63 protein-coding genes (2 of these 63 cut by a window edge) are annotated in these 55836 nt (G+C 58.2%); 8 read left to right on the forward strand and 55 right to left on the reverse strand.

The annotated features are described in order from the left end of the window. The 4 genes in view from ACQUTG_RS16430 to ACQUTG_RS16445 are tightly spaced (each overlapping or abutting the next) and all read right to left on the reverse strand, a layout consistent with a single transcriptional unit that may run on beyond the window. Nucleotides 1-328: the start of a hypothetical protein gene (locus ACQUTG_RS16430; RefSeq protein ID WP_428920441.1), read on the reverse strand. 662 nt of this gene lie to the left of the window's left edge; the window shows 328 of its 990 coding nt (coding positions 1-328); its start codon is at nt 326-328; its stop codon lies beyond the left edge, outside the window. Next, entirely contained in the window at nt 328-1398 is a 1071-nt protein-coding gene (locus tag ACQUTG_RS16435; RefSeq protein ID WP_428920442.1) for a CDP-glycerol glycerophosphotransferase family protein, read from the reverse strand. Before ACQUTG_RS16435 ends, ACQUTG_RS16430 begins: the two co-directional genes overlap by 1 nt. Further along, the gene (locus tag ACQUTG_RS16440; protein WP_428920443.1) at nt 1399-2517 is read right to left on the reverse strand and encodes a glycosyltransferase family 4 protein; all 1119 of its coding nucleotides are present in this window, start codon (nt 2515-2517) and stop codon (nt 1399-1401) included. After that, complete coding sequence (locus ACQUTG_RS16445; RefSeq protein WP_428920444.1) at nt 2514-3230, reverse strand: 3-deoxy-D-manno-octulosonic acid kinase; 717 nt, start codon at nt 3228-3230, stop codon at nt 2514-2516. The genes ACQUTG_RS16440 and ACQUTG_RS16445 overlap by 4 nt, the downstream gene beginning before the upstream one ends. Nucleotides 3231-3386: 156 nt before the next feature. Between ACQUTG_RS16445 and ACQUTG_RS16450 the strand changes: the two genes are divergently transcribed. Further along, nucleotides 3387-4454, forward strand: coding sequence for a glycosyltransferase family 9 protein (locus ACQUTG_RS16450; RefSeq protein WP_428920445.1), 1068 nt, complete (start codon nt 3387-3389; stop codon nt 4452-4454). A 78-nt stretch (nt 4455-4532) separates the two neighbouring features. Here the strand turns inward: ACQUTG_RS16450 and ACQUTG_RS16455 are convergent, their stop codons facing one another. The 3 genes from ACQUTG_RS16455 to glnE all read right to left on the reverse strand — a co-directional run bounded on the left by ACQUTG_RS16455 (nt 4533) and on the right by glnE (nt 8936). Beyond that, entirely contained in the window at nt 4533-4937 is a 405-nt protein-coding gene (locus ACQUTG_RS16455) for a DUF6165 family protein (RefSeq protein ID WP_372987431.1), read from the reverse strand. A gap of 89 nt (nt 4938-5026) precedes the next feature. Next, nucleotides 5027-5953: a branched-chain amino acid transaminase gene (locus tag ACQUTG_RS16460; RefSeq protein WP_428920446.1), complete on the reverse strand. Its 927-nt coding sequence runs from the start codon at nt 5951-5953 to the stop codon at nt 5027-5029. A gap of 79 nt (nt 5954-6032) precedes the next feature. Further along, nucleotides 6033-8936, reverse strand: coding sequence for a bifunctional [glutamate--ammonia ligase]-adenylyl-L-tyrosine phosphorylase/[glutamate--ammonia-ligase] adenylyltransferase (glnE, locus tag ACQUTG_RS16465; RefSeq protein WP_428920447.1), 2904 nt, complete (start codon nt 8934-8936; stop codon nt 6033-6035). Between the two features lie 80 nt (nt 8937-9016). Between glnE and ACQUTG_RS16470 the strand changes: the two genes are divergently transcribed. Together ACQUTG_RS16470 and mgtE are read left to right on the forward strand one after the other, a co-directional pair. Next, the gene (locus tag ACQUTG_RS16470) at nt 9017-10180 is read left to right on the forward strand and encodes a potassium channel family protein (RefSeq protein WP_428920448.1); all 1164 of its coding nucleotides are present in this window, start codon (nt 9017-9019) and stop codon (nt 10178-10180) included. After that, the gene (mgtE, locus tag ACQUTG_RS16475) at nt 10180-11535 is read left to right on the forward strand and encodes a magnesium transporter (protein WP_428920449.1); all 1356 of its coding nucleotides are present in this window, start codon (nt 10180-10182) and stop codon (nt 11533-11535) included. The genes ACQUTG_RS16470 and mgtE overlap by 1 nt, the downstream gene beginning before the upstream one ends. Here the strand turns inward: mgtE and ACQUTG_RS16480 are convergent. From ACQUTG_RS16480 to typA, 5 genes are all read right to left on the reverse strand, one after another. Further along, the gene (locus tag ACQUTG_RS16480; RefSeq protein ID WP_428920450.1) at nt 11528-12388 is read right to left on the reverse strand and encodes a CYTH domain-containing protein; all 861 of its coding nucleotides are present in this window, start codon (nt 12386-12388) and stop codon (nt 11528-11530) included. The genes mgtE and ACQUTG_RS16480 overlap by 8 nt on opposite strands. Nucleotides 12389-12484: 96 nt before the next feature. Further along, nucleotides 12485-13483: a porin gene (locus ACQUTG_RS16485; RefSeq protein WP_428920451.1), complete on the reverse strand. Its 999-nt coding sequence runs from the start codon at nt 13481-13483 to the stop codon at nt 12485-12487. A gap of 501 nt (nt 13484-13984) precedes the next feature. Beyond that, nucleotides 13985-14440 (reverse strand): D-aminoacyl-tRNA deacylase, encoded by a 456-nt coding sequence (dtd, locus tag ACQUTG_RS16490; protein ID WP_428920452.1) that lies wholly within the window; start codon nt 14438-14440, stop codon nt 13985-13987. A gap of 83 nt (nt 14441-14523) precedes the next feature. After that, nucleotides 14524-15486 carry a prolyl aminopeptidase gene (gene pip, locus ACQUTG_RS16495; protein WP_428920453.1) on the reverse strand — a complete coding sequence of 321 codons (963 nt, stop codon included), beginning with the start codon at nt 15484-15486 and terminating at the stop codon, nt 14524-14526. Nucleotides 15487-15697: 211 nt separating this feature from the next. After that, nucleotides 15698-17509, reverse strand: coding sequence for a translational GTPase TypA (gene typA, locus ACQUTG_RS16500; RefSeq protein ID WP_428920454.1), 1812 nt, complete (start codon nt 17507-17509; stop codon nt 15698-15700). 416 nt (nt 17510-17925) lie between these two features. Here typA and glnA point away from each other — a divergent pair, with 416 nt between their 5' ends. The 4 genes from glnA (at nt 17926) to glnG (ending at nt 22803) form a co-directional block, all read left to right on the forward strand. Beyond that, nucleotides 17926-19329 carry a glutamate--ammonia ligase gene (gene glnA, locus ACQUTG_RS16505; protein WP_428920455.1) on the forward strand — a complete coding sequence of 468 codons (1404 nt, stop codon included), beginning with the start codon at nt 17926-17928 and terminating at the stop codon, nt 19327-19329. Nucleotides 19330-19501: 172 nt separating this feature from the next. Beyond that, nucleotides 19502-20026 carry a DUF4124 domain-containing protein gene (locus tag ACQUTG_RS16510; RefSeq protein ID WP_428920456.1) on the forward strand — a complete coding sequence of 175 codons (525 nt, stop codon included), beginning with the start codon at nt 19502-19504 and terminating at the stop codon, nt 20024-20026. A gap of 252 nt (nt 20027-20278) precedes the next feature. After that, nucleotides 20279-21373, forward strand: coding sequence for a nitrogen regulation protein NR(II) (gene glnL, locus ACQUTG_RS16515; protein WP_428920457.1), 1095 nt, complete (start codon nt 20279-20281; stop codon nt 21371-21373). Then, nucleotides 21370-22803 carry a nitrogen regulation protein NR(I) gene (gene glnG / locus ACQUTG_RS16520; RefSeq protein WP_428920458.1) on the forward strand — a complete coding sequence of 478 codons (1434 nt, stop codon included), beginning with the start codon at nt 21370-21372 and terminating at the stop codon, nt 22801-22803. Before glnL ends, glnG begins: the two co-directional genes overlap by 4 nt. 167 nt (nt 22804-22970) lie before the next feature. On the opposite strand, the gene ACQUTG_RS16525 is transcribed toward glnG, so the two are convergent. The 19 genes from ACQUTG_RS16525 to ACQUTG_RS16615 all read right to left on the reverse strand — a co-directional run bounded on the left by ACQUTG_RS16525 (nt 22971) and on the right by ACQUTG_RS16615 (nt 41348). Beyond that, on the reverse strand, nt 22971-25880 hold the full coding sequence (locus ACQUTG_RS16525) for a DUF6701 domain-containing protein (protein ID WP_428920459.1): 2910 nt from the start codon (nt 25878-25880) through the stop codon (nt 22971-22973). A 65-nt stretch (nt 25881-25945) separates the two neighbouring features. Further along, nucleotides 25946-26377, reverse strand: coding sequence for a hypothetical protein (locus ACQUTG_RS16530; protein WP_428920460.1), 432 nt, complete (start codon nt 26375-26377; stop codon nt 25946-25948). Then, the gene (locus tag ACQUTG_RS16535) at nt 26367-27149 is read right to left on the reverse strand and encodes a PulJ/GspJ family protein (RefSeq protein ID WP_428920461.1); all 783 of its coding nucleotides are present in this window, start codon (nt 27147-27149) and stop codon (nt 26367-26369) included. The genes ACQUTG_RS16530 and ACQUTG_RS16535 overlap by 11 nt, the downstream gene beginning before the upstream one ends. After that, complete coding sequence (locus tag ACQUTG_RS16540) at nt 27149-27646, reverse strand: type IV pilus modification PilV family protein (protein WP_428920462.1); 498 nt, start codon at nt 27644-27646, stop codon at nt 27149-27151. The genes ACQUTG_RS16535 and ACQUTG_RS16540 overlap by 1 nt, the downstream gene beginning before the upstream one ends. Further along, nucleotides 27643-28170: a pilus assembly FimT family protein gene (locus ACQUTG_RS16545; protein ID WP_428920463.1), complete on the reverse strand. Its 528-nt coding sequence runs from the start codon at nt 28168-28170 to the stop codon at nt 27643-27645. Before ACQUTG_RS16545 ends, ACQUTG_RS16540 begins: the two co-directional genes overlap by 4 nt. Nucleotides 28171-28261: 91 nt before the next feature. Then, nucleotides 28262-28729: a type II secretion system protein gene (locus ACQUTG_RS16550; protein WP_428920464.1), complete on the reverse strand. Its 468-nt coding sequence runs from the start codon at nt 28727-28729 to the stop codon at nt 28262-28264. 45 nt (nt 28730-28774) lie between these two features. Then, nucleotides 28775-29320 (reverse strand): prepilin-type N-terminal cleavage/methylation domain-containing protein, encoded by a 546-nt coding sequence (locus ACQUTG_RS16555; protein ID WP_428920465.1) that lies wholly within the window; start codon nt 29318-29320, stop codon nt 28775-28777. Between the two features lie 59 nt (nt 29321-29379). Continuing rightward, a complete protein-coding gene (locus tag ACQUTG_RS16560) occupies nt 29380-29904 on the reverse strand; it encodes a hypothetical protein (RefSeq protein ID WP_428920466.1) in 525 nt (174 codons plus the stop codon). A 1-nt stretch (nt 29905) separates the two neighbouring features. After that, complete coding sequence (locus ACQUTG_RS16565) at nt 29906-31135, reverse strand: type II secretion system F family protein (protein ID WP_428920467.1); 1230 nt, start codon at nt 31133-31135, stop codon at nt 29906-29908. Then, nucleotides 31135-32904, reverse strand: a complete 1770-nt coding sequence (locus ACQUTG_RS16570; protein WP_428920468.1) for a GspE/PulE family protein — start codon at nt 32902-32904, stop codon at nt 31135-31137. The genes ACQUTG_RS16565 and ACQUTG_RS16570 overlap by 1 nt, the downstream gene beginning before the upstream one ends. Then, a complete protein-coding gene (locus ACQUTG_RS16575) occupies nt 32905-34059 on the reverse strand; it encodes a tetratricopeptide repeat protein (RefSeq protein ID WP_428920469.1) in 1155 nt (384 codons plus the stop codon). After that, complete coding sequence (locus ACQUTG_RS16580) at nt 34056-34895, reverse strand: ExeA family protein (protein WP_428920470.1); 840 nt, start codon at nt 34893-34895, stop codon at nt 34056-34058. The genes ACQUTG_RS16575 and ACQUTG_RS16580 overlap by 4 nt, the downstream gene beginning before the upstream one ends. Nucleotide 34896: 1 nt before the next feature. Further along, the gene (gene mshL, locus ACQUTG_RS16585) at nt 34897-36618 is read right to left on the reverse strand and encodes a pilus (MSHA type) biogenesis protein MshL (protein ID WP_428920471.1); all 1722 of its coding nucleotides are present in this window, start codon (nt 36616-36618) and stop codon (nt 34897-34899) included. Continuing rightward, nucleotides 36615-36938: a hypothetical protein gene (locus tag ACQUTG_RS16590; protein WP_428920472.1), complete on the reverse strand. Its 324-nt coding sequence runs from the start codon at nt 36936-36938 to the stop codon at nt 36615-36617. The genes mshL and ACQUTG_RS16590 overlap by 4 nt, the downstream gene beginning before the upstream one ends. 1 nt (nt 36939) lies before the next feature. Then, nucleotides 36940-37635, reverse strand: coding sequence for a type II secretion system protein GspM (locus ACQUTG_RS16595; RefSeq protein WP_428920473.1), 696 nt, complete (start codon nt 37633-37635; stop codon nt 36940-36942). After that, nucleotides 37632-38240 (reverse strand): PilN domain-containing protein, encoded by a 609-nt coding sequence (locus tag ACQUTG_RS16600; RefSeq protein ID WP_428920474.1) that lies wholly within the window; start codon nt 38238-38240, stop codon nt 37632-37634. Before ACQUTG_RS16600 ends, ACQUTG_RS16595 begins: the two co-directional genes overlap by 4 nt. Then, nucleotides 38237-39169, reverse strand: coding sequence for a biogenesis protein MshI (locus ACQUTG_RS16605; protein ID WP_428920475.1), 933 nt, complete (start codon nt 39167-39169; stop codon nt 38237-38239). The genes ACQUTG_RS16600 and ACQUTG_RS16605 overlap by 4 nt, the downstream gene beginning before the upstream one ends. Before the next feature lie 223 nt (nt 39170-39392). Next, a complete protein-coding gene (gene ssb / locus ACQUTG_RS16610; RefSeq protein ID WP_428920476.1) occupies nt 39393-39920 on the reverse strand; it encodes a single-stranded DNA-binding protein in 528 nt (175 codons plus the stop codon). Nucleotides 39921-39980: 60 nt separating this feature from the next. Then, nucleotides 39981-41348: an MFS transporter gene (locus ACQUTG_RS16615; protein WP_428920477.1), complete on the reverse strand. Its 1368-nt coding sequence runs from the start codon at nt 41346-41348 to the stop codon at nt 39981-39983. Nucleotides 41349-41533: 185 nt separating this feature from the next. On the opposite strand from ACQUTG_RS16615, the gene uvrA reads away from it, so the two are divergent. Continuing rightward, on the forward strand, nt 41534-44359 hold the full coding sequence (gene uvrA / locus ACQUTG_RS16620) for an excinuclease ABC subunit UvrA (RefSeq protein WP_428920478.1): 2826 nt from the start codon (nt 41534-41536) through the stop codon (nt 44357-44359). Nucleotides 44360-44539: 180 nt separating this feature from the next. Here the strand turns inward: uvrA and rplQ are convergent, their stop codons facing one another. The 24 genes from rplQ to rplB all read right to left on the reverse strand — a co-directional run. Beyond that, nucleotides 44540-44938 carry a 50S ribosomal protein L17 gene (rplQ, locus tag ACQUTG_RS16625; protein WP_113864160.1) on the reverse strand — a complete coding sequence of 133 codons (399 nt, stop codon included), beginning with the start codon at nt 44936-44938 and terminating at the stop codon, nt 44540-44542. A gap of 33 nt (nt 44939-44971) precedes the next feature. Then, the gene (locus tag ACQUTG_RS16630) at nt 44972-45976 is read right to left on the reverse strand and encodes a DNA-directed RNA polymerase subunit alpha (RefSeq protein ID WP_092005462.1); all 1005 of its coding nucleotides are present in this window, start codon (nt 45974-45976) and stop codon (nt 44972-44974) included. 35 nt (nt 45977-46011) lie between these two features. Then, on the reverse strand, nt 46012-46632 hold the full coding sequence (gene rpsD, locus ACQUTG_RS16635) for a 30S ribosomal protein S4 (protein ID WP_092005459.1): 621 nt from the start codon (nt 46630-46632) through the stop codon (nt 46012-46014). An 18-nt stretch (nt 46633-46650) separates the two neighbouring features. Further along, entirely contained in the window at nt 46651-47040 is a 390-nt protein-coding gene (gene rpsK, locus ACQUTG_RS16640) for a 30S ribosomal protein S11 (protein WP_091706120.1), read from the reverse strand. Between the two features lie 13 nt (nt 47041-47053). Then, nucleotides 47054-47410: a 30S ribosomal protein S13 gene (rpsM, locus tag ACQUTG_RS16645; protein WP_410330506.1), complete on the reverse strand. Its 357-nt coding sequence runs from the start codon at nt 47408-47410 to the stop codon at nt 47054-47056. Nucleotides 47411-47552: 142 nt separating this feature from the next. Continuing rightward, a complete protein-coding gene (rpmJ, locus tag ACQUTG_RS16650; protein ID WP_004580765.1) occupies nt 47553-47666 on the reverse strand; it encodes a 50S ribosomal protein L36 in 114 nt (37 codons plus the stop codon). Nucleotides 47667-47696: 30 nt separating this feature from the next. Continuing rightward, nucleotides 47697-49019 carry a preprotein translocase subunit SecY gene (secY, locus tag ACQUTG_RS16655; RefSeq protein ID WP_428920479.1) on the reverse strand — a complete coding sequence of 441 codons (1323 nt, stop codon included), beginning with the start codon at nt 49017-49019 and terminating at the stop codon, nt 47697-47699. Nucleotides 49020-49036: 17 nt separating this feature from the next. Further along, the gene (gene rplO, locus ACQUTG_RS16660) at nt 49037-49471 is read right to left on the reverse strand and encodes a 50S ribosomal protein L15 (protein ID WP_428920480.1); all 435 of its coding nucleotides are present in this window, start codon (nt 49469-49471) and stop codon (nt 49037-49039) included. Nucleotide 49472: 1 nt separating this feature from the next. After that, nucleotides 49473-49661: a 50S ribosomal protein L30 gene (gene rpmD / locus ACQUTG_RS16665; protein ID WP_008940687.1), complete on the reverse strand. Its 189-nt coding sequence runs from the start codon at nt 49659-49661 to the stop codon at nt 49473-49475. Between the two features lie 4 nt (nt 49662-49665). Then, entirely contained in the window at nt 49666-50166 is a 501-nt protein-coding gene (rpsE, locus tag ACQUTG_RS16670; protein WP_023010932.1) for a 30S ribosomal protein S5, read from the reverse strand. A gap of 12 nt (nt 50167-50178) precedes the next feature. After that, nucleotides 50179-50526 carry a 50S ribosomal protein L18 gene (rplR, locus tag ACQUTG_RS16675; RefSeq protein ID WP_113864163.1) on the reverse strand — a complete coding sequence of 116 codons (348 nt, stop codon included), beginning with the start codon at nt 50524-50526 and terminating at the stop codon, nt 50179-50181. 9 nt (nt 50527-50535) lie between these two features. Continuing rightward, the gene (gene rplF / locus ACQUTG_RS16680; RefSeq protein WP_092005442.1) at nt 50536-51069 is read right to left on the reverse strand and encodes a 50S ribosomal protein L6; all 534 of its coding nucleotides are present in this window, start codon (nt 51067-51069) and stop codon (nt 50536-50538) included. Between the two features lie 9 nt (nt 51070-51078). Continuing rightward, the gene (rpsH, locus tag ACQUTG_RS16685) at nt 51079-51471 is read right to left on the reverse strand and encodes a 30S ribosomal protein S8 (RefSeq protein ID WP_428920481.1); all 393 of its coding nucleotides are present in this window, start codon (nt 51469-51471) and stop codon (nt 51079-51081) included. 88 nt (nt 51472-51559) lie between these two features. Next, a complete protein-coding gene (gene rpsN, locus ACQUTG_RS16690) occupies nt 51560-51865 on the reverse strand; it encodes a 30S ribosomal protein S14 (protein ID WP_092005436.1) in 306 nt (101 codons plus the stop codon). Nucleotides 51866-51877: 12 nt separating this feature from the next. Continuing rightward, the gene (gene rplE / locus ACQUTG_RS16695) at nt 51878-52417 is read right to left on the reverse strand and encodes a 50S ribosomal protein L5 (RefSeq protein ID WP_113864164.1); all 540 of its coding nucleotides are present in this window, start codon (nt 52415-52417) and stop codon (nt 51878-51880) included. Nucleotides 52418-52432: 15 nt separating this feature from the next. Beyond that, a complete protein-coding gene (gene rplX / locus ACQUTG_RS16700; RefSeq protein ID WP_092005430.1) occupies nt 52433-52753 on the reverse strand; it encodes a 50S ribosomal protein L24 in 321 nt (106 codons plus the stop codon). A gap of 17 nt (nt 52754-52770) precedes the next feature. Continuing rightward, nucleotides 52771-53139 (reverse strand): 50S ribosomal protein L14, encoded by a 369-nt coding sequence (gene rplN / locus ACQUTG_RS16705; RefSeq protein WP_008940679.1) that lies wholly within the window; start codon nt 53137-53139, stop codon nt 52771-52773. 18 nt (nt 53140-53157) lie between these two features. Then, a complete protein-coding gene (rpsQ, locus tag ACQUTG_RS16710) occupies nt 53158-53424 on the reverse strand; it encodes a 30S ribosomal protein S17 (RefSeq protein ID WP_092005427.1) in 267 nt (88 codons plus the stop codon). 1 nt (nt 53425) lies between these two features. Then, on the reverse strand, nt 53426-53617 hold the full coding sequence (gene rpmC, locus ACQUTG_RS16715) for a 50S ribosomal protein L29 (RefSeq protein ID WP_008174877.1): 192 nt from the start codon (nt 53615-53617) through the stop codon (nt 53426-53428). Next, nucleotides 53617-54030, reverse strand: a complete 414-nt coding sequence (gene rplP, locus ACQUTG_RS16720; RefSeq protein WP_008940676.1) for a 50S ribosomal protein L16 — start codon at nt 54028-54030, stop codon at nt 53617-53619. The genes rpmC and rplP overlap by 1 nt, the downstream gene beginning before the upstream one ends. Before the next feature lie 12 nt (nt 54031-54042). After that, nucleotides 54043-54726, reverse strand: a complete 684-nt coding sequence (gene rpsC / locus ACQUTG_RS16725; RefSeq protein ID WP_064230338.1) for a 30S ribosomal protein S3 — start codon at nt 54724-54726, stop codon at nt 54043-54045. An 11-nt stretch (nt 54727-54737) separates the two neighbouring features. Beyond that, nucleotides 54738-55070, reverse strand: a complete 333-nt coding sequence (gene rplV / locus ACQUTG_RS16730; protein WP_008940674.1) for a 50S ribosomal protein L22 — start codon at nt 55068-55070, stop codon at nt 54738-54740. A gap of 16 nt (nt 55071-55086) precedes the next feature. Next, a complete protein-coding gene (gene rpsS / locus ACQUTG_RS16735; RefSeq protein WP_007154011.1) occupies nt 55087-55362 on the reverse strand; it encodes a 30S ribosomal protein S19 in 276 nt (91 codons plus the stop codon). 24 nt (nt 55363-55386) lie between these two features. After that, nucleotides 55387-55836, reverse strand: the 3' portion of a protein-coding gene (gene rplB / locus ACQUTG_RS16740) for a 50S ribosomal protein L2 (RefSeq protein ID WP_428920482.1). 378 nt of this gene lie beyond the right edge of the window; the window shows 450 of its 828 coding nt (coding positions 379-828); the start codon falls outside the window, past its right edge; its stop codon occupies nt 55387-55389.

Here is a 55836-nt window from a genome sequence, read left to right on the forward strand (position 1 = left end):
GCTGCTTCCAGCATAGCCCCAGATAGAACGACTCATGAATCCAGCTGGACTGGTTGCCAATAAAGAGAGAATCAATCTGTCGGTCTGACAATCTTCGGAAAACGGATGCAAGGCGGAGATAGAACGTACTTTTTCGGAGATAGACTACCTCGACTCCCCTCCACCCCAGTTTATCCAGCAAGTAGGCCATCTGGACTTCTGTAACCCTGTTATCCGGCCTTGCAATAATCAACAGGCAGGAAGAGTCCGGGCACCTGTAATGGGCTTTGGCTTCAGCGCAGCTGATCAGCTGCAAAGGCGTGCTTGCCACGAAGACATTAGTGGCCATCAGTCTTCACGCATCTTATCCAGCTCTTTACGCAGTCGCCGCCTGACCTTTATTTTTCTTAGAAGATTCAGCGGCTTCCGGCGCAGACCGGCCTTTTTACTGACGAGAAAATCATCAACAGCATCCAGTACCCTGGCACTCGACTGACCATCGCGGAAACTGTGCAAGTCCTCGCACAGCGAGCGGGTCGCTGCCATCAGGTCTTCCGGATATTCCATAGCTGTTTCCAGCGCCGGTTCAACCTCTTCGATTTGCTCAACATCTATGAGGTACGGTCCGGGCATCTTTGTCCTGAAGGTCACCACCGGGCGGTCAAGAAACATGAACTCGAACATGATGGATGAGGTATCGCACAGCATGACGTCTGCCTCGGGAAGGATAGGCAACAGATCTTCATCACTCTCGACAAAGCGAAGATTCTCGCTGGCAAGTTGCCGGTAACGTTCGACGATATCCGGGTCCATCTTCGGATGCAGTGTCACGATAAACTTCCATTGACCACTTCTGGAGAGCTCGCCAATCTTCTCAACCAGAGCCGGTGCAGACGTTACGGACCGGCTGAACGTGGAGGCATAAAACACCACCGGAGGCTCTCCCGGCTGCCGCTCTCTCCTGCCTTTGAGCGGTTGTGACAGGAGCGGATCCAGCTTGGGCCACCCGGTGTGGGAGACCGCAAAATGGCCATGCTTTTCCGCCAGCTCCCCGAACTTGGCTGTGTCCTTTTCCGCGTGTGTGCAGTAAAGATCAAACCAGCCACGGATGCGGTAATGGTCGCTCTCCTCCTCACTGCTGTGGCCTCGCTTGTTCCGCGCCATGCCGTGAAATACTTCGACCTTGATACCCGGGAAAAAGTAAGGCACCCAGTCACCGGGAACGAAGGTAGCGTCAGCTCCGTAATCCATCACTTCCCTGACCGTCCTCAGCCGCCGCTCGTCGGCTTTGAGAGGCGCAGTGGAACAGCCGGCGACAAACCATGCAGCCTCGTCACCACGACGCCTGATCTCGTCCTGCAACGGACGGAGAATCGAGTAGGAATAGGGCTGGTTTACAAAAAAGAGATACCGGCGCATTCAGCTTTTGCCTGTCAGTGATTTGTAGAGCTCTCCGGTCTCACGGACGGTCTGTGAGGTGTGAAAGCGCGTCGCAATCCGATCCTGAGCAGCTTTTCCCATGCGTGCAAGCAGCTCACGATCCCGGTAAAGGCGCTCAATGGCCCCTGACAGGGCTGAGGCATCCTTTTGTGGTACAACGAGGCCGCTGACACCATCTTCAACCAATTCCGGCATCCCGCCTACCCGCGTTACAACAGGAGGCACCGAATAAGCCATCGCTTCAATCACCGCCCGCGGCAACCCCTCACGCTCGATGGAGGGCAGGACAAATACATCGCTGGCTGCGGCAATGCCGGGAGCATCCGACCGGTAGCCCGTGAAATGGATGCGTTCGGGATGGGAGGTGCCCTCTATCTGGGCTCTTAGCTCCTTATTATTGATCACGTCGCCCACAAGCACGAGGTGCAACCTGACATCTTCAGGTAATCTGTCGATGGCGTCGACCAGCACATCAAATCCTTTCCGGGGGCGATCACGCCCAGTGCAACAGACCACGAACTCCCCTTCCGGAACCCCGAATTCCGCCAGATCCGTCGGTTCGTCCTGGTACCAACTCAGGTCATGCCCCTTGTAAATGCGCTGCAGTTTACGCTCGGGAATCTTCATCCACAGAAAGCGGATCTCCGCGAGGTGCTCCCGGATGGCATCCGCCACGCAGACAATCTTGCTTACCCGGGGATGAAGGAAGGTGATCCAGGATTCCGGATTCAGGAAACTGATATTTCCAATAACCCCCCGGTAGGCGACAATCCGGATGTCCATTCCCCTTGAAGCTCTCAACCCGCAAGCGAGCGCACGCGGGTTAAACGCATGAATCACGTCATACCGCTTGCGATGCAACTGCTCACGAATAGCCCCAGTGCCCTCTTTGTCGAACCGGTTTTTCAGGGCAATAGGCTCGGCAACCATTCCCTCGTCAACCAGCCTCTGATAATTCCGGCCCTTCGGGTTACACATAACGTCCACATCGAACCCGGCATTACGCAAACCGATAAACAGCTCGGTTTCAGGGCGGTCACAGGCATCCGTCAGACACAGAATGGCTGGCAGAGCTCGCTTTTGTTGCTGATCGCTCAAGAAGTTTGGCTCCCGTTATATCCGTTCATAAATGAATCCCACACCCTGTCCAGGGCTGACTTACCCGCTACCTTCCGGATCGAACGGGCAAAACGTTCGAGGTTACTGGCCTTCCACTTTTCTGGCGCCTGACCCGGCATGATACGCCCCTTGTCAAAATCAATCAGGAAGTAGGTACCGTCTCTCACCAGAACATTGAAACAATTCAGGTCAGCGTGGCGCACGCCGGCATCATGAAAGCGGCGAACTGTTCCTCCAAGGACTTCCCAGTCAGCGACATCCAGCGTCGGGATCAGGTCAGCCAGGGGAGTTGTATCTGCCAGGCGCTCAATAATAATTGCGGCCTGGTACAGGAACACCGAGCCCTTCCGGTACCACGCCGCAACCGGCGTCGGAACTGGCAGCCCCATGCCGACCAGGCGATTAAGCAGGCGAAACTCGGCAAAAGACCGGACATCCTGCTCGCGGGTGAATACATAACTCTGCTCGGAAATCCGTGCTACAAGACCACCCCGGCGGTACTCGCGCAGTACCACCTGCCCCGTGCCGGTATCGATAAACCACGCTCCGCCACGGCCTCCACTGCTTACCGGCTGCGCCTTTGCCCCCCAGAACCCTGGACGAAACCAGTCGACAGTTACCCGCCCCTTATAGTCGGGATGGACCAACAGTACGGAGCCTTCTTCCCGCAAACAGATTTCGGATTCAGCCATGGTCACCGGGACACCAGAACAGACACGACAACACTCGGCCCGGGCGCCCTTCGGGACCTTCGCCGGCGAGTACGATAGAATGGCCGCCAGTTTATCAATGATTACCGGCAAAGCTCCACAAACCCGCTGCCCGAACGCTTAACGGATTGTTACCTGATGAAGTCTATCTGCATTCTCCGCCTGTCTGCTATTGGCGATGTCACCCATGTAATTCCGGTGGTACTAAGCCTCCAGGAACAAGTACCGGGCGTAAAAATCACCTGGGTGATCGGAAAGATCGAAGCCAAACTGATCGGCGACCTGCCAGGAGTCGAGTTCATCATCTTTGACAAGAAAGCGGGGCGGGCAGGCTACGCGGATCTGCGCAGACAAATGAAGGGGCGCAGGTTTGATGCCTTGCTGCACATGCAGGTGGCATTCCGCGCCAACCTCGCATCCGCCTGTATCCCTGCGAAAATCCGGGTCGGTTACGACAAGGCCCGGAGCAAGGATCTTCATAGTCTTTTCGTCAACCGTCGGATTGCACCGGCGGCACAACAGCATGTCAGGGACTGCCTTGCCAGCTTCCTCGAGCCCTTGGGACTCGAAGCAGCACCGCCCCGCTGGACTATTCCCCTGAGCAGTTCGGACCATGATTTTGCCAAAGAGCACCTGGCCAACGATCGGAGGAACCTGGTCATCAGTCCTTGTGCCAGCCATACATTGCGCAACTGGCCGGCAGAGCGTTACGCACAACTTGCCGATTATGCAATTCGACAGCACGGGTTGAATGTCATCCTGGTGGGAAGTCCGGCTCCTTTCGAGCTTGAGTACTGCGCCGCCATAGAGTCAGCAATGGAAGAAAATCCCCACAATATCTGCGGCAAGGATACCCTCAAACAACTGACGGCGCTGATGACCCATGCCGACCTGGTCATCGCGCCGGACACTGGCCCGGCGCACATCGCGAGCGCCGTCGGCACTGATGTAATCGGGCTGTTCGCGGCGAGCAACCCCAACCGCTCAGGGCCTTATAACTCTATCCGGTGGTGTGTAAACCGTTATCCCGAGGCACTCCAGAAGTTCACGGGCAAAACCGTTGACGAGGCGCGCTGGGGGGCCAAGGCTGAATTCGAGGGGGCGATGGAGCTGGTGACAGTGCAGGATGTTACCGAGATGCTGGATCGTTGGGTCAGTGTGAACATGGAGTCAGATGAAAGCGTTCATCTGACCCCGTCTTCCTGACCCTGGCTTTGAACAAGGGGTCAGAAGAAAGCTTTCTTCTGACCCCGGCGTCTCCGCCGCCAACTTTCCGGGTTACCGTTATTTCCGAGCGGTGTAGTCCTGGTAGGACTTCTCTTCCACGAAACGGGAGCCCAATGCCAGGTTGACTTCTTTCTTGATGGCCGCGCGCTTGTCGTTGGTTACGTAGACGGCGCGGGCCAGCTCGATAAAGCGGGGGCCGAAGTCCTGCGCGGCTTCCTGATCCCGGATGTCATCCTCAATCACCCAGAGCTCTTCGTTCACAGCTTTGAGCTGCTTGCGAAGATCTTCGATAGCACTTTGATCCTTGACTGCCTCGTTCCAGGTTTCGGTCAGCTCGTCGAGCTCGAGGCGCACATTTTTCAGCTTCGCCTCATCCTTGATTCGCTCGGACTTGATTTCGAGGATGGTGATTTTGTCGAGTACCTCACCAAAGGATACCGGTACCTTGATTACATCTGCCATTTGCTCGTCCTGAAAGAAAGTGTTTCTGAATATACAAGAAAGCCGCCGGCTGATTCACAGATCCGGCGGCTATCGATTTTTCTGATAAATCAGCCTTTGACCAGCGTCAGCCAGTCACCGTGCTCGGGCAGCTTGCCCTTCACGGCATCAAAGTAACGTGACTGCAGTTGCTCGGTCACCGGACCGCGCTTGCCTTCACCAATGATACGACCATCCAGTTCCCGGATGGGCAGCACCTCTGCTGCGGTGCCTGTGAAGAATGCTTCCTCTGCCACATACACCTCGTCCCGGGTGATGCGGCGTTCTTTCACCTGCAACCCCATGTCCCTGGCGAAGTCGATGATCGTGGCACGGGTGATGCCCTCGAGGCAGGAGGTCAGCTCAGGGGTGTGCAGCACGCCATCACGGACGATGAAGATGTTCTCCCCGGAGCCTTCCGCAACATACCCCTCGTTATCCAGCAACAGGGCTTCCTCGGCACCGCCGGAGATGGCCTCATTCAACGCCAGCATGGAGTTGATGTAGTTGCCGTTCGCCTTGGCCTTGCACATGGTGATGTTGACGTGGTGACGGGTATAGGAGGAGGTACGCACCTTGATGCCGATCTCCTTCGCCTCCGGAGACATGTAGGACGGCCAGCTCCAGGCGGCAACCATGATATGAACTTTCAGGTTGTCGGCGCGCAGCCCCATACCTTCGGAGCCCAGGAACACCATCGGGCGGATGTAAGCTTCGTCGAGGTTGTTTTCACGTACCGCCGCGCGCTGGGCCTCGTTAACCTCATCCTTGGTGAACGGCATTTTCATGTTCAGGATGTGGGCCGAGCGGAACAGGCGGTCGGTATGCTCTTTCAGGCGGAAAATCGCCGGGCCGTTCGCGGTGTTGTAGGCTCGCACGCCTTCAAAACAGCCAAGGCCATAATGCAGGGTGTGAGTCAGGACGTGGGTTTTGGCTTCCCGCCAGGGAACCATTTCACCGTCGAGCCAGATAAGGCCATCGCGATCAGCCATCGACATTGTTTTCTGCTCCTAAAAAAGCGGTTTTCGGGGAGTCGGCATTCTAGCAGGAAAACTCAGGGAAAATAAATTTAGCTTACTAATTAAGCATCACTTTTTTCCACATACTTTGGATGTAGTCACGCTCTTCCGGGAACGCACTCCCCTCCACCTGGCTATTCAGGTTCTGCAGGGCGCGGCGATGGATGGTCGAACGCAGGGTTATGAAGGTCTCCCTCAGCTTTTCCGTGTCCTCTACCGGCAACACACCGGCCCGCCCCAGCTCTTCCATCTGGCGGATATTGTCAGACCACTGGGTCAGTTCGGGGTGGTCGGAACACCACGCCAACATCAGGTACTGCACCATGAATTCGATGTCGACAATGCCGCCGGAGTCGTGCTTGATATGAAACACCTCGGAGCGCCTGCTCTCCGGTGTACCCAGGCTTGCCCGCATTTTCTCCCGCATCTCCACCACTTCTTCCCGGAGTTTCGACCGGTCGCGCTGCTGGCAGAGAATGTCATGGCGGATGGCCTCGAAAGCCTCCAGAGTCTCCGTGCAGCCGGCCACGCCACGGGCCCGGGCGAGGGCCTGGTGCTCCCAGGTCCAGGCATCGTTGCGCTGGTACTTCTCGAAGGCGCTCAAGGTCGTCACCAGGAGCCCGGAATTGCCAGAGGGCCGCAGCCTCATATCCACCTCGTACAGCTGCCCCGAGGGGGTCTGGGTGCTGAGGATATGCACGATTCTCTGGCCAAGGCGGGTGAAGAACACCGCGTTATCAATGGGCTTTTCACCATCGGTGGACTGTTCCGGATCGGCTTTGTGTACGAATACCAGATCCAGGTCCGATGTATACCCCAGCTCGATTCCACCCAGCTTGCCGTAGCCGATGATGGCGAAATCGGTCTCACAGGCGGAGCCGTCTGCCCGCCGCGGATACCCATGGCGGCTGACCAGGTTGGCGAAGGCCACATCCACCACATGATCCAGCACCACCTCGGCGATCCAGGTCAGGTAATCGCTCACCTTCATCAATGGCAGGGTACCTTTGAGCTCCGAAGCAGCCACCCGGAGGATATGCGCCTTCTTGAAATGGCGCAGGGACTCCATCTGCTCTTCGAGATCCTCATACGGAATCCGCAGCATCTGCTGGCGCAGATCATCCTGGAGCTCTTCCTTGGCTGGAGGCGTGTACAGGCTCTCTGCATTGAGCAGTTCATCCAGCAGTAACGGCGTCTCCGCCAGCTGTTGCGCCACCCAGGGGCTTTCGCTGCACAGGCGGACCAGCTGGGTGCGGGCGCCGGGATTTTCCAGCAGCAGAACCATGTAGGCGGTACGTCGCAGGATTGCGCTGACCAGCTGCAACACCCGGGACAATGTCTGCGAAGGATTCTCCACTTCGGTCAGGGCATCCAGTAGCACGGGCATGAACTGGTTGAGGCGTTTCCGGCCCTGAGTCTGGAGGGTCTCGACGGTTCGGCTATCCCGAAGCTCTGTCAGCTCACGACAACTCCCCTCGGGGTTTTCATAACCCTGCTCTTCGAGCCAGTCCCGGGCGCTCTCATCGTCCATCTCCGCCAGCCAGATTTCCTGCCATTCCTCGGCGAGCTCCGACTCTCCGGCCTCTTCTTCCTCTTCGGTGGCAATGATGTTGGCAAAATGGGTAGCAACCCGCTCACGGTGCTCGTCCAGAACCGTCTGGCACTCGCCCCAGGAATCAAAGCCCATGATCAGGGCAACACGTGCACGATTCAGATCATCCTCCGGCAGGGTTTGAGTCTGCTTGTCCTCGATACCCTGTAAGGCGTGCTCGAGATTCCTCAGGAATATGTAGGCCTCCCGTAATTCACTGACGACCCCGGAAGGCAGAAGCTCGAGGGCTTCCAGCTCTTTCAGAATCGTCAGCAGCTCCCGCTGCTGCAGTTCCCGATCCCTGCCACCCCGGATCAGCTGGAAGGCCTGGACCACGAACTCGATTTCCCGGATGCCACCGCTGCCCAGCTTGATGTTGTTTTCCAGGCCCTTGCGACGCACCTCCCGGCTGATCATGGCCTTCATGCTGCGCAGGGATTCGAAGGCGCTGAAGTCGATGTACTTGCGATAGACGAACGGGCGCAAGCTGTCCATCAACACCTGCCCCGCCTCCTGGTCGCCGGCAACCACCCGGGACTTCACCATGGCGTAGCGTTCCCAGTCCCGACCCTGGTCCTGGTAGTAGGTTTCCAGTGCCGCAAAGCTCAGCGCCAGGGCTCCGCTCTGTCCGTAGGGACGCAACCGCATGTCCACCCGGAAGACAAAGCCGTCCGCCGTTATCTGGTCCAGGGCCTGGATCAGGCGCTGACCCAGGCGAATGAAGAATTGCTGATTATCCAGCGAACGCCGGCCACCGCGGGTTTCGCCTTTGCCGGGAAACGCGAAGATCAGGTCGATGTCCGAAGATACATTGAGTTCGCGACCGCCGAGCTTGCCCATGCCGATCACAACCAGGGGCTGGGGAGCCTCCTCGCCGGTGACGGGGTCCTCGCCATAAGGGGTGCCAAACTGCTCGCAGGAGTCTTGATAAAGCCAGCCCAGGGCGCCGTCGATACAGGTGTCCGCAAACGCGCTGGCCGCTGCCATGGTTTCGGCCAGATCTGCCCACCGAAGCAGGTCACGCCAGATGATGCGGAACTGGATTTCCCGCCGGAACCGCCGCAGGGCCGCATGGAGCGCCGGCTCTCCATCGACTCGCTCAAGGTATTCCTGCCAGCGTTTTGCCAGGTATTCCGGTGTTGTTGGTTCGGAGAGATGGCGGGATGTCACCGCTTGCCTGACCTGATCCGCATGCCGCTCGAGGGTCTGACGCAGGAAAAGACTGCGACCAACCGCATCGGCAACCACGGAATCCGGGACCGCCTCATCCTCAACCAGCCAGCCCGGCACTCCCTCCGGGAAAACCGATTCCCAGCATTCGGCGACCTCTTCGGCGATTGGTGACGGCAAGGCACTCCATGGCGCGGACATAATGCAAACCCCTGTCTCTCTGTTATATTTTCGGTACTGTATACCGTACTCACCCACGACTGAACAGGCCCGTCCACCGAATGCTGCCACTCAGACGCTCCCTCAATCCGGAGCATGCCGAGACTCACCTGCCCATGGGGCGCATTATCCGGTCGCGGATGAAACGGCTTTTCCTGATTCTGATCGCCATGATCACACTGCAGATTCTGATCATCTGGGCGGCAGAAGATCTGGACCTGTTCGAAGCCATCTGGCTCACCCTCACCACGGCAACAACCGTCGGCTATGGGGACTTCTCCCCGAAGACGCCGGCGGGACGAATAAGCACCATGCTGATCATGTTCGTGGGCGTGATCACCATGCTCACCATTATTATCAGTGATTTCATCGAATACCGTTTCTATCGGCGGGAACGAATCATACAAGGGCGCTGGGTTTACAAAATGAAAGAGCACATTGTCATCATCAATACACCCCAAACCGGGGGCGCGCAGTATTTCATGCGCTTTGCCTCCCAGGTACGCGCTATCCCGGGGTATGAAACCATTCCGATCATGCTGGTAACTCGCCAGTTTCCCTCCGGACTGCCCTCCGAGCTGTCCGACTGCGGCGTGGTGCATTATCACGGCTCCGGCAGTGATCCGGAAGCACTGAAGGCCGCCCATGCCGGCAGCGCCAGGCACATCATCGTGCTGGCGGCGGATGAGGCGGACCCGACCTCCGACAGCCTGACGTTCGACATCGCACACCGCCTGTCAGAGTCCAACCTTGGGGGGCGAACGACGGTGGAGTGCGTCAGCGACCGCAACCGGGAACGGTTCAAGGCCCTGGGCATCCGGACCATCATCCGACCGGTGCGTACCTACCCGGAGATCATGGTGCGGGCCGTGGTCGCTCCTGGCTCCGAAAAGGTGCTGGAAGATCTGTTCAACTACGAACGGGACCACCCTCACCGTTATGACCTCGAGCTGGACGATCTCACCTGGGCAGACATCGTCAGTGCACTGGTTCGCCACGGCATTGGCACTGCCCTGGCCTACATTGACCACGACGATGAAGTGGTCTGTCACCCACCAACCAACGAGGAAGTCGAAGGCAAGGGACTGATCGTGCTGGTGAAGTCCACCGACACGCCGAGTGTCGAGGTGGTGGAAGAGGCGCTGGGCCGTTACCGCGAATTCCTCAAGCAGTGGCGGGGCATGCATAACAACGACAAACCCGATACCGCAGAGCACAGCAGCTGATGTCTTATCTGGAACCCGAATTCTATCAGCCTCTGTTTGAAGCGATCACAAGCGACGATGAAGCTCAGATTCGGGCGGCTGCCGCCACTTTCAACGCAGCCGACCTTGCTGAATTTGCTGAAGAGCATCCCGGCCACGATGAAGGGGTCCGACTGCTCAGAGCCCTGCCCAGAGAGCAGGGCGCCAAGGTGTTCGGTTACATAGGTCCGACCATCCAGGCGGCGATTGCAGATCAGCTCCCCACCCCGGATCTGGCGGAACTGGTCACGGCCATGTCTTCCGACGAACGGGCCGATTTCTTCAATATTCTGACTGAGGACCGCCAGCATACCCTGTTCCAGTCACTGGCCAGCAAGGAACGGGAAGACCTGCGGCGGCTGGCAAGTTTTGAAGAAGGCACCGCCGGCGCCCTGATGAGCTCGGAATATGCCGTCATCCACACCGGCATGTCCGCCAGCGAAGCCATCAACCTGCTCAGGAATACCGCACCGGACAAGGAGACCATCTACCACGCCTACGTCATCGACAGCGACCAGAAGCTGGTGGGTGCGGTTTCCCTGAGAAATCTGATTACCGCCATGCCCGGCACCCCGGTCGATAAACTGATCGCCACCGGCCTGGTAACGGCCAGAACGGACACCCCACAGGAAGAAGTCGCCAGGCTGATTGCCCGGTACGACCTGCTGGCTCTCCCCATTCTGGATCACGACGAACGGTTGGTGGGTATTGTCACCTACGACGACGCCATGGATGTCGCCGAAGCGGAGGCAACCGAAGATATCCACAAGGGGGCAACGGTCGGCAAGCTGGATACCAAACTGAAAAATGCCACAGCCTTTTCCCTGTATCGCTCCAGGGTACACTGGCTGGTGATCCTGGTGTTTGCCAATATCTTTACCGGCGCCGGCATTGCCTATTTCGAGGAAACCATCTCCGAGCACATCGCCCTGCTCTTCTTCATGCCGCTACTGGTGGCAAGTGCTGGCAATGCGGGTGCCCAATCCGCCACGCTAATGGTTCGGGGCATGGCCACGGGCGATGTGTCCGTTGCGGACTGGGGCCGCCTTCTTGGCAAGGAAACCCTGGTAGCCGGCGCCCTTGGCGTTACCATGGCCGTGGCTGTCATGGTGGTGGGGTTTATGCGGGCAGGTCCTGAAATTGCCGCGGTGGTCGCCATTACCATGATCACCGTCGTCATGATCGGAAGCCTGATCGGCATGCTCCTGCCGTTCCTGCTGGACAAACTCAAGATTGACCCCGCCACGGCGAGCATGCCCCTGATTACCACCATTGCGGACGTCAGCGGCGTGCTCATCTACTTCAGTGTTGCTACTGCCCTGCTGGGGCTCAGCTGACAGAGGCCAGAGCAAGCTGCAGCTCACCCAGTCGCGGGAGGTGCCGGACAAGCTCCGGTACCGATTTACCTGAAGCCATTTCCTGCCGCAGCTCTTGCCAGAGCCCCTCAACTTTCGTCTCTACCGCAGCATGATGTACCTGTGATAAAGCCGACTCTGAAAACCCGATGGAAGTTCCGATAAGCCAACCCAAACTCAACTGATACAGGAATTCCGTAACCGAAAGCTCATGGTCAGCCTGCACACGCTCCGGCCGGTAGAGTCCCGCCAAAAAATACCCCTGCTCGGCCTTGCTGACCAGGTTGAGAAAAACCGGCACCTGCCCCGCCAGCTCTCTGGCCAACTGCATCAGGACGTCCGCATTGCCAGCCTTGAGCTCGAACTCCACTTCGTTCAGGGCCACCGATTGATCACCACTGACTACCGTTCCCGAGTCCAGCACCACTTCCACCTCGGCCCCATTCTGCCGGATCATCCAGATACGGCGCTGAAAATTGGTTTCAAACACGACCTCAAGTTCAGCCAGGTTGACCCGATCAGCCAATGGTGTGTCCGCCAGCAGCCCGAGGCTCAGGTCCGGTCCCGGCAGCGGCCACTCCCACTCCTGCCGACGGTGGGCACCATTGACGAATTCCCCGCGGGTCTTGAGGGTCTGGATGGACTTGTCGCCGGCCTGACGGACTCTCAGGGCGGCCTTTTGCCGATTCAGGTCGGCCGCTGGCGTATCGAAATAGCGGTTGATCAGTGATTTTTCACCAACATATTCAGCGGTCGCGTCATTGGACAGCCAGGCCTCAACCTTTTGCTGGTCCGCCTCTGCAACCGTCAACTTGATCTCGAGTTCTTCTGCCATTTCCAGTTTCCTGTCAGGTTTTGCCTGAGCATACATAAAAAAACCGGCGACCCGAAGGTCACCGGTTTTTGACTACTTGATTAGCTGGTTAGCTGATCAGAAGTAGTATACACCACCGATTGCAGCGATGGACTGCTCGTCACCAGCGCCACCTTCCAGCACGAACTCGTTGTTGTCAGAGCCGTACAGGTAGCCTTCGAAGTAGACGTACATGTTGTCGGAGACGTTGTGCAGGGCCTGCAGGGCAACGACGTCTTTCTGATCACCGTTGGTTGCATCCGGAGCATCAGACTCAACCAGCTGGTAAGACAGGGAGAACTGGTTGGCACCCAGCGCGTACACACCGATCACGCCGTACTCGTCACCAACGTCCTTGCGGGTCTGGTATTCACCAGTCAGGCTGAAATCACCCATGGCGTAGGTAGCACGTACACCGTAAGTGTTTTCGTTATTGAAGGATGGATCATTGCTGGAGTAGGAGGTATTCCCGTCGTTTGAGTCCATCGCTACAGCGAGCTCGAGCGCATCGATGCTGTACATAGCGGCCACCTGGTACGGGTAGGACTTGCCGTTGTTATCTGCATCGCCGTCGCCGTTAACCTGAACAGCTGCACCCAGCTTCAGGCCGCCAAAGGACGGAGACAAGTACTGAACCAGGTCACCTTCGCCGGTGTCGTAGCTACCGCCAATACCAGTACCTACTTCGTGGAAGTTCACGATCTTGTCGATGGCGCTCTCGTACATGGAGTCGTCGGAACCAACCCAGACCTGACCAAAGCTGTCGCCCTTCACACCGATGTAGGCCTCGTCCAGCTTGTCGATACCGCTGCTGGCAGCTTTATCGTCAGCGTTGATGCCTTCCAGTTCCATTTTCAGGAAACCGGTGATGCCCGGTGCAATCTCGTGGTCGTGCTTCACACCCAGAGTAGTACCGTTGTCGAAGTGATCTACAGTAGAACCACCACCGTCAACATTGGTGTGGGTGATTGCGTACTGAATGTTGCCGTAAACGGTCGGCAGGTTGCTTTCCTGGGCTGCAACAGCGCCAGAGAAAGTAGCTGCTGCAATAGCAGATGCGATGAGCGTCTTTTTCATGTTGCGTCTTCCTTTTTGAGTTAACTCAGGTTTTAGCGACGGGTACTGATCCCGATTTTTTTAAGGCATTACCAGCCAGGCTGGATGTGCCGGATTCTCCATTATCTCCATGTCATTTTTATGACATCCAGATAACTTTTCTTCTTTTTTTGAAAACCTGCAGAACTGCAGATCTTTGTAGCTCAGCTACTTACAGCACTTTCTTAAAGCACTGAGTAATGAATCTGTTTTAATACAAAGAACCCGCATTTGCAAATTTTAAACAGCGCATTTTTAGCTTGTTTGGCACCAGAAAGGCAACCCTTTATAGCCAGCAGCACTGTGCGTTTTTGTGACCAATGCGTTACAAATTCGAGGCCAATCGCCATTTTTTTCTTTCAATTCAGCCTACTAAAGCATCTGAAATTCTGTCCCGGGCCAGATATCACGCCCTTCGGGTTATCCAGCGCACTATCCATAAACACGCAGGCGAACGCTGCCCGGTCATGGTGCAACGTCCATTTATGACAAACCTGTAACCTCCAGCATGAACGTCACAGGCCCGTCATTGATCAACTGTACCTTCATATCCGCCCCGAAAAGCCCTTCCGAGACATGCTCACCCCCCAGGCTCTCTTTCGCCTGACGAACGAACTGGCTATACAGGTCATTGGCAACTTCCGGCTTCGCTGCCAGGGAAAAACCCGGGCGGGTTCCCGAGCGGGTATCGGCTGCAAGGGTGAACTGGGGTACAACGAGCAAACTACCACCGATGTCCTGCAAACTGCGGTTCATACGGCCCTGCTCGTCAGGAAAGATACGATAGGAAAGAATTTTTCGGCACAACTCCTTTGCCTCTGCAGCCCCGTCATCCCGCTCAACTCCGAGCAGCAGTAATACACCACGACCTATAGCGCCAACTGACTGGCCATCAACCGTGACACTGGCTTCCGATACTCTCTGGATGAGCCCTTTCATTCGCTTCCTGACAGACGGGGAAATTACGAATCGGCAAGAGTGTATCCCCGCTCCTGGAAGACCGCAACCCGGCCAACGCCTTTTTATCCGACCGGTTTCCCGGTTTTGGCGACCACTTCCTCAACGCCCCTTATCAGGGCATCGACAATGGCCGGTTCAGACGCAGAATGGCCGGCATCCCGGATGATCCTGAGGTCGGCTTCCGGCCAGGCATTGCTTAACGCCAAAGCGTTGTCCAGTGGACAGACCATGTCATAACGACCGTGAACAATAATCCCCGGTATGTCGGCCAGCCTGTAGGCGTCCCTGACGATCTGATCAGGCTCGAGGAAGGCGTTGTTCATGAAGTAATGACACTCGATTCGCGCCAGTGCAATGGCCACGTGGGGATGGGCGAAATGCTCGACTACCCGGGGATTGGGATTCAGGGTGGCGCATCGCCCCTCCCAAATCGACCAGGCCTTGGCAGCCTGGATCTGTTCCAGCTCGTTGGCGCTGATCAGGCGTCGGTAGTAGGCCGGAACCATGTCGCCACGCTCAGCCTCGGGAATCTGCGCTTCGAAGTCCTCCCAGTAATCCGGGAATACCCGGCTGGCGCCCTCCTGATAGAACCAGTGAATATCTCGTGGCCGGCATAGAAAGATGCCCCGCAGGACGAGGCCCGAGACGCGTTCCGGGTAGGTCTGCGCGTATACCAGGCTCAAGGTTGAGCCCCAGCTGCCACCGAACAGAAGCCATCGATCAATGCCCAGAAACTGGCGAACGGTTTCCATATCCTCGACGAGCTTGTCAGTGCTGTTGCCTTCCAGCTCCGCCAACGGCGTAGACCGGCCCGCACCACGCTGGTCCATGAGGATGATCCGGAAACGCTCGGCATCGAAAAAGCGCCGGTGGTAATCCTCACAGCCACCGCCCGGGCCGCCATGCACCACCAGAACGGGAATGCCGTCGGGGTTACCGCTTTCCTCTATATAAAGCTCGTGGGGAGGATCAACCGCGAGGCGGTGTTGGGCGTTGGGCTGAATTTCGGGGTAGAGCGTGAGCATGGGCAAAACTCCGGCGTGAAGGCTTTTATGGGAGTTTGGCTGAAGATGGGAGCAGAAGAAAGCGCTCTTCACGCCTCTGGGGTGAAGAGCGTTTTACTGGAGTTTGGCTGAAGATGGGGTCAGAAGAACGGGTTCTTCAGACCCCTGGGGGGTATAAAAAAGGGGCCAGATGAAGGCTTTCATCTGGCCCCGATTTCATTCCGGCGGCAATTTACTTCTTGCCGGCGCGCTTGCGCTCATTTTCGGTGAGCAATTTCTTGCGCAGACGGATGGACTTGGGTGTTACTTCCACGAGCTCGTCGTCGTCGATGAACTCGAGCGCCTGCTCCAGGGTGTGCTTGATGGGCGGCACCAGGCCGATCACTTCGTCCTTGCCGGAAGCGCGCATGTTATCGAGCTTCTTGGCCTTGGTGGGGTTGATCACGATGTCGTTATCACGGCTGTGAATACCACACAGCTGACCCTCGTAGATCTCGTCACCCGGCGCCAGGAACAGCTTGCCACGACTTTGCAGGGTTTCCAGGGAGTAGGTCATCGCCGTGCCTTTGGCCATGGAGATCAGCACTCCGTTCTGGCGGCCACCCATGGCACCTTCCTTGATCGGGCCGTAGTGGCTGAAGGTGGAGGTCAGGATACCGGTACCGGAGGTCATGGTCAGGAAGGCGTTACGGAAGCCGATCAGACCACGGGCCGGGATGATGTATTCCACACGCATGCGGCCTTTGCCATCCGGGATCATGTTGGTCATCTCGCCCTTGCGCAGGCCGAGCTGTTCCATTACGGCGCCCTGATGCTGCTCCTCGATATCCACGATCACGTTCTCGTACGGCTCCTGCTTCACGCCGTCGATCTCGCGGATCACCACTTCCGGCCGACCCACGGCCAGCTCGAAGTTCTCCCGGCGCATGTTCTCGATGAGAACCGACAGGTGCAGCTCACCGCGGCCAGACACTTTGAACTTGTCCGCTGAGTCGCCCTCTTCCACGCGCAGAGCCACGTTGTGTAGCAGCTCTTTTTCCAGACGCTCCTTGATGTTGCGGCTGGTGACGTACTTGCCTTCCTTACCGGCGAACGGGGAATCGTTCACCTGGAAGGTCATGGACACGGTGGGCTCGTCCACGGTCAATGCCGGCAGAGCCTCCACATTGTTCGGATCGCACAGCGTATCGGATATATACAGCGGGTCCAGACCACTGACGCACACAATGTCGCCAGCCTGGGCCTCGTCAACTTCCACCCGCTGCAGGCCGGAGTGGCCCATGATCTTGAGAATACGACCGTTACGCTTCTTGCCGTCAGTACCAAGAGCTACGACCGGGGTATTGGTCTTGACGGAGCCGCGCATGATGCGGCCGATGCCGATGACGCCCAGGAAGCTGTTGTAGTCGAGCTGGGAGATCTGCATCTGGAACGGGCCGTCCCGATCGACGGCAGGCGCGGGCACGTGGTCGACAATCGCCTGGAACACGGCGTCCATGTTGTCGTCCAGGTTTTCGTGCTCCATGCCGGCAATACCGTTCAGGGCACTGGCGTAAACAATCGGGAAGTCCAACTGCTCGTCGGTGGCACCCAGATTATCGAACAGGTCAAACACCTGGTCCACAACCCAGTCGGGCCGTGCGCCGGGCCGGTCAATCTTGTTCACCACCACAATCGGGCGCAGGCCCGCGGCGAACGCTTTCTGGGTAACAAAACGGGTTTGCGGCATGGGGCCGTCGATGGAATCCACCACCAGCAGCACACTGTCCACCATGCTCATGACCCGCTCAACTTCGCCGCCGAAGTCAGCGTGCCCCGGAGTGTCCACGATGTTGATATCGTAGTCCTTCCATTTCAGCGCGGTATTCTTGGCCAGAATGGTGATGCCACGCTCTTTTTCCTGGTCGTTGGAATCCATAACGCGCTCGCTTTCGAGCTCCTTACGGTCCAACGTGCCGGACTGGCGCAGCAACTGGTCAACCAGGGTGGTCTTACCGTGGTCTACGTGGGCAATAATGGCGACATTTCTGAGCTTATCAATCACAACGGGTTTCCTGAGGAAAAAATGAGCGGCGCGCAGTATATCGAAAAGTCGATGTCGTTAATATGAAGATTAGTGCCTATTCTTTAACCAACCGCTTGCGCACTGATATGACGCATCTACTGCGTGATCGCACTCTTTTGGTGCACTCCTTTGGTGCAAAACGGCGGATTACCCATCCGGGCTACGCGCCATAACGGGCCGAAAGCCCTGTGGCTGCGCCGTTCTGGCGCAAAAGTGAAAAACTGGCAAGCCCCTTGCTTATGCTTAGTCAGCCGAAAATTATCAGGTAAGGGATGCACGCTTTTGGTAAGCTGCCCGAACCCGAAAAACAGATCGGACCTCAGTCTCACTGAACGATCCGGCACCACGAACATGAAATGCGCCCGCACCGCGGGATAACTTACGGAGCATGCACAATGTCCAAGACGATTGATTTGATTAAAGAGCACGAAGTCAAATGGGTAGACCTGCGCTTCACCGACAGCCGCGGTAAAGAGCAGCACGTGACTCTGCCGGCCACCGAGGTCGACGAGGATTTCTTCGCTGACGGCAAGATGTTCGACGGTTCCTCCATCGCAGGCTGGAAGGGCATCAACGAATCCGACATGATCCTGATGCCGGACGACGAGACTTCCGTCCTGGACCCGTTCACCGAAGAAACCACCATCAACATCACCTGCAACATCGTGGAGCCGACCACCATGCAGGGTTATGAGCGTGATCCGCGCTCCGTGGCCCGTCGTGCAGAGGAATACCTGAAGTCCAGCGGCATTGCCGACGGCGCACTGTTCGGCCCGGAGCCAGAGTTCTTCGTATTTGACTCGGTAAAATGGAACGTAGACATGCAGGGCGCCATGTACTCCCTGCACTCGGAAGAAGCTGCCTGGGTCTCCGGCGAAGACTTCGATCGTAACAACATCGGTCACCGTCCTGGCGTGAAAGGCGGCTACTTCCCGGTTCCGCCGGTAGACAGCCTGCACGACCTGCGTGGCGCCATGTGTGCCGCTATGGAGTCCATGGGTCTGGAAATCGAAGTGCACCACCACGAAGTCGGCACTGCCGGCCAGTGTGAAATCGGTGTTGGCGCCAACACTCTGACCCGCAAGGCGGACGAAGTTCAGATCCTGAAGTACTGCGTACACAATGTGGCCCACGCCTACGGCAAGACCGCCACCTTCATGCCCAAGCCGGTGGTTGGCGATAACGGCTCCGGCATGCACGTGCACATGTCCTTGAACAAGGATGGCAAGAACCTGTTCGCCGGCGACGGCTACGCAGGCCTGAGCGAAATGGCGCTGTACTACATCGGCGGCATCATCAAGCACTCCAAGGCGATCAACGCCTTCACCAACCCGGCCACCAATAGCTACAAGCGACTGGTTCCAGGTTTTGAAGCGCCGGTTATGCTGGCCTACTCCGCCCGCAACCGCTCCGCCTCCATCCGTATCCCGTATGTAAACAGCCCGAAGGCACGCCGCGTGGAAGTGCGGTTCCCGGATCCGGCGGCCAACCCGTACCTGGCCTTCGCCGCCCTGATGATGGCTGGCCTGGACGGCATCCAGAACAAGATCCACCCGGGCGATGCCATGGACAAGGATCTGTACGACCTGCCGAAGGAAGAGGCCCTGAACATTCCTCAGGTTGCCACTACCCTGCAGGAAGCACTCAAGTGCCTGGAAGAGGATCACGAGTTCCTGACTCGTGGCGGCGTCTTCACTGAAGACATGATCGCCGGTTACATCGACCTGAAGCAGGGCGAAGTGGAGCGTCTGAACATGACCACTCACCCGGTTGAGTTCGACCTGTACTACTCCTGCTGATCCGACTCCCATCGGATTACTGGAAGGCCCCGCCCCGTGCGGGGCTTTTTTGTGCGCGGCCGCACACTCTCGCGCCCTTAACGATATGTAACCAACAAGGATCGACCAGAGCGTTGAAATGGCCTGACAGGCCGTTGATAATCAAACCAAACCATCATTGCAGGTTACGGTTATGCACGCGAAGTACGGATTGGTGGCAGGTTTTCTTGTTTTGCTCTCGGCACCGGCCCTTGGTGAGGTGTACCGCCACGTGGACGCCCAGGGCAATGTCACCTTCTCCGACGAGCCGATTGAGGGTGGAGAAACGGTTGATGTAAAACCGGTCACTACCGTCACCCTACCCAAACCCCAGACCGTCCGCGAGACCGAAAAGCTCCGGGAAGAAGTGAAACGCGAGGGCGCGGTCTATGAGAGCGTCTCCTTCGTGCAGCCGCAGAATGAGCAGGCCTTCCAAAGCGGCAGCGGCAATGTTCGCTTCGAAGTCACCAGCACACCGGGACTGCAAGCCGGTCACAAGTACGAGGTCACGCTCGACGGCCAGCCCGTTGCCCAGACCAGCTCGGGCTCAGTGGTAGTGAACAACATTTTCCGGGGTACCCATGAGGCCCGGGTTCACATCGTGGACGAAAACGGCGTGCAGGTGAAAACCGGCTCCCCCATCACCTTTACCGTCCATCGTCCGTCAGTGAGAAACTGACCCTTGCAATTTTTTCGCACCAGTTTGGTGCGCTCGCACCAGATAAAGGCCATACTCTGATCAGCAACAGGGCGGAATTGCCCGGCTGACCACCCTCTGGCCGAAGTCATGCACCAGTGTACGGCACGCGGGCCGTGCCGTGGCGGGCACAGGCCCCGCCTTTGCCCATCTTTTGTGGCAAATCGGCCAAAGTGGTTCAGTTTTTGCAATTCCTACCCCGTCATCTTCAAAACGACACGACAGGAATTGCCCATGGCGTTCGCCCCGGCCACAAACGACGGATACAAGAGCATTCTCGACAGCCTGACCACAGCGGTTCTGGTTCTTGAGGACAGCCTGAAAATCCGTTACCTGAATCCAGCCGCCGAGAGCCTGTTCGAGACCAGCCTCACCCGCAGCCAGGGCCACCCCTTCAGCGAGATTCTCGCGGCGTCCGAGGATGCGCTCAATACCCTATACGCCGCCCTGGAAAACGGGCAATCCTACACCCGCCGGGAAGCGGAATTCGTGCTCACCAGCGGAGCGAGGCTGACCGTGGACTACTCGGTCACGCCCATTTCCCTGGACCCGACAGAACTGCTCATCGAAATCCAGCCGCGAGATCGGCTACTGCGCATCAGCCGGGAAGAGGACCTGATCTCACAGCAGGAAACATCGCGCATTCTGGTCCGCGGCATGGCCCACGAGATCAAGAACCCGCTAGGCGGCATTCGGGGCGCTGCGCAGTTGCTGGACCGCGAGTTGAACGACGAAGACCAGCGGGAGTACACCCGGGTGATCATCGACGAGGCCGACCGTCTGCGCAGCCTCGTGGACCGCATGCTGGGCCCGAACAAGGCACTCAAATTCGCGCCCACCAACATCCATGAGGTGCTGGAGCGGGTGCGCACGTTACTCGAGGCCGAGAGCAAAGGCCGGGTAACTTTCCTGCGCGATTACGACCCAAGCCTGCCGGAGCTCTGGGCCGACAAGGAACAACTGATCCAGGCCTTCCTCAACATTGCCCGCAACGCCATGGAAGCTGCCTTTGAAAATCAGACCGGGGCAAGCGATGAGGAACCGCCCACCATCATGTTCCGGACCCGCGCCCTGCGCCAGTTCACGATCGGCCATAAACGCTATCGCCTGGCCTGCCGTGTGGACGTGATCGACAACGGCCCCGGAATCCCACCGGACCTGTTGCAGAACATTTTCTATCCGATGATAAGTGGCCGTGCCAGCGGTACCGGCCTGGGCCTGTCGATTACCCAGAGCATCATCGGACAACATCACGGGCTCGTGGAATGTGAGAGCGAGCCCGGGAAAACGGACTTCATCATCTTCCTGCCCCTGGAGGAAAACCCATGAGCCAACCGGCGAACGTCTGGATCATAGACGACGACCGCAGTATTCGCTGGGTGCTGGAACGCGCCCTGAACCAGGCCGGCATGCACCCCCGGGTCTTTGACAGCGGCGAAAGCATCATGACCCGCCTGGAGCACGAACACCCCGATGCCATCATCAGTGACATCCGCATGCCGGGCGTGGACGGCATTACCCTGCTCTCCCAGATCGTGGAAGCGCACCGGGACGTGCCGGTGATCATCATGACCGCGCACTCGGACCTCGAAAGTGCGGTCACCAGTTACCAGACCGGCGCTTTCGAATACCTGCCCAAGCCCTTCGATGTGGACGATGCCGTGGCCCTGGTCAAGCGTGCGGTGGCCCACAGCCACGAACAGCGGGCCAAGTCCGAACCGCAGACCGAAAGCGTCCAGCGCAACACCGAGATCATCGGCGAGGCCCCTGCCATGCAGGAGGTATTCCGCGCCATTGGCCGGCTTTCCCATTCCAACATTACGGTACTGATCAACGGCGAGAGCGGTACCGGCAAAGAGTTGGTCGCCCAGGCCCTGCACAATCACAGCCCCAGGGCCAAGCACCCGTTCATTGCCCTGAACATGGCCGCGATCCCCAAGGATCTGATTGAATCCGAGTTGTTCGGTCATGAGAAAGGCGCCTTTACCGGTGCGGGCGCGGCCCGTCAGGGGCGCTTCGAGCAAGCCAATGGCGGCACCCTGTTCCTGGACGAGATCGGAGACATGCCGGCGGACACCCAGACCCGACTGCTGCGGGTTCTGGCAGACGGTGAATTCTACCGGGTTGGCGGCACCACTCCGATCAAGGTGGACGTACGCATCATCGCCGCCACCCACCAGGACCTGGAAAAACTGGTCCAGGCCGGCAGTTTCCGGGAAGACCTGTTCCACCGGTTGAACGTGATCCGGGTACACCTGCCCAAACTGGCCGAGCGACGGGAAGACATCCCCCGGCTCATGCAACACTTTCTCAAGCGGGCCGCCAAGGAACTGGCCGTCGAGCCCAAGATCCTGCGCCCGGACGCCGAGGAGTACCTCACCACCCTGCCCTGGCCCGGCAACGTCCGCCAGCTGGAAAACACCTGCCGCTGGCTGACCGTCATGGCCAGCGGCCGGGAAATCCACATCGACGACCTGCCACCGGAACTGCTGCACCAGGCCGAATCCGAAACGACCGCCACCGGCCAGACCTGGCAGGAAGGCCTACGCAACTGGGCCGAACAGGAACTCAAACGCGGCAAAAAAGGCATCCTCGATACCGCCATCCCCGAGTTCGAAAAAATCATGATCGAAACCGCCCTGAAACACACTGGCGGCCGGCGCAGGGACGCGTCGATTTTGCTGGGCTGGGGAAGGAATACGCTGACGAGGAAGATCAACGAGCTGGGGCTGGATCATCCGGAGGGCGAGGAAGACTGAACCAGAGGACTCACGGGGGCGGCAACTGGCGCCAAGCTACCAGGTCAGACGCGCACTCCGGGGTCAGATGAAAGCCTTCATCTGACCCCATTTTCACCTGGGGATTATGCAGCAAAGCCCAACAACCTAACCCGGGGTCAGAAGAAAGCTTTCTTCAGACCCCACTTTTACCGCTCCCGCCAATAAACAATCCGGTCATTCCCCCGGAACACCCCAAACGTCGCCGTCGCTGAGGGATCCTCCAGCGCACCGTCCTGATTCCAGTCGCCTTCGAGCCAGGTGGGCATGTCCCAGCTGAGCGTATCCGTACCACGGTCACCATTGGGCTCCAACACCAGCGGCCCGCCGACGCCGCCCGCCAGAACCGAAGAGTCCGCAACTAGCGAATGGTAGGCCTCGGGGTCAGTGATATCTGCTGTGTTCCAGGCCGTACAACCATCATCGGTATTCGTCACGAAGCCCGATCCATTCCAATACTCGGCGGAAAATGGCATGAACAACTCGTCCACGGTTTCGGGGCCGTAGACGTTTTCCATTTGCAGGCGGCCGTAGCGGATTTGGAAAGGGGCACTTGGCTGGATGTCGGGCAATGTCGATGCGTTAACACCGTCGCTATCGGAAACGCTATCGAGACCAATTCGCAGGTCCGGTCCGAATGGCGCAACCCGGGCAGCTAGGCTCTTTAAATAAGTCACCTGGTCATCGCTCGAAAACTGATAAATCATTTCGCCCGAACCTGCGGCTGCGTTCTCGAGCGTCCCGGGCTGAAGGGATAGCGTTACAGGATAAGGAGCGCCCGAAATCGTGAGGGCGTTTTCGTCAGACACCGGTACCTGTCGAACCACATCAGGCGCGGCTAATTTTCGAAACCCACCAAGGGTATAATTACGCGTCTCGATATCCTGCGAGTTATAGGGTGTTATGAACAACTCGGGAATCAGGGACCATCCCAATGACTGGCCGGTATAGGCGTAAGATGCACCCGAGCTGCAGGCCGGCTCCAGCTCGCCTGTATCTACCGCCAGCCCAAAATATGCGGGAATAAATCGTCCGACGCTCGTCGATTCCCCATTGACCACCGGAGCAACACTCAGATAACCCGGATTTTCAGCCTGTAGCTTGATTATGCCAACCTCGCTCCATGCCAGGTCTGCCATTCTCGCCACACCGTTCTCAAAGCTCGCCCCGGGAATAGTCAGCGAGCCTGAAAGTTCACCGTCGATTCCACCCGACGGAGCTTCCAGCGTGTGGGTTATAAAAGCACCCTGGGGAGTCCCTTCCTGTCCGTAACTGATAGTGGGGGCACCAGCAGCGCCCAGCGCAGTAACTGTAACCTCAAACGGTGCCCCACTGGTTTCAAAGACAGCGCCGTCAGCATCCGCAGCTGCGGGGTTGCCGGCTACCGCGACGTCAAACCGATCGGGTCTCACCGTCCACAAATCGCTGACACCCACAACCGGAATCGGCTGGCCATTTACGTCAACAACAAATCCGGAGCTGTCGTCCACCAGATTCAAACGGTACTGCCCCACATCCGTCGTGCGCCAGCTGAGGGGAGCCGTGCCATTGGAAAAGGACAGTGTCAGATTCGGGGTGCCAGGTTCGGCGTCGGGGATCGTTGGGGAGGTAACACCCAAGGCAGAAGGTGCCTCTCCGGCCGGATCATCAGCACTCCGTGAAAGCCATGCCTTGAGTACGACGTTCCCATTGTAATCCGGGATCACCCCACACTCGTCGCCATCAGGATCCTGGCGCACTGCTTGCACCTGCAATTCATGGTCACGTTGGGCAACCAAATCGGCGCCAGCAGAATCAGTGATGCCGATGACGAGAGCGTTTTCCAGAAACTGGATCGGAGCAGAAACAATGGAGGGACTCCCAGAGCTATCCCTGACATTGACGGTCAGCTCATCAGCGCTCGAATTCTCCAGCCTGAGCTGGACCACTCCATCATCCGCCGGCGCAAACTGATAAGAGGCAAAACCATCATTATCGGTATCCGGATCGGGGCTCAGAATTCCAGAGCCGGATCCCAGGCGCCAGTCGCCTCTTCCCGAGCTGGTCTGTAAAAAAATGGTGCCATCATAGCCTGACAGAATATTACCAAGGCCATTAAACACTCTGACGGTTACCAGTGCAGTGCCGCAGACACTTGCGACCTCCGGCACATCGACCCCGAAACCACCCAATGGGGGAGCCGGCAGTATTGTCCCTACCCCCAGCTGACTCGAGATCTGACCATAAGGCGAGCCTGTCGTATCCCTGGCATTGCTCAGGTTGAGGTTGAAGCGGGTTTCCACAGTCTGCCCCGAGAACAGCGTGGGCACAGTGACTGTCCCGCTGAGACCCCCTGCAGGAATCGTCAGCGTTCCAGTGGTCGCAGTGAAATCAATGCCCGCTATCGCGGTGTCGCTTCGTGTTTCGAAGTCCACCAACAAGTCAGTAACTGCTGGCGTCGCAAGCGACACAGTAAAAACGGCAGGCTGGCCCTGAGCCACGGTTACGTTATCAATGCTGACTCCTGGTCCGTCTTCGCCACCATCATTCGTCGTTCCTTCGGTGATATCCCCCGAGTTACCAGAGCTGAAACCCCAATCGCCAGTACCGTCGGGTGTACGGGCCAGGGTTTTGGTGTTGGAGGCAGGGGCTTGCCAATCATAGGCTGGAGTGCACGTGGCATCCTGCTGGTAATCGTATTCGCCCACTTGAAGGTAATCGATTGTCTGGCCGTTACCCGCTTTGAGGATGAGGTCCATCTCGTCGAAATTAATATATTCCTCTGAGAGGATCAGACCTGTATCCGCAACGACCCACGGGTATGTCGAGTCATCGAAGTCAGACAGGCTAAGTTCGCCCGTGCAAAGTGCGGTGTTTCCAGTGGGGCTACATATCTCGAGGGTCCAGTCGTGGTAGTCATCAGAGGTAATCAACGAGGACAGGACTTTCACTTCAACCAGGCGGGTATTGCTGTTGCCCTGGGATAACTGGTGGACCTCGTTAATCGTCGCTAGCCCTTTGTATTGTGGAGAACAGGCTGCCCACACTCCATGGCTGAATACCAGCCCGAACAGGAACACCAGAAATCCGCGAGTCAACGCACCGGCTGCCGCACAACGACACTTGAACAAACTTAGCGAAAACCTCACCTGAGCCGTACCTCCACTGCCCGCCGGGCCAACTCGTCTCCACTACCGCACTCTCCGCTACTCACGAGCGTGTAAACACGATTACCCCCGCCTCCCGGTATTGAAAGCGGGGCTGTAACACTGCATTGAATATCCGCACGACACTCCTTCAGCCCACCAACAGCGAAATCCACCGATGCCGGAACAGTCGCACAGTCTCCACCATCCAGCATTTCCGCCACGGCCAGCTGTGCACCACTTTCCGCGGCGTGAAAGGCCCGCTGAGACTGGATCTGCAGGCTGATGGACTGACCGGTAGCCTGCTGAAGCTGGGCCATACCAGCCACCAGAAGCGCCAGCACTGTGATGACAAACAGGGCAATCGGCAGGCCAATACCTTTCTGACGGCGGATTGCCAGATGTGCATGTGAACGGAGATCAGGGTACATTGCGAATCTGTACCTCCTGGCTCACGGGTGTCGATTCTCCGCTACCCGGATTCTCGAGAACGAAAGAAAAACTCACCAGAGCCCCCCGTTGGAGCGTTGGTGGATTGAAGGAAAAATCCACTGTTCCGGTAATATTCGCGGCCAGCACCTCACGGGTTCCGGAGGTCGGAGGTGTCGCCTGCGTGGGGCTCGCGCCATAATCACTATACCGGTAGAGAAAACGGCCGCTCTGACAATAACTGATCGGTGCCCCCACAACGAACAACCGCCGCTCGGGAGAGCGCTGGCTGAACCGATGGGCAGCGGACAAATTAATCAAAGCTGGAGAAACGCTGTTGTCGATACTACTGATCAGCGGACTGACCGGTCCGGGATTGCTGGAGTCGTAAAGATCGCTGGTGGTGGTCGAGCCATAACCATAGATCAGCGCACGGGCATCGCCCAGGGACGGCGCACTGGCGAAAGGCGCGACCTCAATCTCATCGAAGCCGGGCCCACGGGTTAGCCGAATATAGGTGGTTGCGGACAAGACCGGCAGCCACTCAATGCAAGATCCAGAGGTGCGGACTGAAATCGGAAACGCCTGACGCAGCTCCCGGGATACCTGTTCACTGACCACCACACCCTGCAGAGCACGCTGCTGCCGAGAGCCGACATCCAGGGCACCCTGAGTCGACAGAGTGACAAACTGGACCGATATCGTGGCGATGATTGCCAGCAACACGATCACCATTACCAGTTCAACGAGGGTAAAACCGGCCGACCGTCGCATCAGAAATTGGCCCGATAGGCGGTGAACAGCCAGTCCTGGCCGGAGGGATCGGTGATGGTGATATCGATACGTTTGGCATCTTCGTTGGCGACACCGACCTCGGAACCCGCGCAGGCAACGGCCACGCTGACCGAGAAGCCACCATAGCCGGAGAGATCACTCCCCTCGCCATCTTGAGGCGGGGAATCCGCCAGGCCATCGTAGTCGTCGGCGTCATCAAAGGTGGGTCGAGTCTCGCCATCGGGACCAGCGGTCGCACAATCCACATCCCCCGACGCCACTTTGCCGCCACCCACCGGGGTGGATTCGTCATAGTAGCGGGTCAGGATCTCATCCATGTACAGCTGGGAAAGAGTTATAGCGCGCGTCTGGTTCAGCGGGTCTGCACTCCGGCCACTGATCACCGCAAAAGCACCGACCACACCGGCGATGGCAACGCCGAGCACGACGATGGTAATAACCAACTCGACCAGGGTCACGCCGGATTGCCGTTTCACTGGCAGGCTCCCTGATAGACCGCACCCAACGAGCTCAGGCACAGATCGTACTGGCTGGCTCCGGTGATACGGAAATCGATGTTTTCGCGCGGTACCGGGGCAGCCACCCGACCGAATCCGTCGAATGATACAGTTAGTCCTGTTGCCGGAACCGGAGCGAAAGAGCCGCCACTGGCACGGTAGCTCAGTGACGCACCTTCACGCTCCAGAGTAAAACTCTCGCCTGCAGCCTCGAACTGGAGCACATCAGCTAGCTGTCGAATGACAACGCTATTGGAAGGATTCCCCGCCAACGCTGCCTGCTGGGCAAGCAGCGTTGCGGAGGCAAGTTGCTGGGTGACCAGCAAGGGAGAGAATGCGGAGCGGTTGGTGAACAGGCCGATTGCGAGAGTGGAAAACACGCCTATCAAGATTATCACCAAGACCAGCTCTACCAAGGTGAAGCCTTTGGAACATGATACAAAATTCTTCCTCATGCTACCATTAGGGCCTCCAGACCGCTCTCCTGCCATTGGCCGAAGCATGATTAATCTGCGCCTCGGCATTAAGGGCTGACCAGCCAAGCGTCGGATGACTAGTAATTCCCACCCGAAACGTAAGCTTGTAAAAGATCCGTCAGGGACAGCTTACGACACTTACAACCGGTGGGTTTGTTCCGTCATTCTGATAGGTAAACGAGCAACCGTCATTTGCCACCGTCAGCGTATCTGTGCCGTCATAGGTCAATGTGAAGTCATCCGTAATCTGGGCTGCTTCGGCGATGCCTTGGGTGCCTGAAGTACCATTCGTCGTATCGGCTTCTGTATCCGCTGTAGGGTAACCGTTAACCATGGTAATTGCTTCACCTTCAAGAGTGACGGTTGCGGGAGAATTGCCATCCGCTAACCATGCAGAGTGGGCAATCCCTGAGGCGGACTTGACCGCCCCTCGCGCTCCCTGAATAGAGGCCTCTTCAGCATCTCCTCCAAGATCCGCAAACCTCGGCAAAGCAAACGCCGCCAGAATGCCCAGAATCACAATGACCATCACCAGCTCGATAAGGGTGAAGCCTTGCTCTTTCCTGCTTTGAATCATGTCTTTCATTTCTCTACTCCGCGTTTAAGTCGTTTTTTATGGCTATCAATTAGCTCAGTTTACATTCGTTGTTACTTCGCCAGTATCGGCATCGTACACAATCCGTTTCTCATCAGCAGTACCTGCCAGACCATCAACCTGGTAGGTGAACTCGCAGTCAGCTCCCTCGCCGGCATCACCGTCCGCAACCGCCGCCACAACATAATCCACACCATCCGCTGCGGCTGTCGCAACGTTGGGCGCGTTTGCCTGCAACACACCATTCCAGACCTCGATGCAACGAGCGGCATCCATGGTGGCGCTAGCACTATCACTGCCAACTGAGACCGGCCAGCCATTCGGGCCCACATCTACCAAACCGTTGCCAAAACCATCGACATCCACTGTGGCTCCAGTCGAACCATTGGTGACATTCTGGGCTTTTACCAGCGCTACACCCGCAGCCACGGCGCCGGTAGTTGCTTTCACATTGGAGCGATGCGCCTCCTCAGAAAGCTGCGCAAACCGCGGCAATGCAAACGCCGCCAGAATCGCCAGTATGGCAATCACCACCACCAGCTCAATCAGGGTAAAACCCCGATTCCGTTGTTGAGCGCTCATACAAGCTCCTTTAGTTGATTTATCACTCAATTTTCTCATAACTGCTATTAACCCCAAAGTTAATAAGGCTTTTGCTGACCAAAATTCACACGATTTAACACCAGCCCCACCGCCCGGCGTTCGGGAACCTTTGCCAGCCGGGCAAATTCCGTTTCCACCCGCCAAAAAAGCCACTCCGCCTGTTCCGGGCCACCATTCAATCCCGGAAACTCCACCCACCGGGACCGGTACGCCAAAACCCGCTCGTCCCGCATAAAACACCAGCTGCCTTTCTGGTGTTCCGCCCCGCTGCAATCACCGCCCCAGTTCATAGGGGCCGATTGCAGCAAGTCCACTGGATTGGTGCCCTGCCAATCCTCCAACCTTCCGCCGGTCAACATGACCTCGGCGCCTTTTACCACCAGTGCGCTACGAAGCTGGTTCAGCATCAGCTGCACACTTTGTCGCTCCGCCTGGGCGGCAGTGCGCTCAAGGGACACGAGCAATATACTGACCGCCACACCCAGCAGGCAGAACGCCACCAACCACTGAAACCGGCGATGGTTGTCCGCCCCGACATAGCCCACGGCGTTGACCGCAGCCAACTCAGCCCCGCCCCATGGCTGCCGAGCCAAGATCCCAGATGGGCAGAAATACCCCCAGCGCCAGGATCAGGACCAGGATGCCCATGGCCACAATCAGGATCGGCTCAATGGATTCCGCCAGCCGCTTCAGGCCGTAATCGATGTCTTCGTCGTAGAAATCCGCCACGTTGGTGAGCATTTCGTCCACCGCGCCGGTTTCCTCCCCCACCGCAATCATCTGCAGGATCAGGGGGGTGAACATATCGCTTTGCCGTGCCGTGCGGAGCAGGCTTTCGCCTCGTTCGACGCCCGCCCGCATGTCCCTTATATGCAGTGCGATCCAGGCGTTGTCCGTGGCATCAGCCACCACCGTCAAGGCGTGATTGACCGGCATGCCGGCTGCCAGCATGGAAGCGAAGTTACGGGCAAACCGGCTCAGGGTGATGAGTTCCAGCAAATTGCCGATCACCGGGAGCCTCAACTTGTATCGGTCCCAGGTCAGCCTGCCCTGCTCGGTCTGTTTCCATTGCCTCAACAGCAGGCCGCTGGCTGCGACCGCAAACAGCACCACGTACCAATACCCGAGCAGGAAGTTCGAGGTGCCGACCAGAACCTGGGTCAGGAACGGCAGATCCGCCCCCAGCTTGTTGAACACTGTGGCAAACTTCGGAATTACCAGGAAGTTCACCACCATCAGCGCCGCCAGCAGCGCCACCACCACAAACGTCGGGTAGCGCATGGCCTGTTTGAGCCGGCGCTTGGTGTCCCGCTCCAGTTCCAGAATGTCGGCAAGCCGTTTGAACGCGTCGTCCAGACGGCCGGTGTTCTCACCGACGTGGATCATGGCGACGAACATGTCGGAGAAAACATCCGGATGGGCCTGCATGGCAGCCGCCATCGCAGTGCCGCCTTCAAGCCGTGCCGTTACATCGTCCAGCACCTCCGCCAGTACCGGTGAACGGGAGGTCTCGGCCAGCCCGCGCATGGTCCGGATCAGGGGAATGCCGGCCCGGGTCAGAGAATGCATCTGACGGCAGAACACGATCAGCTCATCCAGGGTTACCCTGCCCCGGAACACCGCCATCCGGTTGACGCGGTCAGACAGCGAGCGGGTCTCGGCCTGTTCCCGGATGGTCAGGGGCGTGATGCCCCGGCGCATCAGCTCGGCAGCGGCCGCATCGGCATTGCCGGCAATCAGGGAGCCCTGCTTCACGCTGCCATTGGTATCCTTGCCCCGGTAGGAGAACTGCATCAGGCACCGCCTCCGAGGGGTTCATCCGGCCCCGGAAATTCGTCTTCCGGCGAGAACTCCCCTTCGGAGGTAGCCGCCACCCGGGCCACTTCCTCCAGGGTGGTCACACCCCGCAAAGCATAGTCCATGGCACACTGACCTAGCGGACGGTAGAGATGACTCAGCCGGGCGGCCTTGCTGAAGCCGGAGACATCCTGCTGGCGCAAGGCGTCCAGCATGGGCTCGTTCATCTCAAGCATTTCGTAGACGCCGATACGCCCCTTGTAACCGGTGTTACTGCACTGGTAACAACCTCGACCGTGGACAAACCCGGCTTCACGATCCAGGGGATCGAGGTCGAAGGTTTCCAGCCAGACCCGCTCCTGCTCAGTGGGCTCGTAGGGCGCAGAACAGTTCTCGCAAACCCGGCGCACCAGGCGCTGAGCCACCACCCCGAGCAGGGAGCTGGAGACCAGGAATGGCTCGGCGCCCATGTCGATCAGGCGCATGGCGCTGCTGATGGAATCGTTGGTGTGCAGCGTGGACAATACCAGGTGACCGGTCATGGCGGCGCGCAGGCCGATTTCCACCGTCTCCCGGTCCCGCATCTCACCTACCAGCATGATGTCCGGATCCTGGCGCAGACCGGCCCGGAGTACATCGGCAAACTCGAGGCCGATTCGGGGATGGACCTGCACCTGGGTAATCCGAGGCAGCCGGTATTCCACCGGGTCCTCGGCGGTAATGATCTTCACTTCCGGGCGGTTGAGCTCGGTCAGTGCCCCGTACAGTGTGGTGGTCTTACCGCTACCGGTGGGGCCGGTCACCAGGATCATGCCGTGGGGCTTGCGGATCATTCGCCGGAAACGTTGCAGCAATTCCTCCGGCATACCGATGCTGTCGAGATCGAGCAGGCCCTGGCTCTGATCGAGCAGACGCATGACCACGGATTCGCCGTACTGCACCGGCATGGTGGAAATCCGGACGTCGATGCTGCGGCCCTTGACCCGCACGTTGAAGCGACCGTCTTGAGGCAGGCGCTTCTCGGAGATATTGAGTCCCGCCATCAGTTTCAGGCGCAGGACCAGCGCGGCGTTGACCCGCTTTTCCTTCATCACGTGCTCTTGCAACACACCGTCCACACGCTGCCGGATCCGGACCACGGTCTCGTCTGGCTCGATGTGGATATCGGAGCTGCGGGCCTGCACAGCATCTTCGAACAGAGTCTTGAGCAGGCGGACCACCGGGGCGTCTTCGCTTTCCGGCTCCTCCGACATGCTGGCAAGGTCAAAGGCGTCATCGGAGAGCTCATCCTCCAGCTCTTCGGCGAGGGAGGCAATCTCTTCGGTTCGGCGGTAGACGAGATCAAGGGTAGAGAGCAGTTCGCTCTCGCGCACCACGGCCTGGCGGATCGGCTGTTTCAGTACCCGCACCAGCTCGTCGTAGGCAAAAATATCCAGCGGATCCGCCATGCCTACCAGCAGCTCGCCGCCCTGCTCGTCCAGCACCAGGGACCGGAAACGGCGGGCAATGGCTTCCGGGAGCCGACGCACCAGTTGCTCATTGAAGCGGAAGTGGCGCAGCTGCACGAACGGCAGGTCTAGCTGGCGTGACAGCATATTAAGGATGGTGTCTTCATCCACATAGCCGAGATCCACCAGGGTCTTGCCGAGCTTGCGGCCGCTGTTTTTCTGCTCCCCCAATGCGGTCTGGAGCTGCTCCTCGGTAATGACGTCGTTCTGCACCAGCAGGTCGCCAAGACGGAGCTTTTTCTTCGGTTCCGTTGCCATTCAGCCTGCCTGTAATTGCTTCAAACGTTCACGCACATAATCCGCCAGGGACTGCGACAGCCCCGGCAATGCTGCGGCCTGGGTATAGGCCCGCTCGGCGCTGGCAGCTTTGCCCTGGGATTCCAGGGCTACACCAAGGCCCACCCACCAGGCGGCGCGGCTGTCATCTGTCGTCAGCAGGGCGGTCCATTGTTCAGCCGCCTCACCACTCTCGCCGGCCTGTTGCAGCAGGGTTGCCAGGGTTACCCGGTATTCAATATTCCCCTCCAGGGGCGGTACCTGGCTGCGCAGAACCGCGACCGCACCGCCCAGTTCACCGGTGGCCAGCAAGGCTCTGGCCCGGAGCAAGCGCAATTCGGGCACAGCCATCACCTCCGGTGCAGGCAGCCAGGCCAGGGCAATTTCCGGCTGACCTTCCACCAGAAGAGCTCTTGCCAGGGTCGCGCGGCTCACGGGAGCCTGCTGTTCCGCCAGCAGTGCCCGCAACCTTTCACCGGCTTCCCGGAAACGGCCTTGCCTGAGCAGAGAGGTCAGTTCGCGGCTCACTCGACGGTCAATACCCTCCGGGGTCTCACGCACTTGTTTGACCTGTGCCGGTTCGGTTTCGGGCTCAACCGGTTGCGACTGGCCGACCTGTGCGTTTGCCGGTTCCGGCCGGGGGTTTTGGGCAACCTGTTTTTCAGGGGCCGCCGCCGGCTCGGTCTTGGTCTCGGGCTCGGCCTTTGACCCAGGAGCAGGCTCCAGCGCAATCCCGGGCGAGGTTCCCGGTGCCTCGTCAGCCACCTTCGCGGCGACCGGCTGCGGTGCTTCGACCTTTACCGGTTCGGTAACTGGCTTTTCAGCTGCAATCTCCACACCCCGATCCTCTGGCACCTCGTTAACAGCGGACTCAGTGGAGTTGTTCCCGGATTGCGCCGCAATCGGCGGCAGTGAATCCTGTGCCCCTGCCTGTGCGGTTTCCGGAACGCCCTGCTTGCCGGCAAGCAGGGCGTAACCGGCCACTGACGCCAGCACAACCACCAGTAGACTGAGCACCAGCACCAACCGGTTTTTTCTGGGCGGCACTGTGTACCTCTGGCCGGTGTAGGCAGCAGGCGCCTCCGGCTTCTGCTGGCGCTGCTCTGCGGCCCGGAGTGCGTCATTCAACAGGCTCATAACCACCTCCCCAGCAGGCCTGGCCGCCTTGCGCTTTCGGTATCCCGGATAGCACTGAGAACGTGTACGCGGCTCACCTGTCGGGCGCCCTGTCCCCAGGCCGCCAGCATGGCCTTGTGGGCCAACACGTTGACCAGCCTGGGTATACCACCGGAAGAACGGGTAATGAGTTTCAGGGCTGCCGGGGCGAAGAGCTCTCCTCCGTTATAGCCGGCCTGGGCCAGCCGGTGACGCAAATACTGGCTAACAGACTGGCGATCGAGGGCACTGAGCCTGTACTGGAAGGTGATGCGCTGGCGCAACTGCCGCAGACTTTCCTTGCCCAACATGACATCCAGCTCGGGCTGGCCGAACAGCACCACCTGTAGAAGTTTTCTGCTTTCCGTTTCCAGGTTGGTGAGTAACCGGAGCGCCTCGATGGTCGGCTCAGGCATGGCCTGGGCCTCATCGATCACCAGAACAACAGACCGCCGCTCCATGGCCAGCTTGATCAGGCGCCGATTCAGGGCTTTCAGTACCTGATGGGTGTTGGCACATTTGGAGACATCCACGCCGAGTTCTTCGGCCACCGCTTCGTACAGTGCTTCAGGAGGCAGATTAGGATTGGGGATATAAGCCGTGCTGACCCGGTCCCGCAGATCCTTGAGCAGCAACCGGCACAGCAGGGTCTTGCCGGTACCCACTTCACCGGTAATCTTGATAAACCCTTCCCGTTCTTTCAGTGCCACGAGCAGCAGTTCCAACGCATCGGCATGGCTGGGCGCCCGCAGGAAATAGCGGGTGTTGGGCGTCAATGCGAACGGTGCTTCCTGCAGTCCGAAATGGGCTTCGTACATATCAGCGTGGCGCTTTCTCCGGCTCCGGCGTGACTGACCGCGAGGACTGCAGCAACTCCCGCAGCACCTCCATACGTTCCCGGCTCGCGGAAACATCCGCGTTCATGGTCGACGTCTGGGCAACCACCGGCCGCAGCAAAATCACGAGCTCGCTCTTGCGGGACTCGAACCGGCGCTGCTTGAACAGCTCACCGACCAGGGGAATTTCACTGAAGAAAGGTACCGAGGAATTGGTGTCCTCGCTGGTGTTCTGGATCAGACCACCAATCACCACGATCTGGCCGCTTTCGGCGCGGACCACGCTGTCAGTCTCCCTTACCTTGCTGGCTGCCAGGGGCAGGGTCACGTCCCGCTCACCGATAGTAATTATTTTTTCCTGATCATTGACCTCGCTCACGGACGGATGCACGTGCAAGGTGATGTTTCCGTCTTCGCCGATCTGAGGCGTTACATCCAGGGAGATGCCGGAGAAGAACGGCGTCAGCTCCACGGAGGTGGAGGTGCTATCCGAACCGGTGACGGCGGAATTCTCATCATCGAAGTCGATGTCAGTCACGAAAAACTCGTCAGTACCTACCTTTATCACTGCCTTCTGGTTGTTCACCGTGGAAATCCGCGGGCTGGAGAGAATCTGTACGTTACCCTGGGTACCCAGCAGTTCAATCAGCGCGGTAAAACTGCCTTCCCGGAATGTGGCGGAAAACAGGCCGCCGATATCGGACGTTTGAATGGCCTGCCCGGCCAGGCTCTGGGCGGTGAAATCCGCTGGCAACCCGTCTGCTGCCGTTACCGAGGAGGCGCGCTGGAGATCGGACCAGTTGATGCCCTGCTGATAGCCCTCATTGAGTGCCACCTCCAGAATCTTGGCCTCCAGTACCACCTGACGCTGCATGATCAGCTCGGTCCGACGCAGGTAATCCTCCACCAGACGCAGCTGTTCGGAACCACCCCGCACCATGATCAGGCCCGGGCCCGGGTTCACAATCACCTGGCCACCCTCGCCGGTGCTGACAATCATTTCCACGGAAGTGCGCAGATCCTGCCAGAAATCCGATTCGGTCTCGGTGGAGATGGCGGTGCCGATCAGGCTCCGGGTTTCCTCGTTGCCGGTATCGCCATTACTTGCGTTGTTCCTGGAACTGGTCACCTGGCCCGAGCTCACCCGGGTTTCGGAACCACCCTTGCGCTTGAAATGCAGGTAGTCGATGGGAAAGATCCGGGTCTGGATGCGGTCGGCGTTGACCTGGTACAAACGGCCCTTGCGCTGGATATCCAGGCCATACAGGTCGGCAACAATGTCCATGACCTCAGGAACGGTGACATCCCGCAGGCGGAGGTCAATCGCTGTCGTGACTTCCGGATGCACGACCACATTGAAGCGGGTACCGGTCACCAGGGACTGGAAGAAGCTGTTTGCCGCCACTCCCCGGGCATTGACGTCGAAGCGCTCTTCCAGATCGTTGTCCGCGGAAAGGGGCGGCAACAGCTGGGCGCTGATATCGGCGGGCATGGCCGAGGTGGCGGGCTCACGGGAGTAACTCGCTCCCTGTTGTTCGGCTTCGGCCTGTTCGAGTGTGCGTACGATATCGTCCGCCGCGTCCGTGGAGGTTGCTGCCCCCGTGCGCATCAGCGGGTTGTTGCTGCAGGCGGTCAGCACCATTCCGGCAGCAACAATCAACGCCAGCTTTTTGAAGGATTTCATGGTTGCCTGCATGTCTGTCATTGGGTTCCCCGCACTTGCGGAAGCTTGTCCAGGTATAGAATCCGGGGACTCCCCCGGTCCAGAACCTCGACCCGGTCCTGATGAATTTTTCTGACGCGAATACCGTTGGCACCCTGGCCTTCCCGAAGCGCTTCGCCTTCAATAACCGCGACCTTGCGATCCTGACCATAGACGATGGAGTCCAGGGACAGGGGCCTCACGGGCTGGCTCCGGATCACCGGAGCTTCGGTACCGGGCGGCCTGGTAGGATCCTGCAAGGCGGCGACCGGCATGCTGGCGAACAAAACGATAATAGCGATCAATGATCCGGCCAGTCTCATGTCATACCCCCAACCACGCCTTTTCCAGGCTCAGCGTTCGCACCTCGATCACGGCTTCGCCGGCTGGCCATGAGGTGGCGTCATAACTCACCCGCACCCAGCCCAGGCGATCATCCATTGCTTCAAGGCGTTCGAGATAGGCGAGCACGTCCAGGTAACCGCCCTGAACGCGCAGCTCCACGGAGTGGGCGAACAGCAGCGGTTCTGGCTGCTCACCACCAGCCTCGGCAGTTCCGGAGCCGGTTGCTCCGGACTCCGCGTACACCGGCTCCGGTGTTTTCAATTCCAGAGCCTGCAGGGTCAGGTTGCCCTCGGCCGCCAACATTTCCCGCAACAGCGTCACCATCGCCCGTGGCGCGATCAGCTGGCCTGCGGTCTCGGCAACCTGCTGATCGAGCTGGTCCAGACGACGCTGCCGCTGCTCCAGTCGTTGACGCAGCTCCGCAGAAGGATCCTGGGCCAGTATCTGTTCCAGCTCCTGTTGCCGGGTGAGCAGATCAGTCTGACGGGTTTCCGCCAGTACCTGACGGTTCTCCAGATTACGGATCTCCTGGCTGACAGGGGCCAGCGCAAGCTCCCATCCGGCAAAGAGTACGATCACCAGCGCGGTGACAAGCAACAACACTCGCTCCCTCGCGGGGCGATCATTGAACCAGTCTCCGAGCCTTGCCAGGCCACTCTGTCGGGCGTCGCTCATGACTCCTCCCCGACACCTGGTTCACTGGCCACAAAGAATTCCACCCAACTACCCTCGTCCGGGCGATCAAGCCGGAACACGCCGAAGGTCCTGCCTGTAAACGCCGGCGCCTGCCCCAGCTGTTCCAGGTACAGTGGTACCTGCGCCGAGGCACGGGTCCGGCCCTCGATCTGAATCCGCTGAGGCTGAGCCTCCAGGACTATGCCGGTGAGCCAGACGTTCTCCGGAATCTGCCTCGCCAGAGCCGCCATCTGCGGGGAAAAACCTTTGCCCGGGCTGACTACCAGCCCTTCCACACGCTCAAGCAGGCGTTGGCGCCGGGCCAGAGTCTCACTGATGCGCTGCAATGCCGCCTCCAGCTCCGGATCCGGCTGGCGACGCTCGACCGCCTCGGACAGATTGGCCACCGCCTCGTCCAACCGGGCATTCTGCTGCTCCAGGCCGGTGATCTCTTGCGCCAACTGGCGCTGCTCGTAACTGAGCCAGGCTCCGTAGCCGGCAATAACCAGCATTAGCATAACGGCAATACCCAGAGCCCGGGCCGCGGACAACCGCTGTTGCCGTGGGCGCAACTCACTGGTGTAGAGGTTGACCTGCTGAATCATTTACCCGCCTCCCCGGCCAACGGCAAACCGGCACTCCAGGCCGGCAGGCAGCGACTGTCGATGGCACTCTCAAGCCCGAGGGCAGTCCAGTCCAGGTTGCTGACGCCTACGGCCAGATAGGAAGCCAGCATCGATGCCAGAGGCAGATCACGGTCCTTCGCCACCAGCCGGATATGCGCCGGCGGCACCTGGCCCATCTGGCTTTCGTAGTAATCCAGGGAACGCTGCATTTCGAGAGCCAGCGCCTGCACCACGCTTTCCTGCCGGGCCGCATCGCGCAGGCCGGAGGCAGACACGTCGAGGCGCCGGGAAAGGTAGAGGGTCTGACCCCGGCAGATGATCATCTGACCGTAGTTCTGCCGAAGGTGAACCAGGGCGGCACCTTTGCTGTCCGGATCCAGCCTCGCTGCCAGGTTACGCAGGGCCAGCTCCGCAATATCAATGCGACCCGGCTTGAGGCCAGATTGTTGTACCAGTGCAACCAGTTCCTTGAGCAGGGATTTGCGGGCCGCCACCACATTCACCAACTCGCCTCGGCCACGGGCGGCATCGTGCGGAAAGGGAAATATGTCAGAAATGGCATCAGAGGGGCTGAACTCCAGGAGATCCCGGAGCTTCCACTTGAGGGCATCGGCAAGCTCGGCGTCATCAACACCCGCCGGACGTTCCATCTGGAATACCTGGTATTGCTCCATGGGCAGAACCAGGTCTGTCAGCGCGCCGCTCCAGCCCTGCTCATCCACCAGGGAACCGAGCACCTCGGCCCTCCGGGCCGGCGGGCATTCAACAAACCCGACCCGCTGTGCCGGTGAGGCAGGCGCCACCGCCCAGGCAATACCATCCGGACGCACCTCCAGGGCTACGCGCAGGGGTGACCCGCCAGGCCTCAAGAATCCGGTGATCTTGTTGAAAAAGGTGTTGTCAGTCATGAACCTGGGCTGGAAGCCGGGGCCACTCGCAAGGCCCGTATTATCATTATGTGCCTGAATAACAGACGAAACTCTAATTGACCCGGAATGATAGGTTAAAAAGTGAGCGCAGTTCCATGTTTTTTTGAACTATTTCACGTTCTTTTGCACCAGCGTAACAAAAAACCCCGGGCGCACTTGCAATCCGGGGCTTTTATTCACAACGGCTGAATCTGTCCAGAAATCAGAACGGAATATCGTCGTCAAAATCGTCAACCGGCTCAGGCATGCTGCCCTGGGCCGGCTGACTGTAACCGCCTGATTGCTGGCCCTGGGCCGGTGCATTCTGCTGACCAGCCGGCGCGTTGTAGTTTGACTGCTGCGGACGGCCTGCCGGAGCCCCCTGATTCATACCGCCTTCACCGCCACGGCTGTCCAGCATCTGCATCTGGCCGTTGATGTCCACCACCACTTCGGTAGTGTAACGGTCCTGACCATCCTGCCCCTGCCATTTGCGGGTCTGCAGTTTGCCCTCGATGTAGACCTTGGAGCCTTTACGCAGGTACTGCCCGGCCACTTCAGCCACCTTGCCGAACAGCACGATGCGGTGCCACTCGGTTTTTGGCACCAGCTGGCCGGTCTGACGATCCTTGTAGCTCTCATCTGTTGCCAGATTCAGGTTCACCACCGCATTGCCGTTCGGGGTGTAGCGTGTATCCGGGTCCTGGCCCAGATTGCCAATAAGAATGACCTTGTTTACGCCTCGTGCCATCGTTAACTCCTGACTGTGTTTTCAAGGGAAGCCGCACTCCCTGCGACCTTCCGGATTTCATTAACCGTTACCCTGCCGGACAAATGCCAGGTCCGCAAGTAACCCTTCATCAAATTTCTGCCGGTCTACCTTGAGGTAGGCGGTTGCGGCATCTTCAACGATAACCACGTCCTGAACGCCGGGCAGGCGGCGCAGGCGCTCATCGATATCATCGTAGGTCTGGCTGACTGCCTGCCGTAACTGTACCACGAAACTGGTGGTGTAACCCGGCGCCGGCATGGTCAATGCCACCAGCAACCAGCCCGCCAGAACTGCCACCATCAACCACACCACGCCTTCCAGTCCGGCCACTTCCAGCAGGACGCCGCCCAGTGCACCTCCGAGAAACGCCCCCAGGAACTGGGAGGTGGAATACACTCCCATAGCCGTCCCCTTGCTCGCCGCCGGCGCCTCTTTGCTGATCAGGGACGGCAAGCTGGCTTCCAGCAGGTTGAACGCCATAAAGAAGAAGAACAACACAGCCCAGGCCCTGACCAGACTCCCCCCCACCCCGGCCAGACCGGCAGTCGCCAGCGTCAGCAGGGCGATGGCACCACAGAGTACCGGCTTCATCTTGCGCTTCTTCTCGCCGATGATGATAAACGGCACCATGGCAAAGAAAGAGGTAACCATGACCGTCAGGTAAAACCACCAGTGTGAACTGGCCGCCAGGCCCAGGCGTTCCTCAAGTACCGACGGGAACACCAGGAACAGCGCGGTCAGTACCAGATGCAGCGCAAAGATACCGAAGTCCAGCCGTACCAGACGACCGTCCTTGAGCACGCGGCCGAGCATGTCTTTAGCCGGATGGGTATCAGCACTGATCTTGTGCTGGTGCGGCGTCGGCACCACCCGGTTCACAATCGCCAGGGCGATCACAGCCAGAACCGCAGTCGCGTAGAAAATGCCCTGGAGCCCCCAGACGGAGCCCAGCAAAGGCCCCAGCACCAGGGACACCGAAAACGACAACCCGATGGAAATGCCCACGGTGGCCATCGCTTTGGTGCGCTCTTCTTCCCGGGTCAGGTCGCTGAGCAACGCCATCAGCACACTGGCGATAGCGCCGGCGCCCTGAAGAATCCGACCGGCAATTACAACGTATATGGATTCGGTTGCTGCGGCGAGCAAACTGCCGGCGGCAAACAGGATCAGCCCCAGGTAGATCATCTTCTTCCGGCCGACCCGGTCGGACAGAAGCCCGAAAGGGATCTGCAGCAGGGCCTGACTCAGGCCGTAGGCGCCGATGGCAAAACCGAGTAACGCGGGCGTGGCGCCCCGGAGGTCGTCACCGAGCAGCATGAACACCGGCATGACCATGAACAGCCCCAGCATTCGCATGGCATAGACCGATGCCAGGGCTGCTACGGAGCGTTTTTCCAGCGCGTTCATCGCGGTGTTCACCTCAGCCGGGGTTGAAAGCAGATAACCGGGAGGCCACATACCCCCCGCAGGCGGCGCATTGTATCAGAACGGACCGGACCGAGGGACTCCCGGAACCGTCTCGGTCAATACCGGTTTCACCGGCCTTCCGGTAACGCGGTATAATTCTCGCTTTTCCCAGATTGAGAGGTGGTATGGACCATATCCAGATCAAGGGTGCACGCACCCACAACCTGAAGAACATCGACCTGGATATGCCAAGGGACAAGCTGATCGTAATCACAGGCCTGTCCGGCTCCGGTAAATCGTCGCTGGCTTTCGACACCCTCTATGCCGAAGGGCAGCGGCGATACGTGGAGTCCCTCTCCACCTATGCCCGGCAATTCCTGTCCATGATGGAAAAGCCCGATGTGGACCACATCGAAGGCCTGTCACCGGCGATTTCCATCGAGCAGAAATCCACCTCTCACAACCCCCGGTCAACGGTGGGCACCATCACCGAGATCTACGATTACCTGCGGTTGCTGTTTGCGCGTGCCGGTGAGCCTCGCTGCCCGGATCACGGCCAGCCACTGGAAGCCCAGACCGTCAGCCAGATGGTGGACCAGGTCCTGGCCATGCCCGAGGGCAGCAAACTGATGATCCTGGCACCGGTCATCCGCGACCGCAAAGGCGAGCACCTCCACGTGATCGACAACATGCGCAGCCAGGGTTTTATCCGGCTGCGGGTCGACGGCACCGTCTACGATATCGACGACGTGCCCGCTCTGGACAAGAAGCGCAAGCACCAGATTGACGTGGTGGTTGACCGTTTCAAGGTCAAGGAAGGTCTGGAACAGCGCCTGGCCGAGAGCTTCGAAACCGCCCTGGAACTGGCTGACGGCATCGCTCTGGTTGCGCCGATGACCGGCGAGGGTGAGGAGCACACCTTTTCTGCACGCTATGCCTGCACCCAGTGCGGCTACTCCCTCAGTGAACTGGAACCCCGGTTGTTTTCCTTCAACAATCCCGCCGGCGCCTGCCCGACCTGTGACGGCCTGGGTGTGAAGCAGTTCTTCGATCCGGAAAAGGTCATCCAGCACCCGGAAGCAACCCTGGCCGAAGGTGCAATCAAGGGCTGGGATCGACGTGCCGTGTATTATTTCCAGATGCTGTCAAGCGTAGCCGAGCACTACGGCATGGACCTGGAAACCCCCTGGGTCGACCTGCCCGAGTCTTTTCAGCAGGCCCTGCTCTATGGCTCCGGCACCGAGGAAATTCCGTTCCGTTACGTGAACTCCCGCGGCCACATCATGCAAAAGGCCCACCCGTTCGAGGGCATACTGCCCAATCTGGAACGCCGGTACCGGGAAACCGACTCCCAAAGCATGCGCGAAGAGCTCGCCCGGAATCTGAGCACCCAGCCCTGCAAGGATTGTGGCGGATCTCGTCTGCGTCGCAGTGCCCGGCACGTATTCATCGAGGAACGGAACCTGCCCGAGGTAACCCACCTGCCGGTGGGTGAGGCACACAACTATTTCGAACAGCTGGCCCTGCCCGGCCGAAAAGGTGAGATTGCAGAAAAGATTCTCAAGGAAGTGCGGGAACGGCTGCAGTTTCTGGTGAACGTAGGGCTGGAATACCTGACCCTTGAGCGCAGTGCCGACACCCTCTCCGGCGGCGAGGCCCAGCGCATCCGCCTGGCCAGCCAGATCGGCGCGGGACTCGTGGGGGTCATGTACATCCTGGACGAGCCATCCATCGGCCTGCACCAACGGGATAATGACCGCCTGCTGGCAACCCTGACCCATCTGCGGGACCTGGGTAACACGGTGATCGTGGTCGAACACGATGAAGACGCCATCCGGGCTGCTGATTATGTCATCGACATCGGCCCCGGCGCCGGGGTCCACGGAGGCCACGTCGTCGCCCAGGGCCGGCCCGAAGACATCATTGCCAATGAAAACTCCCTGACCGGTCAGTACCTCAGTGGCCAGAAGGAAATTGCCGTACCAACGAAACGGAACCAGGGCTCCGGTAAGCAGCTGACCCTCACCGGGGCGACCGGCAACAATCTGCGGGATGTGACCCTGAACCTCCCCCTGGGAGTGATGACCTGCATTACCGGGGTCTCCGGCTCCGGCAAATCCACCCTGATCAACAGTACTTTGTATCCGGTGGCAGCTGCCAAGCTGAACAAGGCCACGAGCCTCAACCACTCGCCCTACAGGAAGCTCAAGGGCCTGGACCAGCTGGACAAGGTGATCGACATTGACCAGAGTCCGATTGGCCGCACACCCCGCTCCAACCCGGCGACCTATACCGGGCTGTTCACACCGATCCGTGAGCTGTTTGCAGGCACCCAGGAAGCGCGCTCGCGCGGCTACAAGCCCGGCCGGTTCTCCTTCAACGTCAAGGGTGGACGCTGCGAGGCCTGCCAGGGTGATGGCGTGATCAAAGTGGAGATGCACTTCCTCCCCGACATTTATGTGCCCTGCGACGTATGCAAAGGCAAGCGCTACAACCGGGAAACCCTGGAGGTTCGTTACAAGGGCAAGAACATCCACGAGGTGCTGGAGATGACCGTGGAGGAAGGCCGCGAGTTCTTCGATGCGGTTCCGTTCCTGGCGCGCAAGCTACAGACCCTGATTGACGTTGGCCTGTCCTACATCCGGCTCGGCCAAAGCGCCGTTACTCTATCCGGGGGCGAAGCGCAGCGGGTGAAGCTGGCCAAGGAGCTGTCCAAGCGCGACACGGGCAAGACCCTGTATATCCTGGATGAACCAACCACCGGCCTGCATTTCTATGACATCCAGCAGCTGCTCAACGTGTTGCAGCGCCTGCGGGATCACGGCAACACCATCGTGGTGATCGAGCATAACCTGGACGTTATCAAGACCGCGGACTGGATTGTCGACCTGGGGCCCGAGGGGGGCTCCGGTGGCGGGCAGATCATTGCCGAGGGTACGCCCGAGGAAGTCGCCGAGAATCCGGTGTCGCATACCGGGCGCTACCTGAAACCGATGCTGGCGAAGAGCTGAGGTGAAGATGGGGGTCAGATGAAAGCGTTCATCTGCCCCCTTTTTTATACCTGGATGTTCCGGGGCCAGGGCGTTAACCCGGGGTCTGAAGAAAGTTTTCTTCTGACCCCACTTTCATCCAGGCACAAAAAAGCCGGAAGCGTTTCCACTCCCGGCTTTTTCTGAACCACTCCGAAGATCTTACTCTTCGTCGTCGTCCACTTCTTCCGCTTCGATATCCAGCGGGCGACCCACCAGCTCGACGAATGCCATCGGGGCATTGTCACCGGCACGGAAGCCACACTTCAGGATACGAAGGTATCCACCCGGACGGTCGCTGTAGCGCGGGCCCAGCTCGTCAAACAGCTTGGCTACCGCTGCATCGCTGCGCAGGCGAGAAAACGCCAGGCGACGGTTTGCAACCGAATCATTCTTGGAGAGCGTGATCAAAGGCTCGGCTACCCGACGAAGCTCTTTGGCTTTCGGCAGCGTTGTTTTGATCAGCTCGTGTTCAACCAGTGACGCAGTCATGTTACGGAACATGGCCTTGCGATGCGCACTGGTCCTGCTGAACTTACGACCACTCTTACGATGACGCATTGCTCTGATTCCTTACCTTAAACTAATCGGCGATTAACCGCCCAGAACCCGGTCGTCGCCACGAAGGCTTGCCGGCGGCCAGTTATCAAGACGCATGCCCAGAGACAAACCACGGGACGCCAGGACGTCCTTGATCTCGGTCAGCGACTTCTTGCCAAGGTTAGGCGTCTTCAGCAGCTCAACTTCGGTGCGCTGAATCAGATCGCCGATATAGTAAATGTTCTCAGCCTTCAAGCAGTTAGCTGAACGCACTGTCAATTCCAGATCATCTACCGGACGCAGCAGAATCGGATCGATTTCTTCCTCTTCCTCTACGCGCTCCGGCTCCTTCTCGTGATCGAAATCAACGAACACCGCCAGTTGCTGCTGGAGGATGGTCGCCGCCCGGCGAATTGCTTCTTCCGGATCGATGGTGCCATTGGTCTCCAGATCAATTACCAGCTTGTCCAGATCAGTCCGCTGCTCAACCCGTGCACTTTCAACGGCATAGGCCACGCGACGAACCGGGCTGAAGGTTGCATCCAGCTGCAGGCGTCCGATGGCGCGAGTTTCGTCCTCGTCAAGACCACGCTGGTCGGCTGGCTCATAGCCACGACCGCGGGCAACACGCAGACGCATGTTCAACTCACCGTTTTCACTCAGGTGACAGATCACATGGTCCGGGTTGGCGATCTCGACATCGTGATCCAGCTTGATGTCACCGGCTGTGACAACGCCCGGGCCTTTCTTGCTGAGGGTCAGCTCAGCTTCGTCCCGACCGTTCATTTTCACGGCGACGCCCTTGAGATTCAGCAGAATCTCGATGACGTCCTCCTGGACACCCTCAATGGCGCTGTACTCGTGCAGGACACCGTCGATCTGCGCTTCAGTAATGGCGCAGCCCGGCATCGAAGACAAGAGAATACGGCGCAGTGCGCTACCCAGGGTATGACCGAAGCCCCTCTCCAGAGGCTCCAGGGTCACCTTGGCACGCGTGGCGCTGGATTCTTTCACGTCAATGGTACGAGGTGTCAATAACTCATGTACTGAACGCTGCATAGACGCCCCTATCTGCTATCGTTGCTTACTGGGCTTTACTTGGAGTAAAGCTCGACGATGAGGTTCTCGTTGATGTCGGCCGGCAGTTCAGTACGCTCAGGTACTGACTTGTAAACGCCGGACATCTTGTTGGCGTCAACCTCTACCCAGCTTACCGGTGCACGGCTGGCAGCCAGATCCAGTGCGCCTTTGACACGCAGCTGGTTCTTGGCCTTCTCGCGCACGCTCACAACGTCACCCGGCTTGACCTGATAGGACGGGATGTTAACCGCCTTGTCGTTGACCAGGATCGCCTTGTGAGAGACGAGCTGACGGGCTTCTGCACGGGTAGAACCAAAGCCCATGCGGTATACAACGTTATCCAGGCGCCCTTCCAGAAGCTGCAGCAGGTTTTCACCCGTTGCACCTTTGATACGGGCAGCCTCTTTGTAGTAGTTGCGGAACTGCTTCTCCAGTACGCCGTAGATACGACGGACCTTCTGTTTTTCTCGAAGCTGTACGCCGTACTCGGACAGACGACCGCGACGCGCGCCGTGCATACCCGGCGGAGTCTCGATGTTGCACTTGGAATCGAGCGCGCGAACGCCGCTCTTCAGAAAAAGATCTGTCCCTTCACGACGAGACAGCTTGCACTTCGGGCCTATATAACGAGCCATATTTCACTGTCTCCTGTGTTAGACGCGGCGCTTCTTGGGCGGACGGCAGCCGTTATGGGGAATCGGCGTCACATCAGTGATGTTGGTGATCTTGTAGCCGCACGCATTCAGCGCACGAACTGCAGATTCACGTCCGGGCCCAGGACCCTTAACCTCTACGTCCAGGTTTTTAAGGCCGTATTCAGCAGCCGCATTACCGGCTCTTTCAGCTGCTACCTGCGCAGCAAAAGGTGTACTCTTACGTGAGCCGCGGAAGCCGGAACCACCGGAGGTGGCCCAGGACAGGACGTTGCCCTGACGGTCCGAAATGGTCACGATAGTGTTGTTGAAGGACGCGTGTACGTGCGCGACGCCATCAACAACCGTCTTTTTCACCTTTTTACGGGTACGTGTACCTGGCTTTGCCATGTTTGCCTACCTGTTACTTGCGAATAGGTTTGCGAGGACCTTTACGGGTGCGGGCGTTGGTCTTGGTGCGCTGGCCACGGACCGGAAGGCCATGACGGTGGCGCAGACCACGGAAGCAACCGAGATCCTTCAAACGCTTGATGTTCATCTGTACTTCACGACGCAGATCACCTTCGACGACAAACTTGCCCACTTCTGAACGAAGGGATTCAAGTTGCTCGTCGCTAAGGTCCTTGACCTTTACGTCCGGCTTGACACCGGTTGCGTCGCAAAGCTTCTGGGCTGTTGTCTTGCCAACACCGAAGATGTAGGTCAGCGAGATAACAGCATGTTTGTTATCGGGTATATTGACACCGGCTATACGTGCCATCCAAATTACTCCGCGTTCAAAGCTTTGCTGTGTGAATTTTCCGCCACAAAAAGGGCGCGAAATAATAGCGCCTGACCCGCTTCCGAGTCAAGCGCCATCATTCCGAACCCCTTTTGCAATGTCAGGAATGTTCCCGGAGGAATCAGCCCTGGCGCTGCTTGTGACGAGGCTCCGTGCAGATGACTCGAACTGAGCCATTGCGACGAATTACTTTGCAGTTACGGCAAATTTTCTTTACCGAAGCGCGTACTTTCATTGTCGACTCCAGTTTTCAAGGGGAACGGTATTACCCGTTCCGTCCATAGCCCTTGAGATTGGACTTCTTCATCAGCGATTCATACTGATGGGACATCAGGTGCGACTGTACCTGCGCCATGAAATCCATCACCACGACTACTACAATCAGCAGTGAGGTACCGCCCAGATAGAAGGGTACATTCCCTGCCACCATCAGGAACTGAGGGAACAGGGACACTGCCGCAATGTACATTGCGCCGAACAACGTCAGGCGTGTCAGCACACCGTCAATATATTTGGCGGTCTGCTCGCCCGGACGGATGCCCGGAATAAACGCTCCTGAGCGCTTGAGGTTATCCGCGACTTCTTTCGGGTTGTACATCAGCGCTGTGTAGAAGAAGCAGAAGAATACCACTGCTGCCGCGAACAGAATAATGTACAGAGGCTGACTCGGTGCCAGAGCCTGGGAAACGTCGCTCAACCACTCCATACCTTCACCCTGGCCAAACCACTGCCCGATAGAAGCCGGGAACAGCAGGATGGAAGAGGCGAAAATCGGCGGAATTACACCCGCCATGTTCACCTTCAGCGGCAAATGACTGGACTGCTGGGCAAACACCCGCCGCCCTTGCTGCCGCTTGGCGTAGTTGATGGTCAAACGACGCTGACCACGCTCCATGAACACCACAAAACCGATAACGGCTATAGCCAGGATACCGATCCCGAGCACCACAAGCAGGCTCATTTCGCCGTTACGGGCCTGTTCAAGCGTCTGGCCAATCGCGCCGGGCAACCCGGCAACGATACCAGCGAAGATCAGCAACGAAATACCGTTACCGACGCCACGCTCGGTGATCTGCTCACCCAGCCACATCATGAACACCGCACCACTGACGAACGAAACCACCGCTACGAAGTGGAAGCTGAAGCTATCGTTAAAGGTGACACCCTGAGATGCCAGCCCCACAGATATACCAGCACCCTGAACCAGGGCCAGGATGACCGTACCGTATCGTGTGTACTGGCTGATCTTGCGACGACCAGCCTCGCCTTCCTTCTTCAGCTGCTCAAGCTGCGGACTGACCGCAGTCATGAGCTGCATGATAATGGAAGCCGAGATGTACGGCATGATGCCGAGTGCGAAGATACTCATGCGCTCAAGCGCACCACCGGAAAACATGTTGAACATACTCAGGATTGTGCCCTGATTCTGCTCAAACAGTGCCGCCAGACGGTCGGGGTTGATACCCGGCACCGGAATATGGGCACCGATCCGGTACACCAGCAATGCCAGGAAGACAAACCAGAGCCGCGAACGCAGCTCCGCCAGTCCTTTACCCGCGCCCGCAGGCAATGATGCTGTCTTGGCCATTTAGTCCTCGACTCGCCTTAGTCCTCGACTTTACCGCCCGCTGCAGCAATTGCCTCGCGTGCGCCTTTGGTGACCCGCAGGCCCTTCACGGTTACCGGACGGCTCAGTTCGCCGGACAGGATAACCTTGGCTTCACGGATCTCTTCACGGATCACGTCAGCTTTCTTCAGGGCTTCCAGATCAACCACATCGCCTTCAACCTTCGCCAGCTCAGTCAGGCGAATCTCGGCAACATAACGCTGCTGACGGGAAGTGAAACCAAACTTCGGCAGACGACGGGCCAGCGGCTGCTGACCGCCCTCGAAACCGGGAGCTACGGTACCACCGGAGCGGGACTTCAGACCCTTGTGACCACGACCACCGGTCTTACCGAGGCCGCTACCGATACCACGACCAACGCGCTTGGCGTCCGGACGTGAACCGGGTTCTGGAGCAAGTTCGTTCAGACGCATCTTAGTTCTCCTCAACCCGTACCAGGTAATTTACCCGGTTGATCATGCCGCGGATGGAAGGAGTATCTTCCAGCTCTACGGTCTGACCGATTTTACGAAGACCCAGGCCCTTCACACACAACTTGTGCTTGGGCTGACAGCTGATAGGGCTGCGGGTCAGTGTAACCTTGATTGTTTTCGCGTTCGCCATGACTTCAACCCAGAATATCTTCCACGGATTTACCGCGCTTGGCTGCAACGTCCTCAGGCGCCTTCATGGCCTGGAGACCCTTGATAGTGGAACGTACCACGTTCACCGGGTTGGTAGACCCGTAACACTTGGACAGTACGTTCTGCACACCCGCGACTTCCAGAACCGCACGCATCGCACCACCGGCGATGATACCGGTACCTTCGGATGCCGGCTGCATGTAGACCTTGGAGCCACCATGCTGAGCCCGGACCGGGTACTGCAGAGTGGTGCCGTCCAGCGCCACATCTACCATGTTCTTTCGTGCAGCTTCCATGGCCTTCTGGATGGCAACCGGAACTTCCCGGGCCTTACCACGGCCGAAGCCAACGCGACCTTTACCATCACCCACTACAGTCAGTGCGGTGAAGGCGAAAATACGGCCACCTTTTACAACCTTGGCGACTCGGTTGACCTGAACCAGCTTCTCCTGGAGCTCAGGCGCCTTCTGTTCGTTAACGCTCATCTTCTCCACCTCTTAGAATTGCAAGCCAGCTTCACGGGCAGCGTCGGCCAGAGCCTGGACGCGACCGTGATAACGGTAACCGGAACGGTCAAACGCAACCTTCTCAACGCCAGCCGCCTTGGCACGCTCAGCGATCAGCTGACCGACCTTCTTGGCAGCATCCACGTTACCGGTTGCGCCCTGGCGCAGTTCCTTATCCAACGTGGAGGCAGAGGCCAGCACCTTGCTGCCGTCTGCAGTAGTGACCTGGGCGTACATGTGACGCGGAGTGCGGTGAACGCACAGACGATCAGTACCCAGTTCACGGATCTTCATGCGCACTTTGCGTGCGCGACGCAATCTTTCGTTATTCGCGCTCATAGTCCCGCCTTATTTCTTCTTGGCTTCTTTGCGTCTGACCTGCTCATCCGCATAACGAACACCCTTGCCCTTATAAGGCTCGGGCGGACGGAACGCGCGGATTTCAGCAGCGACCTGGCCAACCTGTTGCTTGTCGATACCGCGAATCACGACTTCCGTGTTGGACGGAGTCTCGGCGGTAACACCCTCGGGCAGCTCGTACTCGACCGGGTGAGAAAAACCCAGTGTCAGGTTGAGCTTCTTACCCTGCGCCTGGGCACGGTAACCTACACCCGTCAGCGTAAGCCTGCGCTCCCAACCTGTAGAAACGCCGGTGACCATGTTGTTAATCAGAGCACGGGTCGTACCAGCAAGAGCACGGGACTGTTTTGCACCATTGCGGGCTTCAAAGCGCAGAACGTTCTCTTCCTGCTTTACTTCAACCGCCTGGTGAATGGTGAATTGAAGCGCTCCCTTGGAACCCTTCACGTTAATTTCCTGTCCGTTCAGCTTAACCTCAACACCGGAAGGCAGCACGACAGGATTATTGGCAACCCTGGACATGTGTATCTCCTAGAATACGGTGCAGATGACTTCGCCACCCACGCCGGCAGCTCGTGCGGCGCGGTCTGTCATAACGCCCTTGGACGTTGAGACAATCGCGACTCCCAAACCACCGGATACTTTCGGCAGTTCCCCAGCGCCCTTGTACTGGCGCAGACTCGGACGGCTGACCCGCTTGATCTCTTCAATAACCGGCTTACCACCGAAGTACTTCAGAGTAATTGTCAGCTCGGGCTTCGCGTCAGCTGAAACAGAGAAATCTTCAACGTAGCCTTCGTCCTTCAGGACCTGGGCTACGGAGATCTTCATTTTTGAAGACGGCATCGTAACGTCTGCTTTGGATGCCATCTGGGCATTACGGATACGGGTAATCATATCCGCAAGCGTGTCTTGCATACTCATTGGTATGAGGCTCCTGATCTTTTTAGTTGTGCAGCGGCTTGCCGCACCGCTTACCAACAGGCACCTGACCGAAGTCAGGCGGCCTATCTTACCAGCTTGCCTTGGTCAGGCCCGGAACGTCACCACGCATGCCGTATTCACGGAGCTTGATCCGTGACAATTCGAACTTGCGCAGAACGCCGTGGGGACGACCAGTCACCTGGCAACGATTACGAAGACGCGAAGGAGAAGCATCACGAGGAAGCTGTTGAAGCTTCATCTGTGCGTCCCAACGCTCGTCGTCGCTGGTATTCGGGTTCTTGATAATCGCCTTGAGCTCCGCACGCTTGGCTGCGTATTTTGCAACCGTCTTTTCGCGCTTGAGCTCACGCTGTTTCATGGAAACCTTAGCCATGTCTCTCGTTCCTTATTTCTTGAACGGAAAGCCGAAGGCTTTCAGCAGTTCGCGACCTTCGTCGTCGGTACCGGCAGTAGTGGTGATGGTGATGTCCAGACCACGGATCTTGTCGACCTTGTCGTACTCGATCTCGGGGAAAATGATCTGCTCACGCACACCCATGCTGTAGTTACCGCGCCCGTCGAAGGACTTGGGGTTCAGACCGCGGAAGTCACGAATGCGGGGAACCGCAATGTGAACCAGACGATCAAAGAATTCCCACATGCGCTCGCCGCGCAGGGTAACCTTGCAGCCGATAGGCCAGCCTTCACGGATTTTGAAACCCGCGACGGACTTACGTGCCTTGGTGACAACCGCCTTTTGGCCTGCCAGGCGCTCAAGATCCGCCACGGCATTCTCAATCAGCTTCTTGTCACCAACCGCTTCGCCGACACCCATGTTCAGGGTGATCTTTTCGATACGCGGCACCTGCATCACGTTCTTGTAGCCGAACTCTTTCTGCAGGGCGGGTACCACTTCCTGACTGTATTGCTCTTTACTGTTTAGCATCGTAACCACCACCGCTTACTGGTTATCGACAGCTTCGTTCGTGGACTTGAAGATCCGCACTTTGCTGCCGTCTTCCTTCACCTGAAAGCCGACACGATCGGCTTTGCCGGTCTGCGGATTAAAGATAGCCACGTTGGAAACCTGGATAGGTGCTTCTTTCTCGACGATGCCACCCGGGGTGCCCAGCATCGGGTTCGGCTTGGTGTGCTTCTTCATCATGTTGATGCCAGAAACAAGCACTCGGCCATCGTCCTGAACCTTCAGGACTTTACCACGTTTGCCTTTGTCTTTGCCCGTGGTGACGATTACTTCGTCATCTCGTTTGATCTTTTTCATAACCGGCCTCTGGTCCTTTAAAGTACTTCGGGTGCCAGTGAGATAATTTTCATGAACTTCTCATTACGCAGTTCACGGGTAACCGGTCCGAAGATACGGGTACCAATCGGTGCGTCCTGATTGTTCAGAAGTACCGCCGCGTTACCGTCAAAGCGGATCAGGGATCCGTCCGGACGACGAACACCCTTGCGGGTGCGCACGACCACAGCTTTCAGGACCTGGCCTTTCTTCACCTTACCGCGGGGGATGGCTTCCTTGACGGTCACCTTGATGATATCCCCCACGCTGGCATAACGCCGATGTGAACCGCCCAGGACCTTGATGCACTGAACCTGGCGTGCACCACTGTTGTCCGCGACTTCAAGCATTGTTTGAGTCTGAATCATGGTTGTTCTCCGGGCGAATTACACCTTGGATGCACGTTCGGTAACTTCCACCAGAGCCCAGCTCTTGGTCTTGGAGACCGGACGGGTTTCCTGGATCGTTACAGTGTCACCGATGTTGCACTGATTACTCTCATCGTGAGCGTGAATCTTGGTAGAGCGCTTCATGTACTTACCGTACAGCGGATGCTTCACCTGACGCTCGACCAGAACCACGATGGACTTGTCCATCTTGTTGCTCACGACCTTCCCGCTCAGAGTTCTGGCAGTTTGGGTAGCTTCGGTCATGTCACTGTCCTGCCTTTTCGTTCAATACTGTTTTCACGCGAGCGATGTCGCGCTTCACCTTGCCGAGAAGGTGAGACTGATTCAGCTGACCTGTCGCCTTGCGCATGCGCAGGTTGAACTGCTCCTTCAGGAGGTCGATCAGCTCTTTGTTCAGCTCCTCGACTGACTTTTCACGCAGCTCTGTTGCTTTCATCACATCACCGTCCTCGTTACAAAGGTGGTCTGTACCGGCAGTTTGGCCGCTGCGAGTGTGAAGGCTTCGCGTGCTACGTCTTCAGCAACACCTTCCATCTCGTAGAGCATGCGGCCTGGCTGGATTTCAGCCACCCAATACTCGACAGAACCCTTACCTTTACCCATTCGAACTTCAAGCGGTTTGCTGGAGATCGGCTTGTCCGGGAACACCCGGATCCAGATCTTCCCGCCCCGCTTGATGCGACGAGTCATGGTACGACGCGCTGCCTCAATCTGGCGCGCAGTTATACGCCCACGGCTGGTCGCCTTCAATCCGTATTCACCGAAGCTCACCTTGTTGGCGCGGTGCGCAAGACCGGTGTTACGGCCTTTCATTACCTTGCGGAATTTGGTGCGTTTTGGTTGCAGCATAAGAGTGCCCCTTTACTTAGAACCTTTCTTCCCAGAGGCTTTCTTGTCAGCACGGACCTGCTCCATACCACCAAGAATCTCACCTTTGAAGATCCATACCTTGACGCCGATTACGCCGTAGGTGGTATGCGCTTCGTAGGTTGCGTAATCAATGTCTGCACGCAGTGTGTGCAGAGGTACACGACCTTCGCGATACCACTCGGAACGTGCGATTTCAGCACCCCCAAGACGACCGCCTACCTGGATCTTGATACCCTTGGCGCCCTGACGCATGGCGTTCTGTACCGCGCGCTTCATGGCGCGACGGAACATCACACGACGCTCGAGCTGACCGGCAACGTTCTGCGCTACCAGGCGGGCATCCAGGTCCGGCTTGCGGACTTCCTCGATGTTGATGTGCACAGGCACACCCATCATGTCGCTTACTTCGCGACGCAGACGGTCAACATCTTCACCCTTCTTGCCGATAACAATACCGGGACGGGCTGTATGGATCGTGATCCGGGCGTTCTGAGCCGGGCGCTCGATCACAATCTTGCTGACAGACGCCTTAACCAGACGCTTGTCCAGGAACTCACGAACCTGAATATCATTCAGCAGGTTCCTGGAGTATTCCTTCTTGTCGGCATACCAGACTGAGTTGTGCTCTTTGATCACACCCAGGCGAATGCCGGTTGGATTTACTTTATGACCCATCTGAGCATCTCCTACTTGTCGGCGACCTTGACGGTGATATGACAGGTGCGCTTGAAAATACGGTCAGCGCGCCCCTTGGCTCGAGCTTTGATTCGCTTGAGCGTCGGGCCCTCATCCACCATCACGGTGGAAACCCGCAGATCATCTACGTCCAGACCTTCGTTATGCTCAGCGTTGGCAATGGCGGATTCAAGAGCTTTCTTGATCACAACCGCTGCCTTCTTCGGGCTGAAAGTCAGAATGTTCAGGGCGTCCTCAACAGCCTTGCCGCGTACCTGGTCAGCGACAAGACGCGCTTTTTGAGCTGAGAGGCGAGCGCCCTTGTACTTGGCTGCTACTTCCATTTCTATTACCTCAGAATCAGCGTTTAGCTTTCTTGTCGGCCGCATGACCACGATAAGTACGCGTTGCCGCGAACTCACCCAGCTTATGCCCCACCATATCTTCGGTGACATAAACCGGCACGTGCTGCTTGCCGTTGTGGACTGCAATGGTCAGGCCTACCATCTCCGGAAAGACTGTTGACCGGCGGGACCAGGTTTTAATGGGCCGCTTGTCGTTAGCTTCCAGAGCTGCCTCGACCTTCTTCAACAGATGCAGGTCTATAAAAGGACCTTTCTTCAAAGAACGTGGCACAGCAAATTACCTCTATGTAGTCGTTTACTTGGCCGAACGACGACGTACTATCATCTTGTCAGTACGCTTGTTCTTACGAGTCTTATGCCCTTTGGTCGGAACACCCCACGGAGTAACCGGGTGACGTCCGCCAGAGGTACGCCCTTCACCACCACCATGCGGGTGGTCAACTGGGTTCATAGCAACACCACGTACTGTTGGCCGTTTGCCGCGCCAACGTGATGCACCCGCTTTACCAAGTTGCTTGAGGCTGTGCTCGCTGTTGGATACTTCACCCAGCGTGGCACGGCAATCTACAAGCACCTTTCGCATTTCACCTGAACGCAGGCGGATGGTGGCATATGCACCTTCCCGAGCAACCAGCTGTACGGATGCGCCCGCGGAGCGAGCCAGCTGGGCACCTTTGCCAGGCTTGAGTTCGACGCAATGGATCACGGAACCGACCGGAATGTTCCGGAGCGGCAGAGTGGAACC

This window comes from Marinobacter sp. DUT-1 (assembly GCF_050379415.1).
In the GTDB taxonomy this organism is placed as follows: domain Bacteria; phylum Pseudomonadota; class Gammaproteobacteria; order Pseudomonadales; family Oleiphilaceae; genus Marinobacter.

Bases quoted from the DNA above. Each gene is read 5' to 3' on its own strand.
- ACQUTG_RS16435 (WP_428920442.1), bottom strand. From the start codon at position 1,398: ATGCGCCGGTATCTCTTTTTTGTAAACCAGCCCTATTCCTACTCGATT.
- ACQUTG_RS16445 (WP_428920444.1), bottom strand. From the start codon at position 3,230: ATGGCTGAATCCGAAATCTGTTTGCGGGAAGAAGGCTCCGTACTGTTG.
- ACQUTG_RS16450 (WP_428920445.1), top strand. From the start codon at position 3,387: ATGAAGTCTATCTGCATTCTCCGCCTGTCTGCTATTGGCGATGTCACC.
- ACQUTG_RS16455 (WP_372987431.1), bottom strand. From the start codon at position 4,937: ATGGCAGATGTAATCAAGGTACCGGTATCCTTTGGTGAGGTACTCGAC.
- ACQUTG_RS16460 (WP_428920446.1), bottom strand. From the start codon at position 5,953: ATGTCGATGGCTGATCGCGATGGCCTTATCTGGCTCGACGGTGAAATG.
- glnE (WP_428920447.1), bottom strand. From the start codon at position 8,936: ATGTCCGCGCCATGGAGTGCCTTGCCGTCACCAATCGCCGAAGAGGTC.
- ACQUTG_RS16470 (WP_428920448.1), top strand. From the start codon at position 9,017: ATGCTGCCACTCAGACGCTCCCTCAATCCGGAGCATGCCGAGACTCAC.
- mgtE (WP_428920449.1), top strand. From the start codon at position 10,180: ATGTCTTATCTGGAACCCGAATTCTATCAGCCTCTGTTTGAAGCGATC.
- ACQUTG_RS16480 (WP_428920450.1), bottom strand. From the start codon at position 12,388: ATGGCAGAAGAACTCGAGATCAAGTTGACGGTTGCAGAGGCGGACCAG.
- ACQUTG_RS16485 (WP_428920451.1), bottom strand. From the start codon at position 13,483: ATGAAAAAGACGCTCATCGCATCTGCTATTGCAGCAGCTACTTTCTCT.
- dtd (WP_428920452.1), bottom strand. From the start codon at position 14,440: ATGAAAGGGCTCATCCAGAGAGTATCGGAAGCCAGTGTCACGGTTGAT.
- pip (WP_428920453.1), bottom strand. From the start codon at position 15,486: ATGCTCACGCTCTACCCCGAAATTCAGCCCAACGCCCAACACCGCCTC.
- glnA (WP_428920455.1), top strand. From the start codon at position 17,926: ATGTCCAAGACGATTGATTTGATTAAAGAGCACGAAGTCAAATGGGTA.
- ACQUTG_RS16510 (WP_428920456.1), top strand. From the start codon at position 19,502: ATGCACGCGAAGTACGGATTGGTGGCAGGTTTTCTTGTTTTGCTCTCG.
- glnL (WP_428920457.1), top strand. From the start codon at position 20,279: ATGGCGTTCGCCCCGGCCACAAACGACGGATACAAGAGCATTCTCGAC.
- glnG (WP_428920458.1), top strand. From the start codon at position 21,370: ATGAGCCAACCGGCGAACGTCTGGATCATAGACGACGACCGCAGTATT.
- ACQUTG_RS16530 (WP_428920460.1), bottom strand. From the start codon at position 26,377: ATGTACCCTGATCTCCGTTCACATGCACATCTGGCAATCCGCCGTCAG.
- ACQUTG_RS16535 (WP_428920461.1), bottom strand. From the start codon at position 27,149: ATGCGACGGTCGGCCGGTTTTACCCTCGTTGAACTGGTAATGGTGATC.
- ACQUTG_RS16545 (WP_428920463.1), bottom strand. From the start codon at position 28,170: ATGCTTCGGCCAATGGCAGGAGAGCGGTCTGGAGGCCCTAATGGTAGC.
- ACQUTG_RS16550 (WP_428920464.1), bottom strand. From the start codon at position 28,729: ATGAAAGACATGATTCAAAGCAGGAAAGAGCAAGGCTTCACCCTTATC.
- ACQUTG_RS16555 (WP_428920465.1), bottom strand. From the start codon at position 29,320: ATGAGCGCTCAACAACGGAATCGGGGTTTTACCCTGATTGAGCTGGTG.
- ACQUTG_RS16565 (WP_428920467.1), bottom strand. From the start codon at position 31,135: ATGCAGTTCTCCTACCGGGGCAAGGATACCAATGGCAGCGTGAAGCAG.
- ACQUTG_RS16570 (WP_428920468.1), bottom strand. From the start codon at position 32,904: ATGGCAACGGAACCGAAGAAAAAGCTCCGTCTTGGCGACCTGCTGGTG.
- ACQUTG_RS16575 (WP_428920469.1), bottom strand. From the start codon at position 34,059: ATGAGCCTGTTGAATGACGCACTCCGGGCCGCAGAGCAGCGCCAGCAG.
- ACQUTG_RS16580 (WP_428920470.1), bottom strand. From the start codon at position 34,895: ATGTACGAAGCCCATTTCGGACTGCAGGAAGCACCGTTCGCATTGACG.
- mshL (WP_428920471.1), bottom strand. From the start codon at position 36,618: ATGACAGACATGCAGGCAACCATGAAATCCTTCAAAAAGCTGGCGTTG.
- ACQUTG_RS16590 (WP_428920472.1), bottom strand. From the start codon at position 36,938: ATGAGACTGGCCGGATCATTGATCGCTATTATCGTTTTGTTCGCCAGC.
- ACQUTG_RS16595 (WP_428920473.1), bottom strand. From the start codon at position 37,635: ATGAGCGACGCCCGACAGAGTGGCCTGGCAAGGCTCGGAGACTGGTTC.
- ACQUTG_RS16600 (WP_428920474.1), bottom strand. From the start codon at position 38,240: ATGATTCAGCAGGTCAACCTCTACACCAGTGAGTTGCGCCCACGGCAA.
- ACQUTG_RS16605 (WP_428920475.1), bottom strand. From the start codon at position 39,169: ATGACTGACAACACCTTTTTCAACAAGATCACCGGATTCTTGAGGCCT.
- ssb (WP_428920476.1), bottom strand. From the start codon at position 39,920: ATGGCACGAGGCGTAAACAAGGTCATTCTTATTGGCAATCTGGGCCAG.
- ACQUTG_RS16615 (WP_428920477.1), bottom strand. From the start codon at position 41,348: ATGAACGCGCTGGAAAAACGCTCCGTAGCAGCCCTGGCATCGGTCTAT.
- uvrA (WP_428920478.1), top strand. From the start codon at position 41,534: ATGGACCATATCCAGATCAAGGGTGCACGCACCCACAACCTGAAGAAC.
- rplQ (WP_113864160.1), bottom strand. From the start codon at position 44,938: ATGCGTCATCGTAAGAGTGGTCGTAAGTTCAGCAGGACCAGTGCGCAT.
- ACQUTG_RS16630 (WP_092005462.1), bottom strand. From the start codon at position 45,976: ATGCAGCGTTCAGTACATGAGTTATTGACACCTCGTACCATTGACGTG.
- rpsD (WP_092005459.1), bottom strand. From the start codon at position 46,632: ATGGCTCGTTATATAGGCCCGAAGTGCAAGCTGTCTCGTCGTGAAGGG.
- rpsK (WP_091706120.1), bottom strand. From the start codon at position 47,040: ATGGCAAAGCCAGGTACACGTACCCGTAAAAAGGTGAAAAAGACGGTT.
- rpsM (WP_410330506.1), bottom strand. From the start codon at position 47,410: ATGGCACGTATAGCCGGTGTCAATATACCCGATAACAAACATGCTGTT.
- rpmJ (WP_004580765.1), bottom strand. From the start codon at position 47,666: ATGAAAGTACGCGCTTCGGTAAAGAAAATTTGCCGTAACTGCAAAGTA.
- secY (WP_428920479.1), bottom strand. From the start codon at position 49,019: ATGGCCAAGACAGCATCATTGCCTGCGGGCGCGGGTAAAGGACTGGCG.
- rplO (WP_428920480.1), bottom strand. From the start codon at position 49,471: ATGCGTCTGAACGAACTTGCTCCAGAACCCGGTTCACGTCCGGACGCC.
- rpmD (WP_008940687.1), bottom strand. From the start codon at position 49,661: ATGGCGAACGCGAAAACAATCAAGGTTACACTGACCCGCAGCCCTATC.
- rpsE (WP_023010932.1), bottom strand. From the start codon at position 50,166: ATGAGCGTTAACGAACAGAAGGCGCCTGAGCTCCAGGAGAAGCTGGTT.
- rplR (WP_113864163.1), bottom strand. From the start codon at position 50,526: ATGAGCGCGAATAACGAAAGATTGCGTCGCGCACGCAAAGTGCGCATG.
- rplF (WP_092005442.1), bottom strand. From the start codon at position 51,069: ATGTCCAGGGTTGCCAATAATCCTGTCGTGCTGCCTTCCGGTGTTGAG.
- rpsH (WP_428920481.1), bottom strand. From the start codon at position 51,471: ATGAGTATGCAAGACACGCTTGCGGATATGATTACCCGTATCCGTAAT.
- rpsN (WP_092005436.1), bottom strand. From the start codon at position 51,865: ATGGCTAAGGTTTCCATGAAACAGCGTGAGCTCAAGCGCGAAAAGACG.
- rplE (WP_113864164.1), bottom strand. From the start codon at position 52,417: ATGCTAAACAGTAAAGAGCAATACAGTCAGGAAGTGGTACCCGCCCTG.
- rplX (WP_092005430.1), bottom strand. From the start codon at position 52,753: ATGAAAAAGATCAAACGAGATGACGAAGTAATCGTCACCACGGGCAAA.
- rplN (WP_008940679.1), bottom strand. From the start codon at position 53,139: ATGATTCAGACTCAAACAATGCTTGAAGTCGCGGACAACAGTGGTGCA.
- rpsQ (WP_092005427.1), bottom strand. From the start codon at position 53,424: ATGACCGAAGCTACCCAAACTGCCAGAACTCTGAGCGGGAAGGTCGTG.
- rpmC (WP_008174877.1), bottom strand. From the start codon at position 53,617: ATGAAAGCAACAGAGCTGCGTGAAAAGTCAGTCGAGGAGCTGAACAAA.
- rplP (WP_008940676.1), bottom strand. From the start codon at position 54,030: ATGCTGCAACCAAAACGCACCAAATTCCGCAAGGTAATGAAAGGCCGT.
- rpsC (WP_064230338.1), bottom strand. From the start codon at position 54,726: ATGGGTCATAAAGTAAATCCAACCGGCATTCGCCTGGGTGTGATCAAA.
- rplV (WP_008940674.1), bottom strand. From the start codon at position 55,070: ATGGAAGTAGCAGCCAAGTACAAGGGCGCTCGCCTCTCAGCTCAAAAA.